This is a genomic window from Streptomyces sp. NPDC002476, from assembly GCF_042889785.1.
In the GTDB taxonomy this organism is placed as follows: Bacteria; Actinomycetota; Actinomycetes; order Streptomycetales; family Streptomycetaceae; genus Streptomyces.
Genome location: NZ_JBIARH010000012.1, coordinates 109160 through 166830, shown reverse-complemented (window position 1 = coordinate 166830; position 57671 = coordinate 109160). Strand labels below are relative to the sequence as shown.

40 protein-coding genes (1 of these 40 cut by a window edge) are annotated in these 57671 nt (G+C 70.6%); 30 read left to right on the top strand and 10 right to left on the bottom strand.

The features are described from left to right. From ACFYXM_RS16960 to ACFYXM_RS16940, 5 genes are all read right to left on the bottom strand, one after another. Positions 1-6729: the 5' portion of an amino acid adenylation domain-containing protein gene (locus tag ACFYXM_RS16960; RefSeq protein WP_389289999.1), read on the bottom strand. It extends 5550 nt beyond the left edge of the window; 6729 of the gene's 12279 nt are visible here — the first part of the coding sequence; it begins with the start codon at positions 6727-6729; its stop codon lies off the left edge, out of view. Next, positions 6726-11420, bottom strand: coding sequence for an amino acid adenylation domain-containing protein (locus ACFYXM_RS16955; protein WP_389289997.1), 4695 nt, complete (start codon positions 11418-11420; stop codon positions 6726-6728). The genes ACFYXM_RS16960 and ACFYXM_RS16955 overlap by 4 nt, the downstream gene beginning before the upstream one ends. Continuing rightward, a complete protein-coding gene (locus tag ACFYXM_RS16950; protein ID WP_389289995.1) occupies positions 11417-15382 on the bottom strand; it encodes an amino acid adenylation domain-containing protein in 3966 nt (1321 codons plus the stop codon). The genes ACFYXM_RS16955 and ACFYXM_RS16950 overlap by 4 nt, the downstream gene beginning before the upstream one ends. A 224-nt stretch (positions 15383-15606) precedes the next feature. Beyond that, a complete protein-coding gene (locus tag ACFYXM_RS16945; protein ID WP_389289994.1) occupies positions 15607-18279 on the bottom strand; it encodes an AAA family ATPase in 2673 nt (890 codons plus the stop codon). 216 nt (positions 18280-18495) lie between these two features. Then, positions 18496-25920, bottom strand: coding sequence for an amino acid adenylation domain-containing protein (locus tag ACFYXM_RS16940; RefSeq protein ID WP_389289993.1), 7425 nt, complete (start codon positions 25918-25920; stop codon positions 18496-18498). A gap of 1006 nt (positions 25921-26926) precedes the next feature. On the opposite strand from ACFYXM_RS16940, the gene rpsL reads away from it, so the two are divergent. From rpsL to tuf, 4 genes are all read left to right on the top strand, one after another. Further along, positions 26927-27298, top strand: coding sequence for a 30S ribosomal protein S12 (rpsL, locus tag ACFYXM_RS16935; RefSeq protein ID WP_003948652.1), 372 nt, complete (start codon positions 26927-26929; stop codon positions 27296-27298). Positions 27299-27300: 2 nt separating this feature from the next. Further along, positions 27301-27771, top strand: coding sequence for a 30S ribosomal protein S7 (rpsG, locus tag ACFYXM_RS16930; RefSeq protein WP_072485550.1), 471 nt, complete (start codon positions 27301-27303; stop codon positions 27769-27771). 38 nt (positions 27772-27809) lie between these two features. Further along, entirely contained in the window at positions 27810-29936 is a 2127-nt protein-coding gene (gene fusA, locus ACFYXM_RS16925) for an elongation factor G (protein WP_389289991.1), read from the top strand. 161 nt (positions 29937-30097) lie between these two features. Further along, entirely contained in the window at positions 30098-31291 is a 1194-nt protein-coding gene (tuf, locus tag ACFYXM_RS16920) for an elongation factor Tu (protein WP_389289989.1), read from the top strand. A gap of 201 nt (positions 31292-31492) precedes the next feature. Here tuf and ACFYXM_RS16915 read toward each other — a convergent pair whose 3' ends face one another. Both ACFYXM_RS16915 and ACFYXM_RS16910 read right to left on the bottom strand, forming a co-directional pair. Then, positions 31493-33523 carry a PIG-L family deacetylase gene (locus tag ACFYXM_RS16915; protein ID WP_389290027.1) on the bottom strand — a complete coding sequence of 677 codons (2031 nt, stop codon included), beginning with the start codon at positions 33521-33523 and terminating at the stop codon, positions 31493-31495. A gap of 657 nt (positions 33524-34180) precedes the next feature. Then, positions 34181-35176, bottom strand: coding sequence for a helix-turn-helix domain-containing protein (locus tag ACFYXM_RS16910; RefSeq protein WP_389289988.1), 996 nt, complete (start codon positions 35174-35176; stop codon positions 34181-34183). A 581-nt stretch (positions 35177-35757) separates the two neighbouring features. Here ACFYXM_RS16910 and ACFYXM_RS16905 point away from each other — a divergent pair. Together ACFYXM_RS16905 and ACFYXM_RS16900 are read left to right on the top strand one after the other, a co-directional pair. After that, complete coding sequence (locus ACFYXM_RS16905) at positions 35758-36636, top strand: helix-turn-helix domain-containing protein (protein ID WP_389289986.1); 879 nt, start codon at positions 35758-35760, stop codon at positions 36634-36636. Further along, on the top strand, positions 36633-36842 hold the full coding sequence (locus ACFYXM_RS16900; RefSeq protein WP_389289984.1) for a DUF397 domain-containing protein: 210 nt from the start codon (positions 36633-36635) through the stop codon (positions 36840-36842). Before ACFYXM_RS16905 ends, ACFYXM_RS16900 begins: the two co-directional genes overlap by 4 nt. A gap of 173 nt (positions 36843-37015) precedes the next feature. Here ACFYXM_RS16900 and ACFYXM_RS16895 read toward each other — a convergent pair whose 3' ends face one another. Beyond that, a complete protein-coding gene (locus ACFYXM_RS16895) occupies positions 37016-38227 on the bottom strand; it encodes a hypothetical protein (protein ID WP_389289982.1) in 1212 nt (403 codons plus the stop codon). 505 nt (positions 38228-38732) lie between these two features. Between ACFYXM_RS16895 and ACFYXM_RS16890 the strand changes: the two genes are divergently transcribed. Beyond that, positions 38733-40634, top strand: a complete 1902-nt coding sequence (locus tag ACFYXM_RS16890; protein WP_389289980.1) for a LamG-like jellyroll fold domain-containing protein — start codon at positions 38733-38735, stop codon at positions 40632-40634. Here the strand turns inward: ACFYXM_RS16890 and ACFYXM_RS16885 are convergent. Both ACFYXM_RS16885 and ACFYXM_RS16880 read right to left on the bottom strand, forming a co-directional pair. Beyond that, a complete protein-coding gene (locus ACFYXM_RS16885; protein ID WP_389289979.1) occupies positions 40621-43002 on the bottom strand; it encodes a poly(A) polymerase in 2382 nt (793 codons plus the stop codon). The genes ACFYXM_RS16890 and ACFYXM_RS16885 overlap by 14 nt on opposite strands. 82 nt (positions 43003-43084) lie before the next feature. Continuing rightward, positions 43085-44827 (bottom strand): RNA ligase family protein, encoded by a 1743-nt coding sequence (locus tag ACFYXM_RS16880; protein ID WP_389289977.1) that lies wholly within the window; start codon positions 44825-44827, stop codon positions 43085-43087. An 821-nt stretch (positions 44828-45648) separates the two neighbouring features. Between ACFYXM_RS16880 and rpsJ the strand changes: the two genes are divergently transcribed. The 23 genes from rpsJ to ACFYXM_RS16765 all read left to right on the top strand — a co-directional run bounded on the left by rpsJ (position 45649) and on the right by ACFYXM_RS16765 (position 57526). Beyond that, positions 45649-45957 carry a 30S ribosomal protein S10 gene (rpsJ, locus tag ACFYXM_RS16875; RefSeq protein WP_003948644.1) on the top strand — a complete coding sequence of 103 codons (309 nt, stop codon included), beginning with the start codon at positions 45649-45651 and terminating at the stop codon, positions 45955-45957. A 13-nt stretch (positions 45958-45970) separates the two neighbouring features. Further along, entirely contained in the window at positions 45971-46615 is a 645-nt protein-coding gene (gene rplC / locus ACFYXM_RS16870; RefSeq protein WP_389289976.1) for a 50S ribosomal protein L3, read from the top strand. Between the two features lie 7 nt (positions 46616-46622). Then, positions 46623-47273: a 50S ribosomal protein L4 gene (gene rplD / locus ACFYXM_RS16865; RefSeq protein WP_389289974.1), complete on the top strand. Its 651-nt coding sequence runs from the start codon at positions 46623-46625 to the stop codon at positions 47271-47273. Further along, positions 47273-47596: a 50S ribosomal protein L23 gene (gene rplW / locus ACFYXM_RS16860; protein WP_073786776.1), complete on the top strand. Its 324-nt coding sequence runs from the start codon at positions 47273-47275 to the stop codon at positions 47594-47596. The genes rplD and rplW overlap by 1 nt, the downstream gene beginning before the upstream one ends. A gap of 41 nt (positions 47597-47637) precedes the next feature. Continuing rightward, positions 47638-48474 carry a 50S ribosomal protein L2 gene (gene rplB / locus ACFYXM_RS16855; protein WP_073786778.1) on the top strand — a complete coding sequence of 279 codons (837 nt, stop codon included), beginning with the start codon at positions 47638-47640 and terminating at the stop codon, positions 48472-48474. A 12-nt stretch (positions 48475-48486) separates the two neighbouring features. After that, complete coding sequence (gene rpsS / locus ACFYXM_RS16850) at positions 48487-48768, top strand: 30S ribosomal protein S19 (RefSeq protein WP_283853425.1); 282 nt, start codon at positions 48487-48489, stop codon at positions 48766-48768. Positions 48769-48809: 41 nt separating this feature from the next. Further along, positions 48810-49157, top strand: a complete 348-nt coding sequence (gene rplV, locus ACFYXM_RS16845) for a 50S ribosomal protein L22 (protein ID WP_009997296.1) — start codon at positions 48810-48812, stop codon at positions 49155-49157. Beyond that, positions 49157-49993 (top strand): 30S ribosomal protein S3, encoded by an 837-nt coding sequence (gene rpsC, locus ACFYXM_RS16840; RefSeq protein WP_073786782.1) that lies wholly within the window; start codon positions 49157-49159, stop codon positions 49991-49993. The genes rplV and rpsC overlap by 1 nt, the downstream gene beginning before the upstream one ends. Positions 49994-49998: 5 nt before the next feature. Next, the gene (gene rplP / locus ACFYXM_RS16835) at positions 49999-50418 is read left to right on the top strand and encodes a 50S ribosomal protein L16 (RefSeq protein WP_072485538.1); all 420 of its coding nucleotides are present in this window, start codon (positions 49999-50001) and stop codon (positions 50416-50418) included. After that, positions 50418-50642, top strand: coding sequence for a 50S ribosomal protein L29 (rpmC, locus tag ACFYXM_RS16830; RefSeq protein WP_015035581.1), 225 nt, complete (start codon positions 50418-50420; stop codon positions 50640-50642). The genes rplP and rpmC overlap by 1 nt, the downstream gene beginning before the upstream one ends. Beyond that, positions 50642-50926, top strand: coding sequence for a 30S ribosomal protein S17 (gene rpsQ, locus ACFYXM_RS16825; RefSeq protein WP_030977953.1), 285 nt, complete (start codon positions 50642-50644; stop codon positions 50924-50926). Before rpmC ends, rpsQ begins: the two co-directional genes overlap by 1 nt. Before the next feature lie 106 nt (positions 50927-51032). Next, positions 51033-51401, top strand: coding sequence for a 50S ribosomal protein L14 (gene rplN / locus ACFYXM_RS16820; RefSeq protein WP_003966950.1), 369 nt, complete (start codon positions 51033-51035; stop codon positions 51399-51401). Positions 51402-51403: 2 nt separating this feature from the next. Continuing rightward, positions 51404-51727, top strand: coding sequence for a 50S ribosomal protein L24 (rplX, locus tag ACFYXM_RS16815; protein ID WP_073786786.1), 324 nt, complete (start codon positions 51404-51406; stop codon positions 51725-51727). After that, positions 51727-52284, top strand: coding sequence for a 50S ribosomal protein L5 (rplE, locus tag ACFYXM_RS16810; protein ID WP_006126888.1), 558 nt, complete (start codon positions 51727-51729; stop codon positions 52282-52284). Before rplX ends, rplE begins: the two co-directional genes overlap by 1 nt. Positions 52285-52286: 2 nt before the next feature. Beyond that, on the top strand, positions 52287-52472 hold the full coding sequence (locus tag ACFYXM_RS16805) for a type Z 30S ribosomal protein S14 (RefSeq protein WP_003956452.1): 186 nt from the start codon (positions 52287-52289) through the stop codon (positions 52470-52472). Positions 52473-52697: 225 nt separating this feature from the next. Next, positions 52698-53096, top strand: a complete 399-nt coding sequence (gene rpsH, locus ACFYXM_RS16800) for a 30S ribosomal protein S8 (RefSeq protein ID WP_019888762.1) — start codon at positions 52698-52700, stop codon at positions 53094-53096. Positions 53097-53117: 21 nt separating this feature from the next. Continuing rightward, positions 53118-53657 (top strand): 50S ribosomal protein L6, encoded by a 540-nt coding sequence (rplF, locus tag ACFYXM_RS16795; RefSeq protein WP_389289971.1) that lies wholly within the window; start codon positions 53118-53120, stop codon positions 53655-53657. Positions 53658-53659: 2 nt separating this feature from the next. After that, on the top strand, positions 53660-54043 hold the full coding sequence (gene rplR, locus ACFYXM_RS16790; RefSeq protein WP_360118649.1) for a 50S ribosomal protein L18: 384 nt from the start codon (positions 53660-53662) through the stop codon (positions 54041-54043). A gap of 47 nt (positions 54044-54090) precedes the next feature. Then, positions 54091-54696: a 30S ribosomal protein S5 gene (gene rpsE, locus ACFYXM_RS16785; RefSeq protein WP_389289969.1), complete on the top strand. Its 606-nt coding sequence runs from the start codon at positions 54091-54093 to the stop codon at positions 54694-54696. After that, positions 54696-54878 (top strand): 50S ribosomal protein L30, encoded by a 183-nt coding sequence (rpmD, locus tag ACFYXM_RS16780; RefSeq protein WP_005313525.1) that lies wholly within the window; start codon positions 54696-54698, stop codon positions 54876-54878. The genes rpsE and rpmD overlap by 1 nt, the downstream gene beginning before the upstream one ends. Before the next feature lies 1 nt (position 54879). After that, complete coding sequence (gene rplO / locus ACFYXM_RS16775; protein WP_073786794.1) at positions 54880-55335, top strand: 50S ribosomal protein L15; 456 nt, start codon at positions 54880-54882, stop codon at positions 55333-55335. A gap of 215 nt (positions 55336-55550) precedes the next feature. Beyond that, positions 55551-56870: a preprotein translocase subunit SecY gene (gene secY, locus ACFYXM_RS16770; protein ID WP_389289967.1), complete on the top strand. Its 1320-nt coding sequence runs from the start codon at positions 55551-55553 to the stop codon at positions 56868-56870. Further along, positions 56870-57526, top strand: a complete 657-nt coding sequence (locus ACFYXM_RS16765; RefSeq protein ID WP_389289966.1) for an adenylate kinase — start codon at positions 56870-56872, stop codon at positions 57524-57526. Before secY ends, ACFYXM_RS16765 begins: the two co-directional genes overlap by 1 nt. The last annotated feature ends 145 nt before the right edge of the window (positions 57527-57671 follow it).

The following is a 57671-nucleotide window of genomic DNA, read 5'->3' as shown; positions in this document are numbered from 1 at the left end:
GCCGGCGATGTCGACGCCCCAGGTGGCGGATGCGATCGCGGCGGACGGCGGGGAGGTCTCCGCCGGGCCGGCCGACGTCTTGCGCAGGACGACGTCGTAGCGGTGCCGGGACAGTTCGTTGTGGTGACGGGCGCGTTTGACCCGGACATCGGCCCAGGCCAGTCCGTCGAGGCGGGCGGGCAGGGAGGCGAAGAAGTCCGGGTCGACGAGGAGCTCCTCCTCGGCCAGGACACCCTCCTCGACCGCGCCGCGGACCTCGGTGGTGTCGGTCCTCCCGTCATGGCGGTGCAGTTCGACCGCCGCGCGGAGACCGCGCAGCAGGCGCAGGTTGCGGATGTCGCCGAGGAAGACCGAGCCGCCGGGGGCGAGCAGGCCGACGGCTTGGGCCAGCACCTTCTCGAGGTAGGCGGCGTCGGGGAAGTACTGGACCACCGAGTTCAGGATGATCGTGTCGAAGAATCCGGTCGGCAGCCCGCTCATGTCGTCCGCGGGCCGGGCGCTCAGGGTGACCCGCCCGGCCAGTTCCGGGCGGGCGGCGATCCGGGCCTCCAGCGCGGTGACGGCCGCGGACGACAGGTCGGTGCCCCAGTACGCGTCACAGTCCGGGGCCACCTGGGAAAGGATCAGGCCGCTGCCGGCACCTATCTCCAGCACGTTGCGCGGCTCCAGCTCCCGGACGCGCTCCACCGCGGCGGCACGCCATTCCCGCATCTCCTCCAGCGGGATGGGCCGTCCGTCGTAGCTGCTGTTCCAGCCGGCGAAGTCCTCTCCGTACGCGTCGGATCCGGGCTCCGCGTACTGCGACTCGAAGGCCAGCCGCCAGTCGCCGACCTGCTTCCGGCTCTTCTCGCCGTCCTGGTCGCCGGTGCCGGCGGCACTGTCGGGGACGACGTAGGCGACCAGCCGGTTGTCACCGCGGTGGTCGGGACGGGGGATCACGGCCACCTGTCCCACCCGGGGATGCGCGGCCAGCACGGCTTCGATCTCACCCGGTTCGATCCGGAAACCGTTGATCTTGACCTGGTCGTCGGCCCGGCCGAGGAATTCGAGGTCGCCGTCGGCACGCAGGCGGGCGATGTCACCCGTTCGGTACATGCGCGTACCGGCGGGGCCGAAGGGGTCGGCCACGAACCGTTCTCCGGTCAGGCCGGGGCGGTCGAGATAGCCGCGCGCCAGACCGGCACCCGTCAGGTACAACTCGCCCGTCACGCCCGGCGGTACGGGCCGGAGGCGGTCGTCGAGCACGTAGGCGCCGGCGTTGACGACGGAGGTGCCGATGGAGGGCGTGACAGCCCCTCGCAACGGTGCGCTCATGGTCGCGCAGACGGTCGCCTCGGTCGGGCCGTAGGCGTTCACCATGCGCCGGCCGGCCGACCAGCGGGCGACGAGGTCGGGAGGGCACGCCTCGCCCGCGACGACCAGAGTGGTGTCCGCCGGGAGGGCGTCGTCGGGCAGCACGGCCAGGGCCGAGGGCGGCAGGGTGATGTGCGTCAGGGCGTGGCTGTGCGCCAGTTCGGCGAGGGCCGGTCCGGGCAGCAGCCGGTCGGCCGGGGCCAGCACGAGCGTGGCACCGGAGAGCAGAGCCATGCAGATCTCCCAGAACGCCGCGTCGAAGCTCGGGGAGGCGAACTGGAGCACGCGGCTTCCGGCCCCGACCCCCAGGCGTTCCCGCTGGGCGGTGACGAGGCTGTGCACACCGGTGTGGGTGGCCAGGACGCCCTTGGGACGGCCGGTGGAGCCCGAGGTGTAGATCGCGTAGGCGACGTTGCCGGGCTCGGCCCGGCGGTGCGGCGCGCTGTCGGGGAAGCGGTCGAGACCGTCCGGCAGCGCTTCCAGGACACACGCCGGGCGGGCGTCGTCCAGTATGTAGTCGATCCGGTCCGACGGGTACGAGGGATCGACCGGCACATAGCCGGCCCCGGCCCGCCAGGTGCCCAGCACTCCGACGACCAGATCGATCGAGCGCGGCATCCGCAGGGCCACCAGTGACTCGGGCCCGACGCCCCGCCGGTTCAGCCAGTGCGCGAGCCGGTTGGCCCGCGCGTTCAACTGCCGGTACGTCAGCGCGCTCTCCCCGAAGACCAGGGCCGTCGCGTCGGGCGTCCGGGTGACCTGCCGCTCGAACAGGTCCACGAGGGTGGACCCGATGAGCTCCGGCCGTGCGTCAGCGCCTCCCGAGGTCAGCCTGCGGTGCTCGTCGGGGGCCAGCAGCTCGATCTCCGAGAGGGGGCGGTCCGGGGCGGTGACGGCTCCCTGCAGCAGGCGTTCGAGACGCTCCATGAGCGTCTCGACAGTGCCGGAGTCGAAGATGTCGGTGTTGTATTCGACCACTCCGCTGAGGCCCGCGGGCTCGCCGGACGCGTCCCGGTTCTCCACCAGGGCGACGGAGAAGTCGAATTTGGCGACACCCGCGCCGACAGAGATCACTTCGGTCTCCAGCCCGGCCGGCTCCCGTTCGGCCGGCGGCACGTTCTGCAGCGCCAGCAGTACCTGGAACAGCGGCTGCCTGGCCAGGGACCGCTCCGGGTTGAGGACTTCCACCAGCCGCTCGAAGGGGATGTCCTGGTTCGCGTAGGCCGCCAGGTCCGTCTCCCTGACCCGGTGGAGCAGTTCGCGGAAGGTCGGGTCGCCCGATACGTCCGTACGCAGGACCAGGGTGTTGACGAAGAAGCCGATGAGGTCGTCCAGACCTTCGTCGGTCCGGCCCGCGATCGGGCTGCCGATGGGGATGTCGGTGCCCGAGCCCAGCCGGCTCAGCACCGCGGCCAGCCCCGCCTGCAGCACCATGAACAGGCTGGCCTCGGCGTTCCTGGCCAGTTCGGTCAGCCGGCGGTGCAGAGCCGGCGGGATCCGCACGCCCACCTCGTCGCCGGCGTAGCTCGCCTCGCTCGGCCGGGCGCGGTCCGCGGGCAGCGAGATCTGCTCGGGCAGGTCCGCCAGAGCGGTGCGCCAGAAGTCCAGTTGCCGGGAGACGACGCTGTCCGGATCTGTCTCCGAGCCCAGCATCCCGCGCTGCCACAGCGTGTAGTCCGTGTACTGCACGCGCAGGGGCGACCAGGACGGTTCGCGGTCCGCGAGCCGTGCCGTGTACGCCTCGGCGAGATCGTCACCGAGCGGACGCATCGACCAGCCGTCACCCGCGATGTGGTGCAGCAGCAGCAGGAGTACGTGTTCCTCCGGGCCCAGGACGAACAGCGTCGCGCGCAGGGGCGTTTCGGTACTCAGGTCGAAGGCGTAGCGGGCGGCGGCGGCGAAGGACGTGTCGAACTCCTCCGCCGAGGCCGTGACGACCCGCAGCGACGGCCGGGCGACGGCCGCGTCGAGCACCCGCTGGCTCGCGACACCGCCCGTCTCGGAGAACACCGTGCGCAGCACCTCGTGCCGCTCCACCACATCGGCGAGCGCGGCGCCGAGAGCCGCCTGGTCGAGCGGACCGCTGAGACGCAGCCCCCGGACGATGTTGTATGTGGGGCTCGGCCCCTCCAAGCGGTGCAGGAACCACAGCCTGCTCTGCGCGAAGGACAGCGGAATCCGCTCCGGCCTGGGCACGGGCACCAGGGGCGGACGGCCGTCCCGCCCGGACGCCTCCTGGAGCGCGGGGGAGAGCCGGGCGACGGTCCTGGCCCGGAACAGTGTGCGGATCGTCAGTTCGACGCCGAGGAGGGACCGGATGCGGCTGACCAGGCGGGTCGCCAGCAACGAGTGCCCGCCCAGGTCGAAGAAGTCGTCGTCGATGCTCACGGCCGGCAGGCCGAGCACCTCGGCGAACGCCGCGCACAGCGCTTCCTCCCCGGAGTCGCGCGGCGCGCGTCCGCCGGTGCTCGCGGTGGTGGGGGAGGGCAGCGCCCTGCGGTCGACCTTGCCGTTGGGCGTGAGCGGGATTTCACCGAGGACCACGAAGGCCGACGGCACCATGTAGCCGGGCAGCACCCGGGTCAGCCCGTCGCGCAGCGCCGCGGTGTCGAGCCGGGCGTCCGGGGCGGCCACGACGTACGCCACGAGCCGCCTGTCCCCGGGCCGGTCTTCCCGGACGATCACCGAGGCCCGGCTCACCTGTGAGAACCGGGCGAGCGCGGCCTCGATCTCCCCGGGCTCGATGCGGAAGCCGCGGATCTTGACCTGATCGTCGGCACGGCCGAGGAACTCCAGTTCCCCGTCGGGCCGCCATCGGGCGAGGTCGCCGGTGCGGTACATCCGTGACCCCGCCGGACCGAACGGGTCGGCGGTGAAGCGCTCGGCGGTGGCACCCGGTCGGCCGAGGTAGCCCCGTGCCATGCCGGCACCCGCGAGATACAGCTCGCCGACGGCACCGACCGGAACCGGCTGGAGACCGGAACTCAGCACGTAGGCACGCATATGGTCCAGAGGCCGGCCGATCGGCAGGGGCGGCTGGACGGGACGGCCCCCGTCCACGGCGTGATGGGTGGCGCCGAGCGTCGTCTCGGTCGGACCGTACAGATGCCTGAGGGCGGTGCCCGGGCAGTGATGCCGCACCCGCTCCAGCGCGACGGTGGACACCAGATCGCCGCCGGTCCACACCTCGCGGACGCCTGCGAAGCACTCCGGGCGCTCCTCCGCGAGCAGGCCGAAGAGCCCGGCCGTCACCATGAAGCAGGTGATCCGTTCGTCGGCGAGGAGCCGGACATAGGTGTGGACGTCCAGGTCGCCGGGGGGCGCGACCACGATCCGGCCCCCGGAGAGCAGTGGGACCCACAGTTCGTACGTCGAGATGTCGAAGGCGTACTGCGAGTGGAGCAGGACCCGCTCGTCGGGACCCGCGCGCCAGCAGCGGTCGAATGCCAGGCTCAGCACGTCCTGGTGGGTGATCCCGATGGCCTTCGGCGCACCCGTCGAGCCCGAGGTGTACATGATGTACGCCAGCTGTCCGGGGGCGGAGGCCCGCAGCGGCTTCCGAGGACCGCCGTTCGCCCCCGGTCCGTCCCCGGCGCCTTCCTCCTCGGCCGTTCCGGACTCCGGGACGTCGTCCACGACGACGGTGTGCGCGGTGTGGGTGAGGACGTGCCGCTCCCGCATCGCCCGGTCCGTCAGCAGGACCCGTGCCCCGGTCTCCCGCAGGACCGACTCCATGCGGTCGGCGGGCAGGGCGCTGTGCAGCGGTACGTAGGTCCCGCCGGCCTTCAGGACCGCCAGGGTCGAGACGACCTGGGCGACCGAGCGTTCCTGGAGCACGGCCACGGGGGTCTCGGCACCGACGCCGAGAGCGGCCAGACGGCGCGCCAAGCGGTCCGCGCGGCGGTCCAGTGCGGCGAACGTGAGCCGTTCGCCCTCGGCGCCGACCGCGATCGCGTCCGGGGTGCGCGCGACCTGTGCCGCGAAGGCGTCCTGCACCGAATCCGCCTGCCACGGTGCCGGACGGGCCGTGTCGTTCAGGCCTTCGAGCAGCCGGACGCGTTCCTGCGGGTCGAGGATGTCGAGGGTGCCGACCGGTCGCGACGGGTCCGCGGCCGACGCGTCCAGAAGCCTGACGAGCCGCGCCGCCAGCACTTCGGCCTCCTCGCGGCCGAACAACTCGGGGCGGTGGTTGAGCCGGAAGCTCATCCGGGGTCCGGGGATGACGGCGAGCGTCACCGCGTAGTGGGTGGCGTCACGGCTGTCGATGCCCGTGATGCGCAACCCCGGCGCGGAGGGGAGGTCGGCCCGGTCCAGGGGATAGTTCTCGAAGACCAGGACCGTGTCGAACAGGGAACCGCCCGCGGCCGACTGCAGTTCGGCGAGGCTGACGTGCTGGAACTCCATCAGGCCGGACTGCTGGTCCTGGATCCGGGCGCACAGCTCCACCAGGCTGTCCGCGGCGCGCGGCGCGACCCGCAGGGGAACCGTGTTGATGAAGAGCCCGATGATCGACTCGACGCCGGGCAGCTCCGCGGGGCGGCCCGAGACGGTGGCGCCGAAGACCACGTCGTCGCGGCCGGTGAGACGGCTCAGCAGCACTCCCCAGGCCGCCTGCACCAGCGTGTTGACTGTCAGGCCGTGCCGCCGGGCCTGCTCACCCAGACGTGCGGTGGTCTCCTCGGACAGTTCGAAGCGCACCTGCCCGGGGGCCTCCGGGCGCTGGTCGTCGGCCCGGGGGGCCAGCAGGGTGGGCTCCTCGACGCCGTCGAGCACGGCCCCCCACCGTTCGAGTGCCGTGGTCCTGTCCTGCCCTGCCAGCCAGGACAGGTAGTTCCGGTACGGCGTGACCGGGGGCAGCTCGCGGTCGTCGCCGCGGTGCTCGTAGAGCGCGAGCAACTCCTGGATCAGCAGGGGCAGTGACCAGCCGTCCAGCAGCGCGTGGTGATGGGTGAGGACGAATCGGTGGCGTTCCGGTGCCGTCCGGACCAGGGCCGCCCGGATCAGTGGCGGGTCGGCCAGGTCGAAGCGGCGTGCGTGGTCGGCGTCCAGCAACTCGTCCAGCGCGGCCCGTCGCTCGTCCTCGCCCAGGTCCGTCAGGTCGAGGGCCCGCCAGGGCACTTCGGCCTCGTCCGGGATCACCTGCACCGGCTGGCGCACGTTCTCGTGCCAGAACGCCGCTCGGAGGTTGGTGTGCCGGCGCAGCAGCCCGTTCAGGGCCGTACGCAGGGCGTTCGCGTCCAGGGCCCCTTCCAGGTCGAAGATCAGCTGAACGTTGTAGAGGTCCGGAGCGTGCTCGTCGTCGTAGAGGGCGTGGAAGAGCATGCCCTCCTGCAGCGGAGTGAGCGGCAGGACGTCCGCCAGCCTCGACTGCGTCATCGTCGTGTCCTCCAAGCGGCTTCGAGGCTGTCGATCTCGCCCTGGCTGAGTGATACGAGCGTGAGATCCGACGGGGTGTGGCCACCCGCGCCCTTGCGTTCGACATGTGTCGTCAGAGCGGTCAGGGCGTCCGACCACAGTCCGGCCAGCTCCTGGACCGATCTCTCCGTCAGCAGCCCCTCGGGCCAGGACCAGTGCGCGGTCAGCCGGGCGCCGTCGGGACCGTCCAAGGTGACCGCGTTCAGCTCCAGCACGTGGGCCATCGGACGCGCGTCGTCCTCGCCACCGCTGAACGCGTCCGGCTGCGGAACCAGCGCCCAGTCCGCGCCCTCGCCCGCATCGAACCGCCCCAGGTAGTTGAAGGCGATCTGCGGGCGGCGGGCCTTCGCCAGGACGGCGCCGGTCGACGGGTTGAGGTAGCGGAGCTGCCCGAAGCCGATCCCGTTGTCGGGGAGTTCGCGCAGTTGCTCCTTGACCCGTTTGATGGCCGTTCCCGTGCTCGGTCCGCCGGCGGCGAAGTCGTCCCACCGCACATCGCCGGGGTCGAGCCGGACGGGGAACATGCTGGTGAACCAGCCGACCGTGCGGGACAGGTCGACGGCCTCGCCGATCTGCTCCCGGCCGTGCCCCTCCATGTCGAACAGCACCGGACTCCCCGTGCCGCGGCCCTCGCGGCGCCGCCATTCGGCGACGGCCAGGACGAACGCGGTCAGCAGCACGTCGTTGACCCGGCCGTAGTAGGCCGCCGGCACGGTGGTCAGCAGCGGGGCGGTCCTTCCGGGCTCCAGCCGCGTCGTCAGCCGCCGGGTGGTGCCGTACGTGTCGAGCTCGCAGGAGAGCGGGCGGTCGGCGAGAGGCTGGTCCGCAGGCGCGAGTACGCCCTCCCAGTAGGGCAGCTCCGCCAGCCGCCGGGCGTCTGTCGCGTTTTCGGCGAGCGTCGTGGCCCAGCGCCGGAACGACATCGTGGGGGGAGCGAGCCGCGGTGCCGCGCCGGTGGCCGCGGCACGCCAGGCGGCGGCCAGGTCGGGCAGCAGAATGCGCCAGGAGACACCGTCCACCACCAAGTGGTGGATCAGCAGCAGGAGCCTCCCCGGCAGCGTCCGCCCCCGGTCGAACCAGACGGCCTGGAGCAGGGGTCCGTGCCACGGGTCCAGCCGGGTCCGGGCGCGCTCCCGCTCGGACGCGATCAGCTCGGCGAGCCGCGCGTCGTCCAGGCCCAGGGCATCGGCACGCCGCAGCGGCGGCGGGGACGACGGCGCGGGGCCGGAATCGGCGGGCACCGTCCAGCTCCAGCCCCGCTCCGTGCGTGCCAACCGGGAACGCAGGACGGCGTGGTGGTCCAGGACGGTCCGCAGCGCGGCGCCGAGCGACTCCGTTCCGGCATCGGCGGGCACCTGGACCAGCATCGACTGGTGGAAGGTGTCGACCGGACCGCCGACCTCGCGCAGCCAGTGCACGATAGGAGTCAGCGGGACGGCTCCCGTGGCGTCGTCGGCGGGGATGTCGGGTGCGGCCTCCCGGTTCGCCTGGCGTGCGACAGCGGCCAGGGCGGCGACCGTGGGGTGCTGGAACACTTCTCGTGGTGTGATCACCACCCCCGCTCGGCGGGCGCGACTGACGAGCTGGATCGACATGATGCTGTCGCCACCGAGGTCGAAGAAGCTGGAGTCCGCCCAGGCCCGCGGCAGCCCGAGCACCTCGGCGAACAGCGTGCAGAGAGTCTCTTCCATCCGGGTTCGCGGCGCCCGGCCGTCCTCGGGAGAGTCGAACTCCGGTGCTGGCAGGGCCCGGTGGTCGACCTTCCCGTTGGGGGTGAGCGGCAGCCTGTCGAGGGTGACGAAGGCGGCCGGCACCATGTAGTCGGGCAGCTCCGCGGCCAGCCGCCCGCGCACGGCGACCGGATCGATGTCCGTGCCCGTGGTGGGCACGACGTAGCAGACGAGTTGCTTGGTTCCGGGCCGGTCCTGGCGTACGACGACCTTCGTCTGGGCCACACCGGGGTGGCGGGCGGCGGCGGCCTCGATCTCGCCCAGCTCGATACGGAAACCGCGGATCTTGACCTGGTGGTCGGTGCGTCCGACGAACTCGATGTTCCCGTCGGCGTCCCAGCGCACCAGGTCGCCGGTACGGTACATGCGCTCGCCCGGCGGGCCGAACGGGTCGGCGACGAACCGTTCCGCGGTCATGCCCGGCAGCGCCAGATACCCGCGGGCCTGGCCCGTTCCCGCCAGGTACAGCTCTCCCGCGACCTGCGGCGGCACCGGGCGCAGTGCGCCGTCCAGCACGTACGCGCGGGTGCCGTCCAGCGGGCGGCCGATCGGCACCGTGTCCGGGCGCACCCGGTGGGGAGCGCGCATGGAGTGGCCGGTCGCGAAGGTGGTCGTCTCCGTGGGGCCGTACATATGCGCGACCACGGTGTCCGGGCAGCCGTCGAGGACCTTCTGCATCGCGGCGGGGGAGACGAACTCGCCGCCGGTCAGTACGGTGCGCACCCCGCCGAAGCACGCCGGGCACTCGTCCACCATCAGGTTGAACAGGGCAGTGGTCAGGAAGACCGAGGTCACACGCTCCTCGGTGATCACCCTTTCGAGTTCGGCCACGTCCAGCTCGCCCGCGGGAGCCACCACGACCTGGCCGCCGCCGAGCAGCGGCACCCACAGCTCGTAGGTGGCCGCGTCGAAGGCGTGCGGCGAGCGCAGCAGGACCCGTTCCTGGGTGCCGTCCTGCCACCGGTGGTCGAGCGCCAGCTCCAGGACCGCGCGGTGGGTCACCGCGACGCCCTTGGGCGCTCCCGTGGAGCCGGAGGTGTACATGACGAAGGCGAGCTGGTCCGGCAGGACGTCTCCGCGCGGGCCGGGCGGGACGTCCTCCAGGGCGTCCGGATCCGCTGCGGGCGAAGACGCTGCACCGCCGACCGTGATGCAGCGCAGGCCGAGCCCGGCCGCCTCCCGGTGGGACGCCTCGTCGGTGAGGACGAGGACCGCGCCGCAGTCACGGAGGACCGACCGTTTCCGCTCGATCGGATACGTCGCGTGCAGCGGTACGTACACGCCGCCGGCCTTGACGACCGCCAGCGTCGCCACGACCAGGTCGGCGGACCGCTCCATGGCCATGGCCACGGGGACCTCCGCCGACACCCCGTGCTCCGCCAGTTCGCGGGCCAGGGCGTCGCTGCGGCGGTCCAGTTCCCGGTAGGTCAGACGCACTCCGGCCGCGGACACCGCGATCGCGTCGGGGGTACGGGCCGCCTGCGCGGAGAACCGCCGGCCGAGTGTGTCCGAGGCGTGCGGCGCCGGCGCTCCGGCGCCGCTCCAGGCGGTGAGGATCCGGTCGTGCTCCTCCGGCCCGAGCAGAGCCGCCTCGTCCACCGGCCGGTCGGGATGTGCCACCGCCTCGCCGAGGAGCCGGACCCAACGCTCCATGAGCGTACGCACCGTGTCCGGTTCGAAGAGGTCCGTGCTGAACTCGACGAGGCCGTCCAAACCGTCCGGCGCGCCCCGTTCGTCGTGCCGCTCGTACAGCATGAGGGACAGGTCGAACTTGGCCGCGCCGACCGTCACCGGTTCCTCCGCCACGGTCACCCCGGGCAGGTCCAGTACGGATTCCGGCACGTTCTGCACGGTGAACAGAACCTGCGCCAACGGCTGCCGGGACAGTGATCGCTCCGGACCGAGCGTCTCCACCAGCCGTTCGAACGGCACGTCCTGGTTCTCGTAGGCGGCCAGGTCGGTCGACCTGACCTGGCGCAGCAGTTCCGTGAACGTGGGATTGCCCGAGGTGTCCGCCCGCAGGACCAGGGTGTTGACGAACAGGCCCACCAGGTCGTCCAGCGCCTCGTCGGTCCGGCCGGCCACGGCGGTACCGACGGGGATGTCGGTACCCCCGCCGAGCCGCGACAGCAGGGCGGCCAGCCCGGCGTGGAACACCATGAACAGCGTCGCGCCGTGCTGCTGCGCCAACCGGGAGGCGGCGCGGTGCAGTTCCGGGCCGACCGTGAACCTCAGCATGTCGCCGCGGTGGCTGGAGACCGCGGGCCGCGGCCGGTCGGTGGGCAGCTCGAGCTGGTCCGGCAGCCCGTCGAGAGCCTTGGTCCAGTGGCCGAGCTGCAGGGCTGCCAGGCTCTCCGGATCGTCGTCGGCGCCCAGCAGCTCCTGCTGCCACAGCGTGTAGTCGGCGTACTGCACCGGCAACTCCGGCCATGACGGCGGCGCCCCCGCGCACCGGGCCGCGTACGCCGACGACAGGTCCTGGAGCAGCGGCGCCAGCGACCAGCCGTCCGCCGCGATGTGGTGGACGAGGACGAGCAGCACCCGTTCGCAGGGGCCCAGTTCGAACAGAGTGGCCCGGATCGGCAGGTCCACGCCGAGATCGAAGGTCCGGCCGGCCGCGGCGACCGCTTCCCGCGCCCATGCGGAACCGGAGGCCCGGACCTCGAAGCCGACGTCGGCCGAGGCGGCGGGCGGCAGCACGTGCTGACGCGGCGTGCCGTCGTCCTCCGGGAACACGGTCCGGAGGCTCTCGTGGCGTTCGACCACATCGGCCAGGGCCGTCCGCAACGCGCCCGCGTCGAGTTCGCCGCTCAGCCGGAAGGCCAGCGGGATGTGGTAGGTCGGGCTCGGGCCTTCCAGCTTCTCCATGAACCAGATCCGCCGCTGGGCGGGCGACAGCGGGATCTCCTCGGGCGCGCTCATGCCGCACCGCTCGTCCGCAGGGCATCCAGCGCCCGGTCCACCGCCACGCCGACCTCGCCCAGGGGGCCGGGCATCGACATGTGCTCGTGCTGGGCGTTGACGTGGTGGACGGTCAGCTCGCCGGTCAGGTGCTGCGGCCAGATGTCGTCGCGGTGGTCCTCGGGCATGGGCTCGCCGTGGCTCGCCAGCGCGGGCCGGAAGTACTGGACGCTGCCCCGGTAGGGCCGCGGCCGGTGCTCGCGCAGGAGCACGATGTTGTTCTTGTAGATGTCGATCAGGGCCAGCAGGTTGTACTCGCCGAAGAGCGCGTACGGGCTGTTCCCCTCACGCAGCACCTTGGCGACCCAGGCGGCGTCCAGGGTCCTGCCCTCCAGCTCGGCCATGTCGTAGCCGGCTGTCTGCACGGCGGCCGCGAAGAACTCCTGGGCGGTGGGGATCTTGTGGTCCTCCGTGTCCGCGGGGTACTCGCCCATCAGACTCAGCAGCGAGACCTCCTCACCGCGCTCCTGGAGCTGTACGGCCATCTCGTGGGCCGCGACGGCGCCGAAGGACCAGCCCAGCAGGCGGTAGGGGCCGCGGGGCTGGACGGCGCGTATCTGCTCCAGGTAGTCGGCGGCCATCTCCGCCATGCTCGACGGCAGTTTCTCCGGCCGGGCCAGGCCGCGCGGCTGCAGACCGTAGATCGGATGGTCACTGTCGATGTGCTTCATCAGGCCGGAATAGATCCAGCTCGGCCCGCCGATCGGGTGCACGCAGAACAGCGGTGACTGGTTGCCCCGGGTGCGCAGTTGGAGCATCACCTCGAACGCCTCGTCGCTGGTGTCGATGCCGAGGCTCTGTGTCAGCTCCGCGACGGTGGGGTATTTGACCACGCTCTGGAAGCTCAGGTCGCTGCCGAGGGTTTCCTTGGTCCGTCGGATCAGCCGGGTGACCAGCAGCGAGTGGCCGCCGAGTTCGAAGAAGTCGTCATCGATTCCGACCGCGGGAAGGTCGAGGAGTTCCGCGAACAGGCCGCACAGGATCTCCTCCTGCGGGGTCCGCGCCCCCCGGCCGCTGATCACGGCGGCCGCCTGGGGAGCGGGCAGTGCCCGGCGGTCGACCTTGCCGTTGGCCGCCAGCGGCAGCGCGTCCAGCGGCACGATGGTGGTCGGCACCATGTAGTCCGGCACCAGCTTGGCCGTGTGCCGCCGCAGCTCGACCGCGTCGACGGCGGCGCCGTCCTCGGTCCCGGCCGCGACCACGTACGCCACCAGCCGCCCGGCCCCGTCCGCCTCCCGCACGACCGTGGCCGCGGCGGAGGCCACGGAAGGGTGCCTGAGCAGGGCGGATTCGACCTCGCCCAGTTCGATACGGAATCCGCGGACCTTCACCTGACCGTCGGCCCGGCCGCAGAACTCCAGTCGTCCGTCTTCGCGTCGGCGCACCAGGTCGCCGGTGCGGTACATGCGCTCGCCCGCCCCGTGGAACGGGTCGGCGACGAACCGTTCCGCGGTACGTCCCGGTCGGCCGAGATAGTGGGAGGCGATGCCCCGCCCGGCGATGTACAACTCACCGATCGTGCCGACGGGGGTCGGTCGCAGCCCACCGTCCAGGACGTACAGCCGGGTGTTGCCGATCGGCCCGCCGATCGTCACGGGCGCGTCCGTTCCGGCCGGTATCTCCGCCGCCGCCGACCAGATCGTGGTTTCCGTGGGGCCGTAGAGATTGAGCACGCTCTTCGCGGATCCGGCCAGCGTGGCCGCCAGCTCCGCCTCCAGGGCCTCGCCGCCGACCAGCACCCGCAGCCCGTCGACGCTGCGAGGGGCCTGCGTCACCAGTTCCCGCCAGAGTGTGGGCGTGGCCTGCATCACCGTGGCGGCGGACCGCGCCAGCGCGGCCGCCAGTTCGGTCGGCTGCCTGACCTCGTCGGCCGACGCGAGGACCAGCCGTGCTCCGGCCAGCAACGGGAGGAAGATCTCCAGCGCGCAGATGTCGAAGCCGACGGTGGTGACGGCCAGCATCCGGTCCTGCGGGGTGAGGGGAATCCGCTCGGCCATGGCCGCCAGGAAGTTGGCCAGGTTGGCACGGGAGACCACCACCCCCTTGGGACGGCCGGTCGAACCCGAGGTGTAGAGCACGTAGGCGGGCAGGGCCGGCGGGAGCGGGCCGGGCCGGGGCGCCGTGTCCGGCGCGGCGGCGAGCTCGGCACGGACGTCGGCGTCGTCCAGAAGCAGAGGGTCGGCCCGCTCGGGCAGCGCGGCGGCTGTCGCTCCCGTGGTCACCAGGAGCGCGGGGTCGGCGTCCGTCAGCATCTGTTCGATGCGCCGGGTGGGGAACTCCGGGTCGAGCGGCAGATATGCCGCACCGGTCTTGAGGACGGCGAGCAGTGTGGTCACCATCTCCGCGGTGCGCGGCAGCGCGAGCGCGACGAGCCGGCCGGGCCCGGCGCCCCGGGCGACGAGGACGTGCGCCAGCCGGTTGGCGGCGCTGTCCAGCTCCTGGTAGGTGAGGGTGGTGCCGCCGGCGACCAGCGCGATGGCCTCCGGGCCGGCGGCGGCACGGTCCGCGACCCGCTCCGGGACCGACCCTTCCGGCACATCGAGCGCGGTGTCGTTCCAGTCGCGCAGGACCTGGTCGCGCTCCCGCGCCGTCACCAGGTCGATCCGGCCGATCGGTTCGTCCGGGGCCAGAGCCAGGAGCGCTTCGAGATGGGTGATGAAGCGGCGGGAGTGGCCGGCCAGTTCGGCCCTGCTGTACGAGGCCGGGTTCGCGTCGATGTCCAGGCGCAACTCGCCGGGGTACCGGAAGACATTGACGCTGAGGTCCTCGACCGGGCCGTTGGACAGATTGCGGACGACGGCGGGGAGGTCTCCGACCCGTGGTTCGTCGGCGAACTCCTGGATGTTGAGCAGGGGACCGAAGAACCGCATGCCGGTACTGGACAGTCCGAGGTCGCGGCGCAGTTCCTCACTCCGGTAGCGCTGGTGACGCAGCACCTCCTGGACGTCCTGAGCGGTACGGCCGACCAGTTCCGGGAAGGTCGTACCGGGCCGTGCCGTCACCCGGACCGGCACCATGTTGGTGAGCATGCCCGGTGTGGCGCGGCTGACCTCGTCGCGCCTTCCGTGGACGGGAAGGGTGAGCAGCGCGTCCCCGCGCCCGGTCAGACGCGCCAGATGGGCGCCGAACGCCGCGATGAGCAGCCGGGTCCAGGAGGTGCCGAGCTCCTCGGCGACGGCGGTCAGCCGGTCGGCGAGGCGGGCGGGCAGCACCGTGCTGTGGCGCAGGAAGGCGGGCGACACCGGCGCGGCCCGGCGGGCGAGGACCGTGGGCGCGTAGCCGTCCGCGAAGTACCCCGTCCAGAACTCCCGGTCCCGCGCGTGCTCCGCGGAGTCCCGGTACGCGGCGTCCGCGTCGACCAGCGGGCGCAGGGGCAGGGGGACCGGTGCCCCCTCGGGTGCCGCGCCGCCCGAAGCCGCGTAGTTCTCCGAGACCAGGCGGAGCATGAGAGCGAAGCTGAATCCGTCCAGCGCGATGTGATGGTAGAGGTGACACCAGAGGTGTACGTCGTCCGCCAGCCGCAGCAAGGTGAACCGGAACAGCCGGGGGCCCGCCAGGTCGAAGGGCCGGGCGGTCTCGTCCCGCAGCCACGCCTCGGCCGCGGCGGACGGGTCCTGCTCGCCGCTGAGGTCGATCAGCGGCATGCTCCAGCCGGTGGGTTCCCCGACGGCCTGCAGCGGGCCGCTCTCCTCGGGAACCAGACGGACCGCCAGCGCTTCCACCGACGAAACGGTGTGCCGCACCGCCGCCTCGAAGCGTGTGAGGTCCAGCTTTCCCCGGATCTCCACCCGATCGCCCACGTTGTAGAGGGGATTGTCCGGGCCGTCGACTTGCTGGGCGAACCACACGCCTTCCTGCGCCGCGGTGAGGGACAGCGAGTCGGGCTGCCGACGGTCGTCGAAATTGGCAGCGTTCAAAGACACGCGCGACACCCCCGAGAGGAAGACCAGTGACCAGGAATTACTGCGTCACTCTAAAACGCGTGTTCTGTCGACGGAATCCCCTACTGGCCCCCCTGGGGCATCCCCCTATTTCGTCGGTTCCATCGGACCAGGGGGGTGGGGAGGGATAGGGGGTGTGAATGCGTGGGGCTGCCCACCCATTCCCTGATGTGACTGGAATCACGCAGGCGGGTGTTTGTGGGTGTTCAGGCCGCGAATGGGGCGGCCAGTTGGTTGCGGTCTGTGAGGTTGAGTTTCCTGAATACCCTCGTCAGGTGCTGCTCCACGGTGCTGGGGGTCACCTGGAGCCGACGCGCTATCTCGCGATTGGTGCGGCCCTGGGCGGCGAGTTCGGCGACCCGGGTTTCGGCCTTGGTGAGTGTTTCGATCCCGCCGCCGCGTACCGGTGCCTGGGGCGAGGACGGGCGCTTTTGCCGCGTCTGCTGGAGATCGGCCAGCGCCCGGGCCAGCTCGTAGCGGTCGCCGCACGCGCGCAGCATGTCCACGGCCCGGGTGAGCAGCGACACGCGCCGTTCGGGCCCGTCGGCCTCGGCCAGGAGGCGCAGCGCCATGCCGTGGACTCGGGAGGGCGCCTGACCGAGCCGGTCAAGCTGTTCGGCGAGAAGGGCGCCGGCTTCCTCCGGCCGGCCCAGCGCGAGATGTGCCTCGGCGGCGTCGACCCGCCACGGGGCCAGGGTCGGCAGGTCCATGCCCCACGCCTGGACGCGCTCGCCGGATACCAGGAAGTCGTCGAGTGCCAGGGTGGGGCGCTTCATGGCGAGGTGGAGGTGGCCGCGGGCCCGCAGATAATGCAGGCCGAACCGTGATTCGAGCAGGCTGTCCGGCAAAGGCCTGGCGGAAAGCCGCTCGGCTTCGGCGTAGTTTCCCATCGCGGTGGCCGCGAAGATTCCGACCGCCAATGGAAGGCCGACGGCCATGCCCCAGTGATGTGGCGGAATGAGTGCCAGTGAAACCTGCGCGCTCTGGTAGGCGGCGGAAACGTCTCCCTGGCGGAGTGCGATCCAGGAACGGATGGCGGTGAAGTATGCCTGACCGCCCCTGAGGTTGTGCTGCGCTAATTCGGAAAGAATTCGATCGCAGTGCTCCGCCGCGGTCTCGGTCCTGTCGGAATAGATCAGCGTGATAAGTGCGTTCGCGACGGCGTCGAGCAGGGAATTGTCCTGCCAAGGATTCCGCAGGATTTCCTCGGCCTGTTCGATCGAGGACTCCAGGGGGCCCTCCCGCAGGACCGAGTCCAGGATCTTCGTCGACCGGAACACGATGGACACGGGCGACGACTGAGGCAGAGCGGAGGGGCCGAGGTCCTCCACGGCGAGAGCGCGGGTCCCCAGCGACGGCCAGGAGACGTCGAGCAGGAGCTGCGTGGTGTGTACGTCGAGCGAGGCGCTTTCGTCGTGCGCCAGGGCGGACACGTCCAGCGAGTCGAGCACCTTCACCGCCTCCCTCGGCCGCCCGAGCCAGAACAGGTGGCGCGCGATCAACGACGCCTGACGCGTGCCCATGTGTGCGGCGAGAGGAGATTCCAGGAGTTGGAGCATGCGCCGGACCGAGGCCGGAGGGCTCGCCCAGAACTCGGTGTCCACGAGCTTCACCAGTAACTCGGCCTTGTGCCGCTCGTCACGGCACTCCTCGTACGCCAGTTTCAGGTACTGGCCCCTCACCTGTGTCTGCCCCCGGTACCCAGCCTCCTTCGCCGCCTCGGCCAGAGCCTTGAGGGCCCAGGGTTCGCCGGCACTGCCGGCGGCCAGGAGATGTGCGGCGACCTTGGTGGCCGGTTCCCCCGCGTAATAGAGCAGACGTGCCGCATCCAGTCGCAGAGCGGCGCGATCCTTCTCGTGCAGTCCCGCGAGCACCGCCGCGCGGGCTTCCGGATGGCGGAAGCGCAGACCGTCCAGCAGACCGGTCCGGTTCAGCGTCTGGACGTGCCGCGCGACCGGTTCGGTGTCGGAACCGGCCAGACGCGCCAGCAGTTCCACGGTGGCCGCGTCGTCCAGGACCGCGACGGCGTGCGCGACGGCGCGCGTCTGCGGCTCGGTGCGCTCCAGGCACCACAACAGGGCCTGAAGGAACGATTCATCCGCCGGGCCGGCGTCGACGGCACGTGGTCCGAGGGTGTTCCGCGTGGCCTCGTGATCATCCACCAGCGCCCGTACGAGCAGAGGATTTCCACCGCTGACGTCATGGAGCACCGGGGACAGCCGGTGCGCGCTCGCTTCGTCCAGCAGATGCGAGACCATCTGCCGTACGCCGCCCGGGGACAGAAGATCGATGGCGACCCGCCGGTAATGCGGCTGGCGGAGCAGTTCCGCGCGGAACAGCGGGTGCGCCGCGTGCGGGCCCTCGCGCTCGCCGAGTGCCAGCATGACGGGGGCCGAACGCAAGCGGTCGACGAGGGGCGGCAGGAAACGCAGCGAGGCGGAGTCGGCGTTCTGGAGATCGTCCACCGTGATCAGCACCGGGGCGGTCACCGTCAACGCGCGCAGCGCCGCGTGCAGGTCGTTCACGACATGCACGGGGACGTCGTCCGCGTCCCGGGATCCGTCGGCCGTGTTCTGCGCGGCGGAGCGGCCCGTCGCAAGCGCTGCCTCGACCCGCTCCGCCCATTCGGGCGGCAGCGGAGCCGTACGGAACAGCCGGCACAGCGCGCCGAGCGGCGTCCCCTGTCCGCCCTGCGGGCACTGGATGTCGACGACGAGCAGTCCCGAGTCCGCGGCGAACGCGGAGAGTTCGCGCAGCAGGCTCGTCTTGCCGCTCGCCACGGGGCCGCTGATCAGCACCACCGATGCGGTCCCGTGCGCGGCGTCCACGGCGCTCTTCTTCAGGAACGCGAGTTCAGAGTCTCGTTCGACCAACGTCATGACTGTTTCTCCCCCCAGACGAATACCGTCGGCCGTCGTGCGTCCCGCCCGGGGACCCGCGCTCCGCCGACGGGATCTCCGTCGAGAGGCGTGCCGGGGCGGACGGTGATGACCGGGACGGCAGCAAGAGCCCTGTCCGACGCCACAACATGGGGCGGCGCGCGGACCGTGGGCACCGGGCCCGCGCGTACCGCCCCATCGGCGTGGTGCGAACCGCTACACGGTGCCTCCCGGCCTCACGCGCGGCCGGAGCGCCGGCCTGGCCCCGGCCGCCTTCGACAGCCGCTCCGCGAGGGAGGCGACCGTGGGTGCCTCGAAGACGGTCCTGATCGAGACGTTCACCCGGAGTGCGGACCGGATACGGCTGACGAGCCGCGTCGCGAGCAGCGAGTGACCACCCAGCGCGAAGAAGCTGTCCTCCACGCCGACGCGTTCCACCCCCAGCAACTCGGCGAAGAGCCGGCACAGCGTCTCCTCCTGGGGCGTCCTCGGCCCGCGACCGCCGACCGGCGCGTACACCGGCGCCGGCAGCGCCCGGCGGTCCGTCTTCCCGTTCGGGGTCAACGGCACCGCGTCGATCGGCACCACGGCCGCCGGCACCATGTAACCGGGCATCCGCGAGAGCAGCCGCTCGCGCACCTCCGACGGATCGATCGCGTGGCCGTTCTTCGGCACCACGTACGCCACCAGCCGCTGATCGCCGGGTACGTCCTCGCGCGCCATCACCACGGCGTGCGCGACATCGGGGTACTGCGCGAGAACGGCCTCGATCTCGCCGGGCTCGATGCGGTATCCGCGGATCTTGACCTGCTGATCGGACCGGCCCACGTACGCGAGCTGCTGACGCCGGTTCCACCGCACCACGTCGCCGGTGCGGTACATCCGGGTACCGGGCGGCCCGAACGGGTCGGCCACGAACCGCTGCGCCGTCAGGCCCGGCCTGCCGAGATAGCACCGCGCCAGCCCGGCCCCGGCCACGTACAGCTCGCCGGGCACCCCCGGAGGGACGGGGTTCAGCCGGCTGTCCAGGACGTAGGCGCTCAGATCGGGGATGGGCACCCCGATCGGGCTCGTGGTTCCGGCCGCGGCCGCGGAAGGACGATCCAGCCGCAGATGGCTGACGTGCACGGTCGTCTCGGTGATGCCGTACATGTTCACCAGCGCGGGCGCGTCGTCCGGATGCCGGCTGTACCAGTCCTCCAGCCGGGAGGGATCCAGCGCCTCGCCGCCGAAGACGATGGTGCGCAACGCCAATTTCCGTCCCGCTTCCGGGTCCTCGCGCTCGGCCTCCATGAGCTGGTAGAAGGCCGACGGGGTCTGGTTGAGCACCGTCACACCGTGCTCCGCCAGCAGCTCCAGCACCTGCGCCGGGTTCCGGCTGACGTCGTGCGGCAGCACCACCAGCCGGCCTCCCCAGCCGAGCGCGCCCCAGATCTCCCACACCGAGAAGTCGAACGCCGCCGAGTGGAACATCGTCCAGACGTCATCGGCTCCGAAGCCGAACCACTGCTGGGTGCTCCGCAGCAGCCGCACGGCATTGCGATGCGGGATCACCACACCCTTGGGAGCTCCGGTGGACCCCGAGGTGTAGATCACATAGGCGGGGTGGTCCGCCGTCAACGGCGCCGCTTTGGAGGCGGTCCCGGCGTCCACCGGTCCGGTGACCGGCCCACCCGGCGCGGCGAGGATCTCCCGTACGTCGAAGACCGCCGTTCCGGCCCCGATGTCCGCCGCACCGGCCAGTGCGCCTTCGTCCGCGGAACTCAGCACGAGCGCGGGCGTCGCGTCCGCGACGGTGTACGCGATGCGCTCCCGCGGATAGGCCGGATCGATCGGCACGTACGCCGCTCCGGCCTTGAGCACACCGAGCAGGGCCGCGATCAGTTCCGCCGACCGGGGCAGCAGGAGCCCGACCCGCTGCTCCGGCCCGATGCCACGGGACGAGAGCCAGCGGGCCAGCCGGTCCGCGCGCTCGTTCAACTCCCCGTAGGTCAGCCGCGAGGTACCGGACACCACGGCGACCGCGTCCGGCCGGTTTCGCGCATGCCCCTCGAACAGGTCGACCAGCGTGGTCCCGTCGCGGGCGAGGTCCTCCGGCCCGGAGGCGGCCAGCAGGCGCTCGCGCTCTCCCCGTGCCAGCAGGTCGATGCCCCCGATCGGCTCCCCGGGATCCGCGACCACCGCGCGCAGCAGCCGGATCCATCGCGCGAGCAACTCCTCGACGGAGGACCGGTCGAACAACTGCGACGCGTACTCCGCCATGGCGGAGACCCCCTCGGGCCGTCCCTCCCTCCCTTGTCTCTCGGTCAGGGAGAACCACAGGTCGTACCGGGACGTGCCGGTGCCGGCCAGCTCGAAGCGGGCCCGCAGCCCCGGCACGTCGAAGACCGCCTCGGGGGAGTTCTGCAGCACGAGCGCCACTTGGAACAGGGGATGGTGCGCGGTGGACCGCTGCGGATTGAGCCGCTCCACCAGGAGGTCGAACGGCGCGTCCTGATGGGTGTACGCCTCCAGACTCGCCTCCCGCACCCGGGTCACCAGAGCGGCGAACGACGGATCGCCGGAGGTGTCGGTGCGCAGCACCAGTGTGTTGACGAAGAAACCGACCAGGCCGTCCAACGCCTCGTCCCGGCGCCCCGCGACGGGCGACCCCAGCGGGATGTCGGTGCCCGCCCCCAAGCGGGTGAGCAGCGCCGCCATCGCGGCCTGCAGCACCATGTAGAGCGTCGCGTCCAGCGAACGTGCCAGCTCGGTGAGCCGCCGGTGCAGGTCGGCATCCAGCTCGAACCGCACGATGTCCCCCTCGTGCGAGGCGACCGCCGGGCGGGGCCGGTCCAGCGGCAGGTCGAGGCACTCCGGCAGCCCCGACAGGCGCTTCTGCCAGTACTCGATGTCCCGGGCGAGGACGCCCCCGGGCCGGCCCGTGTCCCCGAGCAACCGCCGCTGCCACAGGGTGTAGTCCGCGTACTGGACGGGAAGGCCGGGCCAGGCCGGCTCCGTTCCCGCCACCCGCGCCGTGTACGCCGTGGCCAGGTCGCGCGCGAACGGATGGAAGGACCAGCCGTCACCGGCCGAATGATGGATGAGGACGAGCAGCGCCCATGCGTCGTCACTCACCTCGAACAACGAGGCACGCAGCGGGAGTTCGCCGGCGAGGTCGAAGGCGTACCGCGCCGCCGCGTCGATCGAGCCGGTCAGGGTGTCCCGGGTCGCCGGACGGACCTCCCACGGCACCCGCACCGACCCCGCGTCCAGGATCCGCTGGTGGGGACGGCCGTCGACGTCGCGGAACACCGTCCGCAGCGATTCGTGCCGCCCCACCACGTCGTTCAGCGCCTCTTCGAGCACCGCCGGATCGAGCCGGCCGTCGAGGGTCAGCACCAGCGGCATGTTGTAGGTCGCGGACGGCCCGTTCAACTGGTGCAGGAACCACAGCCCCTCCTGGCTGAACGAGAGGGGGACCGTCTCCGGCCGCTCCATCACCGTCAGCCCCGGGCGGGCCCGGACACCGTTCTCCAGAAGCCGGGCGATCTTCGCCACCGTGGGTGCCTCGAACATGGCCCGTTCCGGCAGTTCGATACCGAACACGGAACGGACCCTGCTGGTCAGCCGGGTGGCCAGCAGCGAATGCCCGCCCAGATCGAGGAACGGGTCGTCCCGGCCCACCTCGGGCAGGCCCAGCACCTCGGCGAACAGCCCGCCGAGAACCTCCTCGCGAGCAGTACGCGAAGCGGCGTCGATGGTCTCCACCGCCGACGGCACCAGAGGGGCGGGGAGCTCTCGCCGCAGGATCTCGTGGAGATCACCGGGCAGATCCGCCTCCCCTGCCGGAGCCACATAGGCGATCAGCTGCTTCTCCCAGTCGCCGGCCTCCCGTACCGCCACCACGACATGGGCCACCCCGGGGTGACCGGCCAGGACGTCCCGCACCCGGTCGATCAGCTCCCGGCCGTCCTTCCCGCCGCCGAGGTCCGCCAGACGGCGGGCCAGCGACGCGGTGTCGGTGGCCGCTGCCGCCACCCGGCGCGAGCGGGCGGCCACCGGCACGCTGTCCGCGGTCGCCCCGCCGGACCGGGAGGACGATTCCGAGGGCCGGGAGTCGTCCTGCCCGACGGGTGCCGCCGGGCGTCTGGTCACGGAGTCGACGGTCAGAACCGGCTCGCCCAGCACGTCGGTGACCAGCACCGAGACACCGCCGTCCGCCGCGGCCCCGGGGCCGGCGGGGGACAGCCGCACCCGTGCGGTGGCGGCACCGGTGGCGTGCAGGCTCATACCGGAGAAGGAGAAGGGCAGCGCGCACCGCCGGCTCCCGCCGTCAAGCAGGGCTAGGGCGTGCAGGGCGCCGTCGAGCAGCGCGGGGTGCGCACCGAATCCCGCCGTGTCCAGCCCCCGGCCCAGCCGGACCTCGGCGAAGAGGTCCTGCCCGGAACGCCATGCGGCGACCAGGCTCCGGGACGCCGGGCCGACGGCGTGACCGCGGTCGGAGAGTTCCGGATACACACCGCTCACGTCGAGCGCGACCGCGTTCCGCGGCGGCCAGACGTCCAACGGGGCCGGCACGGACTCCTGCCCGGTCTCCGCGGTGAGGAGCGCTTCGGCGTGCCGGGTCCATTCGGCGCCGCGCGGCCCCGCCGGCGCGCGCGTGTGGACGGTCGCCGACCAGTCCCCCCGCCCGGCGTCCTCCACGGTGATCTGGAGGTCGAGTACGGAGTGAGGGCGGACCACCAGCGGGGTGTGGACCGTAAGCCGTGCCACACGGCTGCTGCCCACCCGGTCGCCGACAGCGATCAGCATGTCCGCCAGGGCGGTGGGGGAGAGCAGGGCGATCCCGTCGACGGCGTGCTCTGCCAGCCACGGCTGCGCGCGCAGGCTCACCGTTCCGCGCGCCACCCACCCCTGGCCTTCGGGACGCCGGCTCATCTCGTTCAGCAGCGCATGGCCGATCGCGTCCGGCCCTGCGACCGCGCCGTCACTGCGCACCGTCCCGGACGCCGTGCGCTGGAAGGGGTAGGTGGGCAGCCCGACCCGGGCGGCGCCCGGAAGAAGTACGGCCCAGTCGACCGGCGCACCGAGGGTGTGGAGTCGGGCCGCGACGGTCAGGATCTGCCGCCGGTCGGCGGCGTCGTCCGGCACCGGGGCCGGGGCCGCTTCTGTGGGTTCCCTGCGCAGCGAACCGACCGCCACCGCCTCGACGGACGCCAGCTCGGCGGTCTCGCCCACCGCTGCGGTGAGGACCGGGTGAGGGCTCAGTTCGAGGAAGACACGGTGGCCATCGGCCAGGGCGGCGGCGGTGGCGTCCTGGAACCGGACGGTGCCGCGGAGGCTCCGGCACCAGTAGTCGGCGTCGAGGAGGGCATCCGGCTCCAGGCGGGCCCCTGTCGTCGACGCGTAGAAAGGTGTGTCCGTCGCCCGCGGCCGGATGGGCGCCAGCTTCTCGCGCATCCGCCCGGTGATGGCATCGATGTGCGCGGAGTGGGCGGCGAGGCCGACGGCGATCCTGCGTGCCTTGATGCCCTCGGCGGTCAGTTCCTCGACCAGCGCCTCCGCGTCCCCGGGAGCGCCGGAGACGATCACGGACGTGGGACCGTTGATCGCAGCGACGGCCAGATCGCGGCCACCGCGCCGCAGTCGCTGCCGTACGACATCGACGGGAGCCAGTACGGAGACCATCTCCCCCGTGCCGTACAGGGTCTGCTGCTCCTGGCTCCACAGGGCCGCGACGCGCGCCGCGTCCGGAAGGTCGAGGGCCCCGGTGACGGCGGCGGCGGCGACTTCACCCAGGCTGTGGCCCACGACGGCGGACGGTTCCACGCCGCAGGAACGCCAGAGGCCGGCCAGCGACACCATGATCGCGAAGAGCGCGGGCTGGACGACATCGGCGCGTTCCAGCGGCGGTGCGTCCGGCGCCCCGTTGATCACGTCCAGGAGCGACCAGTCCACGAACGGGGCCAGCGCCCGTTCGCACGCCAGCATCTGCTCCCGGAAGACCGGCGAGGACGCCAGCAGGCCGCGCGCCATGCCCGGCCACTGGGCGCCCTGCCCCGGAAAGACGAACACGACCCTTCCCCCGTCCGCCGGGAAGCCGGCCGGGGTGCGGAAGACCTGGGCGCTCTGCCTGCCGTGCTCCAGCGCCTCCAGTCCGCGCAGCATCTCGGTACGTCCGCGACCCACCACCGTGCCCCGCTGGGCGAAGGCGGTCCGTGTCGTGGCCAGGGAGCGAGCCACCTCCGACGCGTGGAGCCGGGGGGTGCTCGCCACGAAGGTCCGCAGCCGGCCCGCCTGGGCCCGCAGCGCCGCCGGATTCCTGGCGGACACCGGCCATACGAGAGTTTCGGCCGCGTCGTCCGCACCGGCGGCCTCCCCGACGACCGGAGTCCGCGTGAGGGGGCTTTCGTCCGGGCGCCCGGCGGCGGCTCCCGGCGCTTCTTCCAGGATCAGATGGGCACGCGTGCCTCCGACACCGGACGAGGAGACGCCCACCCGGCGTGGCCGGCCGCCGCCGGGCCGGGGCGCTTCATCCGGATGCGCACCCCCGAGCGGCGCACGGTGTCGAAGGGCCATGACCGCCCGGATCACCCCCGCGCCACCGGCCGGCTCCGGACCGAGCGGCGAGGGCCGGCCCTCGGGCCGGTCGTTCCCGTGCACCGCCACCAAGAGTTCCCGGGCCGCCGTTTCGCCGACCGGTTCGGTGCCGCCGGCCCATGTCACCCGGTCCACATCGGCGGGGGTGAGGCCCGCGGATTCGAGGGCCTCATGGGCCACGCGTCGCGCCGCGGGATCGCCGGCGGCAGAAAGTCCCCTGGCATGGCTCCGGGCTGCGCCTTCATGGCCGACCGCCGAGCCGCGCACCACGGCGAGCACCACGTGGCCGGCGTCCCGAGCCCGCGACAGCCGCTCCACCAGCACCAGTTCGACATCGGCGACCGGATCGGGACCACCGACGGAGGCGTCCGCGGCCGTGGTGGCGGACGTGATGTCCCCTCCGTCGGCGAGGGTGACGCCGCCGGCCAGTGCCAGTGCGCACTCACCGTCGCGCACGGCCCGTACCGCGAGGTGAAGGGCGGCCGACGACGCCGCTCCGGCCGTGTCCACCGTCAGGGCCGGCCCCTCCAGTCCGAAGGCGCGCGCGATCCGTTCGGAGAGGGAGGCACTGGGGCCGTCGGGTGCTGTGCCCGGCCCCGGCCGGGGGCCGGATTCGGGTGGCGGGCCGTCGAGCAGGGCCGTCGCGCCCAGGTAGACGCCGGTCCGGCTGCCGCGCAACGTCTCCGGGAGGATGCCGGCGTGCTCGAAGGTCTCCCACGAGGTCTCGAGCAGGTGCCCCAGCCGCGGATCCGCCCTCGCCGCCCCGTCCCCGTCGATACCGAAGAACTCCGCGTCGAACCCCGCGACGTCGTGCGGAGGAGTGTCTTCCCGCTGGTAATATCGGGCGCGTTCGCCGGGCTCCGGGGCGCGGTCACCCACAGTGATCCGTCTGCGCTCGACCGGTGGGACCGATGTCGCATCCCCGCCCTCGGCCACAAGCCGCCACAGCTCATCCGGGCGCGGACCGTCCCCCACGACACGGCATCCCAGCCCCACGATCACGATCGGGTCTTCGAGGTCCGGTCTCCTGCCGGAGGCGCGTATCTCGTGGCTCGCCATGACGACCGGCGGTTTCGGCCGATCGCCCTCGGGCGACGCCGCGGGCGAGCGATCGGTGGATGGACCGTGAGGCGGTAAAGCGACATCGGATCGACGTGTCGTCATCTCTCAGTTCCCTCTTGTCCCTCTTGCGTGGGCAGTCGCGGTCAGTGGGGATGTCAGCACCTGGTGTAGTGGTGTGTGAGGAGAGTTCCGCGCTGTTGACAGGGGCCCTTCGCGGCCGAGCGGGCACGCGGGGGCGGGCCGCGAGGAGTGTCGCGGCTGTGTTCCGGAAGGGACGGGCGTCAGCGCGCCGGAAGCGCCGGCTCGTCGAATCTCGGCGAGAGCGGTGTCTCCCGGCCCGGCAGCCCCGTGAATCCCGCGTCGGTGAATGTGTGGGAAGCGTCGGCCGGTCGCACTCGACCGGCACCGTCCGAACGGGAGGGCGCCTGGTGGGGTGGGGGCACCTGTGACCTCTCTGGGCGTTGCGGATCGCTACGGAAACGGCTCGCACACTAACACGCCGTTGATCTGCTCGAATTTGTTTTCGGGGCTGAAGATGTACGGTCCCGAGGGCTGATCTTCGGCCGATATGGCCCCGGGGCGCGCCGTCCCCGCCGCTTCGGCGGGGCACCGGTGCTCCCGCGAAAATGGCGGGATCTACGTCACCGCGCCGCCGTGTCCCGCGGTCTCCGGTCGTCGGGGAATCGGCTCCGGCCGGCCATCGGCTCCCGTCGGTGCACCGCTCGGCCCCGTCGGCCGGGAACCGTACAAGTCCGGCGTGTCGGTGTGAGACGCATTTGTTTTGACCGGAGTCGACGAGGTAGGTACGCTCAGACCTTGTGCCTGGGGTGTGCCTGGACTCGTGTGCGTGTCTTCAGCCGCATGGCGTGTTCCTCTACGGCCGCCGCAATCTGCGCCCGTCCTGCCTTGTGGCAGTGGCCTGCATGATTCGACACACCCGACCGCGTGGGTCGGTGACGTTCCAGGTTAGTTTCACGAACGGCACACAGAAACCGGAGAAGTAGTGCCTACGATCCAGCAGCTGGTCCGTAAGGGCCGGCAGGACAAGGTCGAAAAGAACAAGACGCCCGCACTCGAGGGTTCGCCCCAGCGCCGCGGCGTCTGCACGCGTGTGTTCACGACCACCCCGAAGAAGCCGAACTCGGCGCTCCGTAAGGTCGCGCGTGTGCGTCTGACCTCCGGTATCGAGGTCACGGCCTACATCCCGGGTGAGGGACACAACCTGCAGGAGCACTCCATCGTGCTCGTGCGTGGTGGCCGTGTGAAGGACCTGCCGGGTGTTCGCTACAAGATCATCCGCGGCTCGCTCGACACCCAGGGTGTCAAGAACCGCAAGCAGGCCCGCAGCCGCTACGGCGCCAAGAAGGAGAAGTAAGAATGCCTCGTAAGGGCCCCGCCCCGAAGCGCCCGGTCATCATCGACCCGGTCTACAACTCTCCTCTTGTCACCTCGCTGATCAACAAGATCCTGCTCGACGGCAAGCGTTCCACCGCTGAGCGGATCGTGTACGGCGCCATGGAGGGCCTCCGCGAGAAGACCGGCAACGACCCGGTCATCACGCTGAAGCGCGCGCTCGAGAACGTCAAGCCGTCGCTGGAGGTCAAGTCCCGCCGCGTCGGTGGTGCCACCTACCAGGTGCCGATCGAGGTCAAGCCCGGCCGTGCCTCCACGCTCGCGCTGCGCTGGCTCGTGGGTTACTCCCGCGCCCGCCGCGAGAAGACCATGACCGAGCGCCTCATGAACGAGCTGCTCGACGCGTCCAACGGTCTTGGCGCTGCCGTCAAGAAGCGTGAGGACACCCACAAGATGGCCGAGTCCAACAAGGCCTTCGCGCACTACCGCTGGTAGTCGCTACCCACATCGAGACCGAGAGAAGACTGAGCCTTATGGCCACCACTTCGCTTGACCTGGCCAAGGTCCGCAACATCGGGATCATGGCCCACATCGACGCGGGCAAGACGACCACCACCGAGCGGATCCTGTTCTACACCGGCGTTTCGTACAAGATCGGCGAGACCCACGAGGGTTCCGCCACGATGGACTGGATGGAGCAGGAGCAGGAGCGCGGCATCACCATCACGTCCGCCGCGACGACCTGCCACTGGCCGCTCGGTGATGTTGACCACACCATCAACATCATCGACACCCCGGGCCACGTCGACTTCACCGTCGAGGTGGAGCGTTCGCTCCGCGTCCTCGACGGCGCCGTCACCGTGTTCGACGGTGTGGCCGGCGTCGAGCCGCAGTCCGAGACCGTATGGCGTCAGGCGGACCGCTACGGCGTTCCGCGCATCTGCTTCGTCAACAAGCTCGACCGCACCGGCGCCGACTTCCTGCGCTGCGTCGGCATGATCACGGACCGCCTCGGCGCGACCCCGATCGTGATGCAGCTGCCGATCGGTGCCGAGGCCGACTTCACGGGTGTCGTCGACCTCGTGACGATGAAGGCGTTCGTCTACCCCGCGGAAGCGACCAAGGGCGAGGCGTACAACGTCGTCGACATCCCGGCCGAGCTGGCCGAGGCCGCCGACGAGTGGCGCGGCAAGCTCCTCGAGTCGGTCGCGGAGAACGACGAAGAGGCCATGGAGCTGTACCTGGAGGGCCAGGAGCCCACCGCGGAGCAGCTCTACGCCGCGATCCGTCGCATCACGATCAACTCCGGCAAGGACGGCGAGACGACCGTCACCCCGGTGTTCTGCGGCACCGCGTTCAAGAACAAGGGCGTCCAGCCCCTGCTCGACGCCGTCGTGCGCTTCCTGCCCTCCCCCCTGGACGTCGAGGCCATCGAGGGCCACGACGTCAAGGACCCCGAGGTCGTCGTCAAGCGCAAGCCGTCCGACGACGAGCCGCTCGCGGCGCTGGCGTTCAAGATCATGAGCGACCCGCACCTCGGCAAGCTCACCTTCGTCCGGGTCTACTCGGGCCGCCTGGAATCCGGCACCTCGGTGCTGAACTCCGTCAAGGGCAAGAAGGAGCGCATCGGGAAGATCTACCGCATGCACGCCAACAAGCGTGAGGAGATCGACTCGGTGGGCGCCGGCGACATCATCGCCGTCATGGGCCTGAAGCAGACCACCACCGGTGAGACGCTCTGCGACGACAAGTCGCCGGTGATCCTGGAGTCCATGGACTTCCCGGCACCGGTCATCCAGGTCGCCATCGAGCCCAAGTCCAAGGGCGACCAGGAGAAGCTGGGTGTCGCCATCCAGCGCCTCTCCGAAGAGGACCCGTCCTTCCAGGTGCACTCCGACGAGGAGACCGGCCAGACCATCATCGGTGGTATGGGCGAGCTGCACCTCGAAGTGCTCGTCGACCGCATGAAGCGCGAGTTCCGCGTCGAGGCGAACGTCGGCAAGCCGCAGGTCGCGTACCGCGAGACGATCCGCAAGGCCGTCGAGCGCGTCGACTACACCCACAAGAAGCAGACCGGTGGTACCGGTCAGTTCGCCAAGGTGCAGATCGCGATCGAGCCCATCGAGGGCGGCGAGGCCTCGTACGAGTTCGTCAACAAGGTCACCGGTGGCCGCATCCCCAAGGAGTACATCCCCTCGGTGGACGCGGGTGCGCAGGAAGCCATGCAGTTCGGCATCCTGGCCGGTTACGAGATGACGGGCGTCCGCGTCATTCTTCTCGACGGTGGCTACCACGAGGTCGACTCCTCCGAGCTGGCCTTCAAGATCGCCGGTTCGCAGGCCTTCAAGGAGGCCGCGCGCAAGGCGTCCCCCGTGCTCCTGGAGCCGATGATGGCCGTCGAGGTCACCACGCCCGAGGACTACATGGGCGATGTCATCGGCGACATCAACTCCCGCCGTGGTCAGATCCAGGCCATGGAGGAGCGCAGCGGCGCTCGCGTCGTGAAGGGCCTCGTGCCCCTTTCGGAGATGTTCGGCTACGTCGGAGACCTCCGCAGCAAGACCTCGGGTCGCGCAAGCTACTCGATGCAGTTCGACTCCTACGCCGAGGTTCCGCGGAACGTCGCCGAGGAGATCATCGCGAAGGCCAAGGGCGAGTAACTCTCCCGAGCTCACGCTTTAGGCTTGTCACCGGAGCCTGGTGGGGCATCCGGCGCGGAGCAGCAGCGACGTGCCGGATGCCCCCGGCCCCGGCATCCCAGCAAAGATCACCCTGGCGCCGATGAAGCAAGGCGTACAGAACCACTCCACAGGAGGACCCAGTGGCGAAGGCGAAGTTCGAGCGGACTAAGCCGCACGTCAACATCGGCACCATCGGTCACATCGACCACGGTAAGACGACCCTCACGGCCGCCATTACCAAGGTGCTGCACGACGCGTACCCGGAGCTGAACCAGGCCTCGGCGTTCGACCAGATCGACAAGGCTCCTGAGGAGCGCCAGCGCGGTATCACCATCTCGATCTCGCACGTCGAGTACCAGACGGAGCAGCGTCACTACGCGCACGTCGACTGCCCGGGTCACGCCGACTACATCAAGAACATGATCACCGGTGCGGCGCAGATGGACGGCGCCATCCTCGTGGTCGCCGCCACCGACGGCCCGATGCCGCAGACCAAGGAGCACGTGCTCCTGGCCCGCCAGGTCGGCGTTCCGTACATCGTCGTCGCCCTGAACAAGGCCGACATGGTGGACGACGAGGAGATCCTGGAGCTCGTCGAGCTCGAGGTCCGTGAGCTCCTCTCCGAGTACGAGTTCCCGGGCGACGACGTTCCGGTCGTCAAGGTCTCCGCTCTCAAGGCCCTTGAGGGCGACAAGGAGTGGGGCCAGTCCGTCCTCGACCTGATGAAGGCCGTCGACGAGGCGATCCCGCAGCCCGAGCGCGACGTCGACAAGCCGTTCCTGATGCCGATCGAGGACGTCTTCACGATCACCGGTCGTGGCACCGTCGTCACCGGCCGTATCGAGCGTGGTGTCCTCAAGGTCAACGAGACCGTCGACATCGTCGGTATCCGTCCGGAGAAGACCACCACCACGGTCACCGGCATCGAGATGTTCCGCAAGCTGCTCGACGAGGGCCAGGCCGGTGAGAACGTCGGTCTGCTCCTCCGTGGCATCAAGCGCGAGGACGTCGAGCGCGGCCAGGTCATCATCAAGCCCGGTTCGGTCACGCCGCACACCGAGTTCGAGGCCCAGGCCTACATCCTGTCGAAGGACGAGGGTGGCCGCCACACCCCGTTCTTCAACAACTACCGCCCGCAGTTCTACTTCCGTACCACGGACGTGACCGGCGTCGTGACCCTCCCCGAGGGCACCGAGATGGTCATGCCGGGCGACAACACCGTCATGTCGGTCCAGCTGATCCAGCCGGTCGCCATGGAGGAGGGCCTGAAGTTCGCCATCCGTGAGGGTGGCCGGACCGTGGGCGCCGGCCAGGTCACCAAGATCGTCAAGTAAGTACCTGCGTACTTGACCGTCTGACCTGGTTGCTCCGCACAGAGCACCAAGAAGGGCCCCGGCCCGCCGCGTATGCGGTGGACCGGGGCCCTTCGGTGCGTACGGGGGGTTTCTTCGGTGCGACGGGGTTCCTCGGCGCGCATGGGCCCTTCGTGGGGTTCGGCCGGGTGCGATGTGTGCGCGCGTTCGCCGTGCCGCCGGTCAGGGGCGCCAGAGCCAGGGGTGGGCGTCGACGCCCAGGGCCGCGACCGCCGGGCGACCGTCCGGGGCGAGGTGCAGGGCCGGGGCGTCGAGGGGGACGGGGCCGTGCGTCCGTACGGACAGGCCGCGGGGCGTACGGAGCTGGACCAGACCCTTGCCGGTGCGGCCGAGCAGGACGGGGGAGTGCGCCGGGCCGGCCGCGGTCACGGGGCCGTGGCCGGTGAAGCCCTTACGGTCGGCCACCGGCCGCCCCTGTCCGTGGACGTCGGACCCCTCCGCCGCCTCGCCGGTCCGTACGGTGGTCAGCGCGGCCTTCGCCGCCGCGCGGTAGTAGAGGTCGATCGTCCCGTCCGGGGCCGCCAGCGCGGCCGGGCCGTCGCCCGGGACCGGCACCTCGCCGATCTGGGTGTGCGCGGTCACCGGGTGCTCGGGGGTGTCCTGCGTCCAGTGGTGCACCGCGAACCGGCCCGCCGCGAAGACGTGGACCCGGCCGGCGGCGTCCACCACGGTGCTCAGGCCGTCCTGGACCTCGCCGCCGCCCATGTTCCGCCACTCGCTCCACCGGCCGTCCGTGCCCCGTACCAGGGTGCTGAGACCCTTCTCCGCGTTCCGTACGAAGAGATGGATCCGCCCGTCGGGGGCGGTGACCGCGACCGGGACGCCGATCCGGCGCCCGCCGTCGTGGTCCGGCACCGGGTTCCCCAGCCCCTGCCAGGCACGGAAGTCACCGCCGGGGGACTGCTGTTCCAGCACGACGATCTCGCGTTCGTTGTCCCCGCCGTGTCCGCTGAGCGCCGCGAACCGCAGCCCGAAGAGCAGCTGTCGCCCGTCCGGCAGGCGTGCGCCGCCCAGGATCGGTGCGAGCGGGCCGCCGCCGAGGTCGTCCGGTGCGTTCCACACCCCGCTGCCCGGCGCGCTCTCGCGCCAGCGCACCGCCCGCAGCCCCAGCACCCCGTACGCGACGAGCCGGCCTTCCTGGTCGGTGGCGACGACGGGCCGCGGGCCCGGGTAGCGGTAGTGGGTGGCCCGTACCCAGCCCTTCCGGTTGGTCAACGGTCGGTTGCCGCCCACGCTGTAGTCCCCGCAGCCCGCCGGGTTGCCGCACTGCCAGTCGGCCGAGCCCCCGTACGGCACCAGGTGCGACGCCTTCTCGGCCAGCACGTCGGGCGGCAGATTCTTGGGCCAGTGCCGGTTGTAGTAGCCGCGGAACGCCGTGGTGGCGAAACTCGGCACGCCGCCGCCCATGGCGGTGGTCCGGGCCACCCACCGGATCAGCGCCGTCCAGGTGAAGAGTGCGGCGGCGGTGTGGTCGGGGTGGTCGGAGTAGCCCTTCTGCTCGCTGTCCCGGCGCCGCTCGGCCTCGCTGCTGTGCTGGATGTCGGGGTCCGGGTCCAGGGTGTGCACGATGCTCGGCCGATAGCGGTCGAACAGCCCGTCCAGGACGTCGACGAGCCCGTCGTAGGTGTACGAACCGGCCTTCTGGAGCGGAGAGTCGTCGGCTACGACGGTGGGCAGGACGAGCCGCCGGTCCTGCCAGAGGCTGGGCAGCCCGAGGCGCCCGTACGAGGTGTGCATGGTGGTGTTGATGAAGATCAGCTCGACCCTGTGGCTGCCGTTTCCGAGGCGGTTGATCTCGGCGCGATGGTTGCCATGGAGATCGATGACGGACTTCTGCCACTGGGTGAACCTGCCGAGGCCGAGCAGTGTCGCGTACGCCTGGCGGAGCCCCTGGTGACGTGAGGAGGAGTACGCCCCCCTGTCGGGGGCGGGCAGCGGCCGGCCGGGGACGCGGTTGACGCCGGTGGCCTCGCCCGCGGTCAGATAGACGCAGACCAGTGGTGTCCCGGCGTCGAGAGCCTGCTGGGCGTCCGGGTTCATGAAGTACAGGTCGTCGTCCGGGTGGGCGAGGACCTGCATCATCAGGGGCGGGTGCGGGGTGCTGATCGGCAGGCCGGGCAGCGGGTCGGCGGTGGGGCTGCGGCGACGGGGCGATGCGGGCGCGATGCAGGCGGCGAGGGTGGTCAGGCTCATCGCACCGGCGGCCGTCAGCAGGTGGCGCCGCGACAGTCCCGTACGAGATGTGCGCAACGCAGGTCGATCCGTCACACCGTGCTCCGTCCACTCACCCCGCAGCGGGCAGTGGGGCGCCCAGCGCTGCGTACCGATCCGTGCGGGTGTCAGCGGGGGAATGGCCGCTGCCGCGGGAGGATAGACGGAGATCGACGGGGGAGGGTTGCCTGGTCCGCGCCACCGGACGGGGCACGGGCGGGGCCCGGGGGCACCGAGCGGCCAGGTTCGGGCTCTGCGGAGATGTCCCTCAGGGCCGGTCAGCCACCCCCGCACGGCGGGGGAACCTCAGGGACAAGGGAGTGTGGCATTTGACCATTTTCACTGGTCAGCCCGTAGAACCCGGTAAGTCACCGGCTGAGACCAGCGAGCGCTCCGCCTCCGGAAGCGACGAACCCAGGTGAGGAACGCGCAACGGCCCGCACTGTGCGCGTACCGGGGGAGGGCGGCGTCGTCGATGACAGCCCGGGGCGCTTCGCTCGGCACGGAGGCCGCGTGGGCCGATCCGGTGCGGGAGCGGTGGCGGTCGATCCTGGACACGCAGGGCCGACCGCTCGGCTGAGAGCGGTGCCGCAGCGCGGCGTCAGCGTTTGTCGCTGAGGTCAGAGCGGCCGGTGGTCGTCAGGCCGCTCTGTGTGGGGCTGCCTGTTCGGTGCGGCAGGCGCGGCAGTGTCCGGGGGTGGGGGCGCGGAAGGCGCGGTCGCAGGTGTCGCAGTTCTGGAGCGGGATGACGACGACCTTGCGGCGAGGCGGGGTGAGGTCTGCGGTGCCGGGGAGTGGGGGTGGCAGGAGTGTGGTGATCCGGTGGCGGAGGAGCCTGGCCGGGGGCTTCAGGGGGTTGGGGAGGTCGGTGGTGAGGGCGTGGCGGATCGCGTCGGGGTGGGCGTCGCGTTCGAGCCAGGTGGCGACGCCGGAGGCGAGGGCGGCGATATCGCTTTCGGAGAGGGTGAGCCCGGGGGCGTGGCGGCGGAGGTCGGCGAGGAGCGCGGTGGCCGCGCGCTGAAGCTCCGGCGTGAACTCCTGCGGCTGAGGGAGCGGCGGAGGCGGTGTGGTGCGCGCGGCGGGGGTGGGTTGCGGCTGAGATGCGGGCGCCGGGGGTGCTGCGAGGGCCGGGACGGGGTGCGGTGCGGGTGCGGGTGTGGGCGATGCGGGCGCGGGCGCGGGTGCCGGTGGGGGTGTGGGCGCGGGCCGTGGGGCCGGCTTGCCGGGAGCGGTCCGGGGCCGAGGGGTCGTGATGGGGTGGGCGGTGGCGCCGGGCTGGTTGTACGAGACGGTGCGGGTGACGATGCGGCCGTCGGTGAGGCGTACGCGGCTGCGGTGGAGGTAGCCGTGGGCTTCGAGCTCGCGCAGGGCGGCGGCGATGCGGGTCTCGCTCTCGGGGAAGCGTTCGGCGAGGCGCTTGATGCCGATCCTGGTTCCGGCGGGGAGCGACTGGATGTGGGCGGCGAGCCCGATCGCGGTGAGGGAGAGGCCGCGGTGCTGGGCGAGGTGGTTGCCGATGACGGTGAAGCCCGCGGCATGCCGGAAGTTGATGTGGATGACGCCGGGCGACGATGTGTCACTTCCGGGTACGGGGGACGGGGCGCACGGGGGCACGGTAACCTGCGGGGTATCCATCAGGAAGCTCTCTTCTTCCTCGGTGGTCAGGCCCCCGGTTGAGACTGCGAATCTCGTCGGGGGCCGTCGCATGTCTGGGGTTGTCGCGGCGAGCATAAGCCGACCAACCCACGTGAAATCCAGCCCAGTTGCCCTGTGTCACTCGCGTGAGTGACGAGCGTGGGGCGGGGTCGGGTTTGGGTGGGGAGGGTGTTTTCCCCAGGTTCTTTAAAGCCTTATGCGTCGTGGAGCGCGGAGACGTGGCTCACCGGGTCGTGGGTTTCCGCGACCCGGTGGAGCGGTCGCGTTAAGAGGCCGATGTCGGCCCAGAACGTCTTGCGAGGGACGGGCGAGCCTGGTGCCTCGACGGGTGGAGGGAGAAGAACGCTGAACTCCCGAGTGGGAGCGGAATATTCGGTTCGGTGATTTCTTGGGTCACGTCTCTCGGCGGGGCCGGGCGTGCGTACCGTCAAGAACGATGAGCCCCATACGTATGGAGGTGTCCAAGGCGTGTCCAGTGTTGTCCCGGCCGTCCGGAGTGACGTGCCGGGGGCACCAGGGGTTGGGTCAAGAACGGTAAGCGCGTCGGAAGTGGGGCACGGATGAGCGTGGATGAGGCCGGTACGGAACGCGGGGACACCGGGGCGGACGAGCCGGGCTGGGACATCGATCCCGACGACGATTCGAGCGCGGCCGTGGTCGCGGCGGTGGGCCGCCAGGTCAAGGCATGGCGGGAGGCGGCGGGGCTGCGGGCCGGCGAGTTCGGGACCGCCATCGGGTACGGGGAGGACCTCGTCTACAAGGTGGAGGGCGGCCGCCGCATCCCCCGGCCGGAGTTCCTGGACCGAGCGGATGAGGTGCTGGGGGCGGGCGGAAAACTCGTCGCGATGAAGCAGGACGTGGCGGAGGCCAGGTATCCGAAGAAGATCCGAGGCTTGGCGAAGCTGGAGGCGAAGGCGGTTGAGCTGGAGGCCTATCACCACCACAACATCAACGGACTCTTGCAGACCGAGGAGCACATGCGGGCTCTGTTCGCCTCATGGCTTCCCGCTTACACCGTTGACGAGTTGGAGCGTGTGGTGGCCGCTCGTATGGCCCGGCGCTCGATCTTTGACCGTGTTTCCCTCCCCGTGCTCAGTTTCGTACAGGAAGAAGCGACGCTCCGCCGCCCGGTCGGCGGCAGAACGGTGTGGCGTCGGCAGCTTGAACACCTCCTGGACATGGGGCGGTTGCGGAATGTGGCGATCCAGGTGTTGCCGACCCTGTGTGAGGAACACCCTGGAACGGGCGGACTGATCGAGGTGTTGAAGTTCCCCGACGGCACTGCGGTGGGGCGTTCCGAGGGGGCGTTCAGTGGTCGTCCGGTCTCTGACCCCAAGCAGATCAGGATCCTTGAGATGCGCTATGGGATGATCCGGGCCCAGGCTCTGGCGCCACGGGAATCGCTGGCCTTCATCGAAAAACTGCTGGGGGAGACATGATCCGGAAGACCCTTGTCGGGAACGGCTCCGAGTCGGCGTGGTTCAAGAGCAGCTACAGCAGCAGTGGGGACGGGAACGACTGCGTCGAGGTGGCGACTGCGTCCTGTGCGGTGCGCGTCCGCGACTCGAAGAACGTGCCGGGGCCGCAGCTTGTCTTCGGTGAGGATGCGTGGGCGGGCTTCGTGTCGTATGCCGCCGGGCGCTGACCCTGCACGTACCCTCGCCCCCGCCCCGGGTTGATGCCGGAGCAGGGGCGCGCCCGCGCCCGGGTCCGCCACGCGGTTGTCGAGGCGCAGGGGGCCGAACTCGCCGCACAGTGCCCGGATTCTACGGATGAGGTACCCGGATCCGGAGGCTTGGGCCAAAACGCGGCCCCCGGTCAGGTGCGGGTGACCGTGCCGCATTCCTTCTTGTCGGTGTCGGCGGACAGGGGGGTGCCGCGGTCGTACGGGTCCGATGTCGGGCCGGTGGCGTCCGGGGCGGGGGTGCCGTCGGGGAACTGCGGGTGCACGTAGCCGTCGTGCACGTCGCAGGCGGAGTTGTAGAGCTGGTAGTCGAGTTTTGTCAGGACCGGCTTGCCCGCCGTCGCCCGGTAGCGCGTGGGGTCGTACAGCACCATCGTCAACTCCCTGCGCATCAGCGAGCGTTCGAGCTGCGGCGAGTCCGACGACACCTTGCGTACGGGGTAGACGAAGGTGTAGTCGGCGTGCACCTCGACCGAGCCGGGTTCGCCCGCCTCGAAGGTCATCCGGCCCCGGGTCTTGACCACGTCGCCCACGAGCCGGACCTCCCGGGGGTCGAAGCGTGTGAACAGCGCCAGCGGGTCGTCGTCCTCGGTGGGGTGCTTCAGCGCCTTACGGTACTTGTCCTGGACGTCCTTCTGGCGGGGGTCGAGCAGGTCGAGCGCCACCTCGGGCGATTCCCCGCGCAGGGTGGCCGGGGCGAGGCTCCCCTTCACCAGGAGCTTCTTCATCGTGGCCAGGGCGTGTGCCACCTGCTGCTCGCTCATCCCGCCGACCGCCTTCGCCGGGGGCACCACGATGCCGTCCGCGCCATCGGCCCAGCGGAGTGCGGGCGAGCCCCGGAACGGTTCGGCGAGCGTGGGGCGGTCGGGCGCCGGATCGTCGGCGGGCGGCGACGTCGGCCGGGCGGTCTCCGGCGGCAGCGGGGTCAGAGGGGGCGCGGCGGCTTCGGGATCCCGCCACGGCAGATGGTCCGTCAGCAGGCTCGGTCGTATCGCGACCAGGGCCAGGGCCACCACGAGAGCGAGGATCAGGAACGACACGAAGCCGTTCGACTTCCGCGCGGCGCCCCGCTTCTGCCACTCGGGTCCGGTACGCCAGCCCTCCGGCTGCCAGGAGCCCGTCACCGGGGGCTTCTTCCGCCACGGCAGTCTCCGCCCGCGGGACCGGGAGGCGGCCTCCTCGTCCAGCTCCCGCAGGCGGGCGGCCACCATGCGGGCCCGCGCGGAGGGTTCCTTGGGCGCCTTCTCCCGCCCGGTTCCGCTCTCCGCCTGCCGCAGGAACTCCGCCCACTCCTCGTCGGAGGGCGAGGCGCTGTCCTCGGGCGGCGGTGTCGCTGTACTGCTCATAAGTCCCGTTCCCTGGTGGTGAAAGCCCCGGTGGGCCGAGGCCCTCGACGTCGGTCGGTCGACGGGCCGGTGGGGGAGCGGTGGGGCGGGTGAGGCGAGGGTGCGTGGGGGCAGTGCCGTGACCACTGCTGTGCCCGAGGCGACGAACAGGAGTTCTATCTGTTGTCCGTCGTCGATGTCCAGTGCGCCCGGGCCGGGACGGGGCGTCTCACGGGTGCTCGGTGTGTCGGACCGGGCGGCGGTTCGCCGCCGATCTCCGCCGATCTCCGTCCGTCGGCCGCGTCGGGCGGGGTGCGGGTCGGGCCGGTCGCGTACCGCGCACAGGACCGTCGGTGGGGCACGGGCACGGGCACGGGCGCGGGCGTTCGGGGCGGCTGCTGCGGGGCCCGCGGGACGCAGTTCATGGAGTCTTCGTCCGAGTGACGCCTGTGAGGACCGGTTCGTCCCTCGCGCGCACTTAGCTTGCGGGGCATCAGCCCGACGCTCGTCCTCCGCGGAGACATCCATGTGCAGCCCGCTCCATCAGCCCGACGGTCCGCTCCTGCCCGGTTCCAGCCGTCGTACGTTCCTGCGGGCCACCGCACTGACCGGGGCCGCCGCCGCGGCCACCGGGCTCGTGTCCGCCGACCCCGCTGTCGCCCGGTCCTCGCAGGGCTCCCCCGCTGCCGCGACGGCCGCCTGGCGGCCCGACTTCGAGAGCCCCAGGTTCACGTTCGTCGTCATGCCGGACACCCAGTACCTCTTCGACGGGGCGAGCATCGACAAGGCGCCGGTCGAGGCGTCGTTGCGTTACGTCCTCGACCACGGACGCGACGAGAACATCGTCTTCCTCTCCCACCTGGGCGACCTCACCGAGAGCGGTCAGGCGGCCGAGTGCGGCGCGATCGGCAAGGCGTTCGAGCTGCTCGACCGGCGACGGGTCGGTTACAGCGTCGTCGCGGGCAACCACGACATCAAGTCGTCGACCGACGACCAGCGCGGCCGTACTCCGTACCTGGACACCTTCGGTCCGCAGCGGATGCGGCGCCTGCCGACGTTCGGGGGCGCGACCGCGGACGGGTACAACACGTACCACCTGTTCCGCGCCGCCGGGCGCGAGTGGCTGGTGCTGGCGCTGGACTGGAGGCCGTCGGCGGCCGGCCTCGCCTGGGCGAAGAAGGTCATCGCCCAGCATCCGCACACCCCGGTCATCCTCACCACCCACGAGCTGGTGTACGCGAACGCCGACGGCGACGAGGCCGAGTTCTCCGGCCACGGAAAGCACCTGTGGGACGAGCTGATCGCCGGGAACGACCAGATCTTCCTCACCCTCAACGGGCACTACTGGCCCGCCGGGCGCACCACCCGCAAGAACGCGGCGGGCAACGATGTCCATCTGCACATCACCAACTACCAGAACCGGTACTACGGCGGCAGCGCGATGATCCGCCTCTACCGCTTCGACCTGGCCAGGAACACCATCGATGTGGAGACGATCTCCCCGTGGATCCTCGGCCGCGCGGGCGGGACCCTCAACGAACTGGAGCGCGGTGAGGTCGAGCTGACCGGACCGCAGGACCGGTTCGCCGTTCCCATCGACTTCGAGAAGCGGTTCTCGGGTTTTGCGCCCGTGGCTGTGCGCGGCCCCCGTCCGGCCGAGCGGATGCTGATACCAGGCACCATCGCCTACTGGCGCTTCGACTCCCCCTCGCACCCGGACGGCTCCGCCGCCGCAGCCGCGCTGCGCGTCCCCGACCTGTCGGGGCACCGCAACGACCTGGTGCGCGAAGCCGTCCCCGGCAGTGCGCCCGACGCGCTGCGCTGGTCCAGCGGCCACCACCCCGACCAGCCCGGCCACGGCAGCCTCTACTTCGACGGCTCGAAGTCACCGCTCCGGGGCGCGTACCTGCGTACGGAGAACGACGCACCGCTCAACACCATGACCTTCAGGTCCGGTTACACCATCGAGGCGTTCCTCCGCCTGCCCGCCGACTGGGACGCCGGACGCAATGCCTGGGGCGGCGTGCTCGGCCGCCGGGGCACGCTCGCGGCGGCGGGCAAGACCTCCGGCGACCTGGAGGAGCCCGTCGCCACCCTCTCCGTATCCGACGGCCCTGGACTCCAGTGGGCGGCGGCGCCGCTGAACCAGCCGGGAGGCGTCACCAACTGGAGCCATGAACTGCTGCGGGAGCGGTGGTGGCACGTGGCCGTCGTCAACGACACGAAGCACACGACGATGTACATCGACGGGTGCGTCGTCGCCCGGAACCCGGCCACCCGCGCCACCGGTCTCGCCACCGCGGGACTGCCCTGGCTGCTCGGCGCCTACGAGTACGGGGGCAGGCTCGACCAGTTGATGCGCGGCTGGGTCGGCGATGTCCGGGTCGTCGAACGCGCACTCCCCGTGAGGAGCTTCATGATCGCCTGAGTGGCATGGTTACGGCCACGGTTGCGTCCGCCGGCCGCCCCGCCCGGGTGAGTCGGGCCCCGGGCAGGCCGCGCAGCAGTTCCCCGCCGATCTCCGCCAGCCGGGCCGCGTCGGGCGGGGTGCGGCCCAGGCCGATGGCGTACCGGACGTGGGTCGCGTCGGCGGCGTACGGGCGGGGCCAGGCGTGGGCGTCCGGTGTGCCCGCCTCGGCGAGGGCGGCGAGCAGGGCGAGGACGCGGCCCCGGAAGCGGCCCTCGTCCTCGCCCCGTCGCACGGAGACGACCGCCCAGGCGGTGTGCCGTTCATGGAGCGGTGGCCGGGCGCGGAGCAGCGTACGCGGCACAGGGTGGGTGCAAGGGGTGGACTCCAGGATCTCCCAGGCGCGCAGCAGCTCCTCGACGACGAGGTCGCGGCCCGCCGCCGAGACCTGCGTGGTGCAGGAGCGCACGGGGGCGGTCGGGGTCAGCACGGTGAGGGGGTGCTGAGCGGCGTCCGGGCTCCCCTCGGCCTCCTCGACGCCGGCTGGTGCGTCCCAGTCCCACGTCGCCCAGGTCGCGAAGAAGTGCCGGAGCAGGCGGAGCGGTGGCAGATCGCCCGACTCGCGCGCGGTACGGGCCGCGAGGACCGACCAGGCAAGGCCCGGCAGCCCGCCGCACGGTGCGGAGTCCAGGCCGCGCGCCCGCGCCCACGCCTTGACCTCGCGGGCGAGTCCGGCGAACGCGGCCCGGTGCGGGTCCGCCGCCGCGAGCACCGCGTCCGCGTCGCTCACCGCGCTGAGCGCCCTGGCCGCCGTCCCGCCCAGCTCGGTGCGGCGGTCCACCGCCTCGGCCGGAGGAAGGGACCCGGTCGGGACGGTCACCAGATCCACCCGCAGACCGCCGAGGCCGAAGCGCAGGCCGGGCACCCGGGCGCCGGTCACCTCGCGCAGGTCGACGGCGTCCGGCAGGCTGGCCGCCAGGCGCTCCCGAACGCCGACACGCGCCGGATCCCCGTCGCCCGGCAGCGCCGCGACCAGGTCCACGTCCGCGCCGGGCAGCGCGCAGCCCATCCGCCGCGAGCCCACCAGGTGGACCCGGGCTTCCGGCAGGGCCGCCGCCACCCGGCGGACGATCTCGGCCGCCCATGCCTCGTCGGTGCCGTCGGTCTCGTCGGCCGTGTCCGCCGCGAAAGTCTCCTCGTCCTGCGCCGCGCCCGTCCTCAGCTCCACCCGCACCCCGAAGTGGTCCGAGACGTACAGCCCGTCCGGCGTCGGCACGTCGCCCAGCAGCGCCGCCGCCACCGGCCGCCACCCCTCCGCGCGGACCAGCACCCGGTCCAGCCGGGACGCCCGGCCCGACAGGGAGGAGACGGCGGCCAGCGGATTGACCGACGGGTCGAACGTCGGCGTCCGGTCGGCCGCACCGCGCGCCCTGCTCCAGGCGTCCGCCATCCCCAGCCGCTCCTGTGGGGCGTCCCCGCCGTCGTTGAAGTCGCCGAGCAGCAGCACATCGCCCTCGACGGCCGTCAACCCCGTTGCCAGGTCGGTCAGTTGGTCATCGCGCAGTGCGGCACCGTCCGCCGAGTGGTCGCTGCTGAGATGGGTGACCGCTACTGTGACCGGCCCCTCCTCGCCCTCCACCACGACGGCGGCGACCGCCTTGTGCGGACCGAGCGCGTGCAGGCCCGCCTCCCGCACCGGGAGTCTGCTGAGCAGCAGCAGACCGCAGTCGGCGACGTCCCGGCCGCCCGGATCGGTCCCGAGCGTGTAGTGCTCGCGGACCCAGGGCGCCTCCAACAGCAGGGCAAGCAGGGCGGGTTCGGCCTCCTGGAGCGCGATGACGTCCGCGTCCGCCGCACGCAGGGCCTCCAGCAGCAGTGGCCTGCGTCGGGCGGTGTCGATGCGGTCGCTGTCGTAACGGTCCCAGAGCGTGTTCCAGGTCAGCACCGTCAGGCGACCGGAAGACGCCTCCATCAGAGGGCCGGAAGACGCCCCCGCCGGCACGTCGGCGGACTGCACGGTCAGCGGGCCGACGGCCACGGGACGCACCGGAGTGTCCCCCTCCACCGGCGCCCAGGCGCCCCGGGACGCGCAGAACGCGTGCGGGGTCCGCGAGGTGAAGTACGGGGACGGCAGCCGCCGCGGGGCGCGTACCCGCCCGGCCTCCGTCGCGTCGATCCGGTCCACGCCCGCCGCCCGGTCCCACACCACCTCGCCGTCCGCCTCGATGAACAGCACCCGGTGCCAGGGGATCTCGCCGCCCGGCGTGAACCGGGGGAGCGGCACCCGCTTCGGCGCCCTCCCGCGCTGCGCCACGCCCAGCACGAAGCGCGCCGGCTCGAACCGGGCGTCCCAGCGGACCCGGTGGTAGATCTCCTCGCTGGTACGCATCCGTGCTCCGTGCCCTTCCTCTTCCTCGCTGTCCGCTTCCTCGCTGTACGTGCGCCCGCCGACCCACCTGTGCGCGCGACCTCTAAGCCCGGTCCTCCACCGTCCCGCTCGCGCCGACGTACCAGGTGCGGTGCGCCTGACCCGGGTACGGGGGCGCGTACCGGCGCAGCTGCGAGGCCAGCACCTCCGGCGGCACCGGGTGGGCGCGCCGCCCGTTGCGGCGGACCAGCTCCGCCTCCTCGACCACCGTCACGGCGTGGGTGACCAGCGCGTCCCGCCGCCGGGCCACCGTGTGCACCAGAGAACGCTGGTGCGCGTTGAGCGAGGTGGCGTCCCAGACGACCGTGCCGCCCGCCGCGAGCGCGGCGTCCAGCCGGTCCAGGCCCTCGCGCAGCACCTCTCCGTTGGCCCGCTGGTCGGCGCGCGAGCCCCGGGCCCCGCGCAGGTCGTCCAGGGACACGTACGCGTCCACGTCCGGCAGGCCCAGGGCGAAGGTGCTCTTGCCGCCGCCCGACGGGCCGACCAGCTGGATCAGGCACGGGAAGTCCCCGTCGCGCCACCGCCAGGTCGCGGCGACCGCCTCGTCGACGGTGCTGATCCGGCCCAGCGCGTACGCCTCGCGGGCCTGCGCGCGGCAGCGGTCCGCGGCCATCGGCTCCAGGTCCGCGAACGCCTCGTCCAGCCCGGCCGGCTCCCGCACGTCCTGTGCGTGCAGCGCCGACCACTCCACCTGCTCGCGCTCCTCGTCGTTCCCCGCGACGGCCGCGGCCAGCGCGTGCAGCGCCTCCAGGTCGGCGGCGAGCGACATCCGGGCCAGGCCGGTGCGCCGTTCCTCGTCCGGGTACGGGCGGTGCAGCGAGGGGTGCAGCCCGACGAGGTCGGCGACGCGGCGGGCCACCGGCATGCCCACGGTCCGTGCCAGCGCGGGCGCCAGCTCCGTGCGCCGCCCCCGGTGCAGCAGCGCGGCCAGGACGCCGGTCAGCCGGTCGTCGCCGGTGCGGCCCAGCGCGTCGAGCGCGTCGGACATCGCGACGGCGGCCTCGGCGTCCGGCCCGGAACCAGCGCCCGCGACGGCCCCGTCCGACCCGCGAACCGCGTCCCGCACGGCGGCCCCGGCGTCCCACACGGACGCCCCCGACGCCTCGGCCAGCGCCGCCGCGTCCACGGGCGCGCCGGACCGTACGGCCCAGAGGGCCGCCGCCGGACCGAGCCCGTTCTCCACCACGGCGGCGTGCATCCAGTGCGTGTCGGTCCGTACGTGGCCGGGCCGCACCCACTTCGCCACCAGGCGCCCGAAGTCCGCCGCGTCGAAGCCGTCGACGGGGCGGACGACGTACCCCTCCTGCCGGCCGGTGTCCGGCCGCAGCGCCCGCAAAGCCTTCTCGGCACGGGCGTCGAGCACCCCGCGCCACAGCACCGGCGGCACCGGTATCCCCAGGCCGCGCAGGAAGTCCACCGTCCGGTCCCAGTCCAGGCAGTGCTCCCCGTCCCAGACGGAGAAGCCGTAGAAGAAGCTCTCCAGACCGTCGTACGAGAGGGAGTGGCGGGCGAACATGTTCTCGCCGCACACCCGCCGTCCCGGGGGGATTCGGGAGCCGATCCGGCCCTGGAGCGCCTTCACCCAGCCCCGCGAGGGGTGGTGGGCGGAGTCGAGGGAGCGGGCGTGCAGACCGTCGGCGTAGAGCGTGGTGTTCTCGCCGTCCAGCTTCTCGGTCACGACCACCTCGCGGCCCGCCGGCCCGGAGAGGTCCGCGATCCGCACGTCGTCCGAGGTGGCCCCGGGGGACCAGGGCAGGTGCGGAGTGCGCGGATAGTGCGTACGCATGACAAGGGCCCCTGGTGACGGAGAGACGGTACGGCGCTGGTGGGAACAGACGTCCGGCCGGTCACTGTAGGGGTGGGGAGTGGCCGGGTTCGACCGGTTTACGGTCTGGGGAGCAAGAGGGAGTGGGCTCCCGACGCCCTGCGACTCCGCCTCCCGCGTTGTCGTCGGTCACCGACGCTCGTTCCCCGAGCTCTCAGCTGCTTTCGAGCAGGGGAGGCCCCATCCGGCTCCCTCCTCCGCCTTGGATTCGAAGCCGCATGACGCCGCTCGCTGATCCACTCCCTCTTGTTCCCCAGGCCGTTGCGCGGTGACGGCCCGGTGCGGCGTGCCCGCCACGCACGCGTGGTCGGCGCCTGCCGTACGGCCCCCGACGTGCCCCGTACGGCCCACGGAACCACTCCGACGCCCGCCCGCGTTTGACCCGTCGGGTGCGGGGGGTACTATCTCCGGCCCGATTGGCCAGGCCCGTGGCCCGTATGGCACACTGCTCAGGTTGCTCGGTTGAGTGTCAATGCTGCGCGCCTCCCGCCGGGAGGACCGGAAGCGAGTCCCACAGTACTCGTCGACCCCCTGCGGGTCGGACGTACGGGAATCTTCCGGGAAGCGTCAGCGGGGCCCCGGCCAGGCACCCGGCGGGTATTCACCCCCGATGCTCCTCGCGGAGCACGACGCGGCCCTCGGGTCCGCACCCCCTCGGTACGGGAGATTCCTCAGGGAATTCCACGTGGAGGGGTTGCGACACGCCCGACCGCGTGGGTCGGAGGTGGAGGCAGGACCGCCGGGTTCCAGAGCGTTAGCGAGAGACAGGACTACTAGTAGCCATGGCGGGACAGAAGATCCGCATCCGGCTCAAGGCCTACGACCACGAGGTCATCGACTCCTCGGCGAAGAAGATCGTCGAGACGGTGACTCGCACGGGTGCGTCGGTCGCGGGCCCGGTGCCGCTGCCCACTGAGAAGAACGTGTACTGCGTCATCAAGTCGCCGCACAAGTACAAGGACTCGCGCGAGCACTTCGAGATGCGCACGCACAAGCGCCTCATCGACATCCTCGACCCCACGCCGAAGACGGTTGACTCGCTGATGCGTCTCGACCTGCCGGCGGGCGTCGACATCGAGATCAAGCTCTGAGGTGACGCGCGAGATGGCTAAGAACATCAAGGGCATCCTGGGCGAGAAGCTCGGCATGACGCAGGTCTGGGACGAGAACAACCGGGTCGTCCCGGTGACCGTCGTCAAGGCCGGCCCGAACGTCGTGACCCAGGTCCGTACGAACGACAGCGACGGCTACGAGTCGGTCCAGATCGCCTTCGGCGAGATCGACCCGCGCAAGGTGAACAAGCCCCTCAAGGGCCACTTCGCCAAGGCCGACGTGACCCCGCGCCGCCACCTGGTGGAGCTCCGCACCGCTGACGCCGCCGAGTACACGCTCGGTCAGGAGATCACCGCCGAGGTCTTCGAGGCCGGCGTCAAGGTCGACGTCACCGGCAAGAGCAAGGGCAAGGGCTTCGCCGGCGCCATGAAGCGCCACAACTTCCATGGTGGCAAGGCCTCCCACGGTGCCCACCGCGTGCACCGCAAGCCCGGTTCGATCGGTGGCTGCGCCACCCCGGGCCGTGTCTTCAAGGGCATGCGCATGGCCGGCCGCATGGGCAACGAGCGCGTCACCACCCAGAACCTGACCGTTCACGCCGTTGACGCGGAGAAGGGTCTGCTCCTCATCAAGGGAGCCGTCCCGGGTCCGAACGGCGGCCTCGTCCTGGTCCGTACTGCGGCCAAGGGGGCCTGAGGAACCGATGAGCACCATTGACATCCTTTCGCCGGCAGGCGACAAGGCCGGGACCGTCGAGCTCCCCGCGGAGATCTTCGACGCGAAGACCAGCGTTCCGCTGATCCACCAGGTCGTCGTCGCACAGCTGGCAGCTGCCCGTCAGGGCACGCACAAGACCAAGACTCGCGGCGAGGTCCGCGGCGGTGGCAAGAAGCCGTACCGCCAGAAGGGCACCGGCCGCGCCCGTCAGGGTTCGACCCGCGCTCCGCAGTTCGCCGGCGGTGGCGTCGTCCACGGCCCGCAGCCGCGTGACTACTCGCAGCGGACCCCGAAGAAGATGAAGGCCGCCGCCCTGCGCGGTGCCCTCTCGGACCGGGCCCGTCACTCCCGCATCCACGTCGTCACCGGCGTGGTCGAGGGTGCCGTCTCCACCAAGGCCGCCAAGACGCTGTTCGGCAAGATCACGGAGCGCAAGAACCTGCTCCTGGTCGTCGACCGCGCCGACGAGGCCGCGTGGCTGTCCGCCCGCAACCTGCCCCAGGTGCACATCCTGGAGCCGGGCCAGCTGAACACGTACGACGTGATCGTCTCCGACGACGTGGTCTTCACCCAGGCCGCCCTCGAGTCCTTCGTGTCTGGCCCCCAGACCGCTGAGACCGAAGGGAGCGACGCCTGATGAGCGAGGCGACCGTTACCAGCAAGACCTACACGGACCCGCGCGACGTCCTCGTCAAGCCGGTCGTGTCGGAGAAGAGCTACGCGCTGCTCGACGAGAACAAGTACACGTTCATCGTCGCGCCGGGCTCCAACAAGACCCAGATCAAGCAGGCCGTCGAGGCGGTCTTCTCGGTCAAGGTCACCGGGGTCAACACGATCAACCGGCAGGGCAAGCGCAAGCGCACCCGCACCGGTTTCGGCAAGCGCGCCGACACCAAGCGCGCCATCGTGACCCTCGCCGAGGGCGACCGTATCGACATCTTCGGCGGTCCGACCGCCTAAGGGGCGGTCTGGATCGTCCGGAATCGGACGAGGACTGAGAAATGGGTATCCGCAAGTACAAGCCGACGACCCCGGGCCGTCGTGGCTCCAGCGTCGCCGACTTTGTCGAGATCACGCGGTCCACGCCGGAGAAGTCGCTGGTCCGCCCCCTGCACAACAAGGGCGGCCGTAACAACGCCGGTCGTGTGACCGTTCGCCACCAGGGTGGTGGCCACAAGCGCGCCTACCGCGTGATCGACTTCCGTCGTCACGACAAGGACGGCGTGCCGGCCAAGGTCGCGCACATCGAGTACGACCCCAACCGCACCGCGCGCATCGCGCTCCTGCACTACGCGGACGGCGAGAAGCGCTACATCATCGCGCCGCGTGGCCTGTCGCAGGGCGACCGTGTCGAGAACGGCCCCGCCGCCGACATCAAGCCCGGCAACAACCTGGCGCTGCGCAACATCCCGGTCGGTACGACCATCCACGCCATCGAGCTGCGGCCCGGCGGCGGCGCGAAGTTCGCCCGCTCCGCGGGTGCCTCCGTGCAGCTGCTGGCGAAGGAGGGCTCCATGGCCCACCTCCGTATGCCGTCGGGTGAGATCCGCCTGGTCGACGCGCGCTGCCGCGCCACCATCGGCGAGGTCGGCAACGCCGAGCAGTCGAACATCAACTGGGGCAAGGCCGGCCGCATGCGCTGGAAGGGCGTCCGCCCGACCGTCCGCGGTGTCGCGATGAACCCGGTTGACCACCCGCACGGTGGTGGTGAGGGCAAGACCTCCGGTGGTCGCCACCCGGTCTCGCCGTGGGGTCAGAAGGAGGGTCGTACTCGTTCTCCCAAGAAGGCGAGCAACAAGTACATCGTCCGCCGCCGCAAGACGAACAAGAAGCGCTAGGAGCGGGTTTAGATGCCGCGCAGTCTCAAGAAGGGGCCCTTCGTCGACGGCCACCTCATCAAGAAGGTGGACGCGCAGAACGAGGCAGGCACCAAGAACGTCATCAAGACCTGGTCCCGTCGCTCGATGATCGTCCCGGCGATGCTGGGTCACACCATCGCGGTGCACAACGGCAAGATCCACGTCCCGGTGTTCGTCACCGAGTCGATGGTCGGCCACAAGCTCGGCGAGTTCTCGCCGACTCGCACCTTCCGCGGCCACGTCAAGGACGACCGGAAGTCGAAGCGCCGCTAAGCGGGGTGGAACGACTCATGACTTACACCGAAGGGACAACCATGGAAGCCAGGGCCCAGGCGCGGTACATCCGCGTCACGCCCATGAAGGCCCGCCGCGTGGTGGACCTCATCCGTGGCATGGACGCCACGGAGGCTCAGGCGGTCCTGCGTTTCGCCCCGCAGGCCGCGAGCGTGCCGGTTGGCAAGGTGCTGGACAGCGCCATCGCCAACGCCGCACACAACTACGACCACACCGACGCCTCCACGCTGGTCATCAGCGAGGCGTACGTGGACGAGGGCCCGACCCTGAAGCGGTTCCGGCCGCGCGCCCAGGGCCGTGCCTACCGGATCCGTAAGCGGACCAGCCACATCACCGTGGTCGTCAGCAGCAAGGAAGGAACCCGGTAATGGGCCAGAAGGTAAACCCGCACGGGTTCCGACTCGGCATTACCACGGACTTCAAGTCCCGCTGGTACGCCGACAAGCTGTACAAGGACTACGTCAAGGAAGACGTCGCCATTCGTCGCATGATGACGAAGGGCATGGAGCGGGCCGGCATCTCCAAGGTGGAGATCGAGCGCACCCGCGACCGCGTCCGCGTTGACATCCACACCGCTCGCCCGGGCATCGTCATCGGCCGCCGCGGCGCCGAGGCCGACCGCATCCGCGGCGAGCTGGAGAAGCTCACCGGCAAGCAGGTCCAGCTGAACATCCTCGAGGTCAAGAACCCCGAGGTGGACGCTCAGCTGGTGGCCCAGGCCGTCGCCGAGCAGCTGTCCTCCCGCGTCTCCTTCCGTCGTGCCATGCGCAAGAGCATGCAGAGCTCGATGAAGGCCGGCGCCAAGGGCATCAAGATCCAGTGCGGTGGCCGCCTCGGCGGCGCCGAGATGTCCCGCTCGGAGTTCTACCGCGAGGGCCGTGTGCCCCTGCACACGCTCCGCGCGAACGTCGACTACGGCTTCTTCGAGGCCAAGACAACCTTCGGCCGCATCGGTGTGAAGGTCTGGATCTACAAGGGCGACGTCAAGAACATCGCCGAGGTCCGCGCCGAGAACGCCGCCGCCCGCGCCGGCAACCGCCCGGCCCGTGGTGGCGCCGACCGCCCGGCCGGCCGCGGTCGCGGTGGCGAGCGTGGCGGCCGCGGCCGCAAGCCGCAGCAGCAGTCGGCTCCGGCCGAGGCCCCCAAGGCCGAGGCTCCCGCCGCTGCCGCTCCGGCTGCTGAGAGCACCGGAACGGAGGCCTGACCGAAATGCTGATCCCCCGTAGGGTCAAGCACCGCAAGCAGCACCACCCGAAGCGCAGCGGTATGTCCAAGGGTGGCACGCAGGTTGCGTTCGGCGAGTACGGCATCCAGGCGCTGACCCCGGCGTACGTGACGAACCGCCAGATCGAGGCGGCTCGTATCGCGATGACCCGCCACATCAAGCGTGGCGGCAAGGTCTGGATCAACATCTACCCGGACCGTCCCCTGACGAAGAAGCCGGCCGAGACCCGCATGGGTTCCGGTAAGGGTTCTCCCGAGTGGTGGATCGCGAACGTCAAGCCGGGTCGGGTGATGTTCGAGCTGTCCTACCCGAACGAGAAGATTGCTCGTGAGGCGCTCACCCGCGCTGCTCACAAGCTTCCGATGAAGTGCCGCATCGTTCGGCGCGAGGCAGGTGAGGCGTGATGTCGGCCGGAACCAAGGCGTCCGAGCTGCGCGAGCTGGGCAACGAGGAGCTGCTCAACAAGCTCCGCGAGGCCAAGGAAGAGCTGTTCAACCTCCGCTTCCAGGCGGCGACCGGACAGCTCGAGAACCACGGCCGGCTCAAGTCCGTCCGTAAGGACATCGCCCGGATCTACACCCTGATGCGCGAGCGTGAGCTGGGCATCGAGACGGTGGAGAGCGCCTGATGAGCGAGAAGACTGTGACTGAGACGAACACCGACCGCGGTTTCCGCAAGACCCGTGAGGGTCTGGTCGTCAGCGACAAGATGGACAAGACCGTCGTCGTCGCCGTCGAGGACCGTGTGAAGCACGCGCTGTACGGCAAGGTCATCCGCCGTACGAACAAGCTGAAGGCTCACGACGAGCAGAACGCCGCGGGCGTCGGCGACCGCGTCCTCCTCATGGAGACCCGGCCGCTGTCCGCGACGAAGCGCTGGCGCGTCGTCGAGATCCTCGAGAAGGCCAAGTAATTCCTGAGGGGCATCCCCCTCAGGCAAGTTCCGCCAGGCTCGGTGGGGTCCGCTCCGGACACGGGGCGGCCCCCACCGGGAACCGGCAGACGATCAGGAGATAGACGTGATCCAGCAGGAGTCGCGACTCCGCGTCGCCGACAACACGGGTGCGAAGGAAATCCTCACCATCCGTGTTCTCGGTGGTTCGGGTCGCCGCTACGCGGGCATCGGTGACGTCATCGTCGCCACCGTCAAGGACGCGATCCCCGGTGGCAACGTGAAGAAGGGTGACGTCGTCAAGGCCGTCATCGTTCGCACCGTCAAGGAGCGTCGTCGTCAGGATGGCTCGTACATCCGCTTCGACGAGAACGCCGCCGTCATTCTGAAGAACGACGGCGACCCCCGCGGCACCCGCATCTTCGGCCCGGTGGGCCGGGAGCTGCGCGAGAAGAAGTTCATGAAGATCATCTCGCTCGCGCCGGAGGTGCTGTAAGCATGAAGATCAAGAAGGGCGACCTGGTACAGGTCATCACCGGTAAGGACAAGGGCAAGCAGGGCAAGGTCATCGTGGCCTACCCGGCTCAGGACCGTGTCCTCGTCGAGGGTGTCAACCGGGTCAAGAAGCACACCAAGGCCGGTCAGACGGCTCGCGGTTCGCAGACCGGCGGCATCGTCACCACCGAGGCCCCGATTCACGTCAGCAACGTGCAGCTGGTCGTGGAGAAGGACGGCAAGAAGGTCGTCACCCGCGTCGGCTACCGCTTCGACGACGAGGGCAACAAGATCCGCGTTGCCAAGCGGACCGGTGAGGACATCTGATGACTGCCACCACTGCGCCGCGTCTCAAGACGCGCTACCGCGAGGAAATCGCCGGCAAGCTGCGTGAGGAGTTCTCCTACGAGAACGTCATGCAGGTCCCCGGCCTGGTCAAGATCGTGGTCAACATGGGTGTGGGCGACGCCGCCCGCGACTCCAAGCTGATCGACGGCGCCGTGCGCGACCTCACCACGATCACCGGCCAGAAGCCGGCCGTCACCAAGGCCCGCAAGTCCATCGCGCAGTTCAAGCTGCGCGAGGGCCAGCCGATCGGCTGCCACGTCACCCTCCGCGGTGACCGGATGTGGGAGTTCCTGGACCGTACGCTGTCGCTCGCGCTGCCGCGTATCCGTGACTTCCGCGGCCTGTCGCCGAAGCAGTTCGACGGCCGTGGCAACTACACCTTCGGTCTCACGGAGCAGGTCATGTTCCACGAGATCGACCAGGACAAGATCGACCGGGTCCGGGGCATGGACATCACCGTGGTGACCACGGCGACCAACGACGACGAGGGTCGTGCCCTCCTTCGTCACCTCGGCTTCCCGTTCAAGGAGAACTGACCGTGGCGAAGAAGGCTCTGATCGCTAAGGCCGCCCGCAAGCCGAAGTTCGGCGTCCGCGCGTACACGCGGTGCCAGCGCTGCGGCCGGCCCCACTCCGTCTACCGCAAGTTCGGCCTGTGCCGCGTGTGCCTTCGTGAGATGGCTCACCGCGGCGAGCTGCCGGGCGTGACCAAGAGCTCCTGGTAATTCCCCTCCGCCCCCTGGGCGTTGGGAATCACCCGGAAGCTCTCGGTAAGCATCTGGTCGGCGGGAGCCCCGCCTCGCATGCCGTAGGCTTGCGGGGTTGGGCGCCTGCCGCCCATGACCGACTTACTACGCCGTAGGTCCCCGCACCGCACCCGTCCCGCCTCTGAGCGGGGAGAGGGATGGCGCATACAGGAAACCCCGGCGAGAGAGGCCGAAGGCCAATTCATGACCATGACTGATCCGATCGCAGACATGCTCACGCGTCTGCGTAACGCGAACTCGGCTTACCACGACTCGGTGTCGATGCCGCACAGCAAGATCAAGTCGCACATCGCGGAGATCCTCCAGCAGGAGGGCTTCATCACCGGCTGGAAGGTCGAGGACGCCGAGGTCGGCAAGAACCTCGTCCTGGAGCTGAAGTTCGGCCCGAACCGCGAGCGTTCGATCGCCGGCATCAAGCGCATCTCCAAGCCGGGTCTGCGTGTCTACGCAAAGTCCACCAACCTGCCGAAGGTCCTCGGCGGCCTGGGCGTGGCGATCATCTCCACGTCCCACGGTCTCCTGACCGGCCAGCAGGCGCAGAAGAAGGGCGTAGGTGGGGAAGTCCTCGCCTACGTCTGGTAGTCGGGAACGGAGGAAAAGCTCATGTCGCGAATCGGCAAGCTCCCCATCCAGGTTCCCGCCGGTGTGGACGTCACCATCGACGGCCGCACGGTCGCCGTGAAGGGCCCCAAGGGCACTCTCACGCACACCGTCGCGTCGCCGATCGAGGTCACCAAGGGTGAGGACGGCGTCGTGAACGTCACCCGCCCGAACGACGAGCGTCAGAACAAGGCCCTGCACGGCCTGTCCCGCACGCTGGTGGCGAACATGATCACCGGTGTGACCCAGGGATACACCAAGGCGCTCGAGATCAGCGGTGTCGGTTACCGCGTCCAGGCGAAGGGCTCCAACCTGGAGTTCGCCCTGGGCTACAGCCACCCGATCACGGTCGAGGCGCCGGAAGGCATCACCTTCAAGGTCGAGTCCCCGACCAAGCTGTCGGTCGAGGGCATCGACAAGCAGAAGGTCGGCGAGGTGGCGGCCAACATCCGCAAGCTGCGGAAGCCCGACCCGTACAAGGCGAAGGGCGTCAAGTACGCCGGCGAGGTCATCCGCCGCAAGGTCGGAAAGGCTGGTAAGTAGCCATGGCATACGGCGTGAAGATCGCCAAGGGCGACGCCTACAAGCGCGCCGCCCGCAAGCGTCGCCACATCCGTGTCCGCAAGTACGTCTCGGGTACGCCGGAGCGTCCCCGTCTGGTCGTGACGCGGTCCAACCGCCACATGGTGGCCCAGGTCATCGACGACGTCGCGGGTCACACCCTCGCGTCGGCGTCCACCCTGGACGTCTCCATCCGTGGTGGCGAGGCTGACAAGAGCACCCAGGCCAAGCAGGTCGGCGCACTGGTCGCTGAGCGCGCCAAGGCCGCAGGCGTCGAGGCCGTCGTGTTCGACCGCGGAGGCAACCAGTACGCCGGGCGGATTGCCGCTCTGGCTGACGCCGCCCGTGAAGCCGGGCTGAAGTTCTGAGCCCCGGTTCCTACGCACAGCGGACGTAACAGAGAGAGGTAAATCCAATGGCTGGACCCCAGCGCCGCGGCAGCGGTGCCGGTGGCGGCGAGCGGCGGGACCGGAAGGGCCGTGACGGCGGCGCAGCTGCCGCCGAGAAGACCGCTTACGTCGAGCGCGTCGTCGCGATCAACCGTGTCGCCAAGGTTGTGAAGGGTGGTCGTCGCTTCAGCTTCACCGCGCTGGTCGTGGTGGGCGACGGTGACGGCACCGTCGGTGTCGGCTACGGCAAGGCCAAGGAAGTTCCCGCGGCCATCGCCAAGGGCGTCGAGGAGGCCAAGAAGAACTTCTTCAAGGTCCCCCGCATCCAGGGCACCATTCCGCACCCGATCCAGGGCGAGAAGGCAGCGGGCGTCGTCCTGCTCAAGCCGGCTTCCCCCGGTACCGGTGTGATCGCCGGTGGCCCGGTGCGCGCCGTCCTGGAGTGCGCCGGCGTTCACGACATCCTGTCGAAGTCGCTCGGCTCCGATAACCAGATCAACATCGTGCACGCGACCGTGGCGGCCCTCAAGGGCCTGCAGCGTCCCGAGGAGATCGCGGCCCGCCGCGGTCTGCCGCTCGAGGACGTCGCTCCCGCGGCCCTGCTTCGTGCGCGTGCGGGAGCGGGTGCGTAATGGCCCGCCTCAAGATCACGCAGACGAAGTCGTACATCGGCAGCAAGCAGAACCACCGCGACACGCTGCGTTCGCTCGGGCTCAAGCGCCTGAACGACGTGGTCGTCAAGGAGGACCGCCCCGAGTTCCGCGGCATGGTGCACACCGTCCGCCACCTCGTGACGGTCGAGGAGGTCGACTGACATGGCGGAGAACAAGCCGCTGAAGGCCCATGACCTCCGGCCCGCCCCGGGTGCCAAGACCGCCAAGACCCGTGTGGGTCGTGGTGAGGCGTCCAAGGGTAAGACCGCCGGTCGTGGCACCAAGGGCACCAAGGCCCGCTACCAGGTTCCGGAGCGCTTCGAGGGTGGGCAGATGCCCCTCCACATGCGTCTCCCGAAGCTCAAGGGCTTCAAGAACCCGTTCCGCACCGAGTACCAGGTCGTGAACCTGGACCGTCTCGCGGCCCTCTACCCCGAGGGTGGCGAGGTCACCGTGGCCGACCTGGTCGCCAAGGGTGCCGTGCGCAACAACCACCTCGTCAAGGTCCTCGGACAGGGCGAGATCTCCGTGGCGCTGCAGGTGACGGTCGACGCCGTCTCCGGCTCCGCCAAGGAGAAGATCACCGCCGCCGGCGGTACCGTCACCGAGCTCGTCTGAGACGACTCGATGGCCTGAACATCCGACCGGGGATGCCTCTCATATGGGGCATCCCCGGTTGGTCGTTCCTTGGGGGGCATGGTCGCCGGTAAGGTGGCGTGCGTTGTTGTGTGGTATCCCCTGGCCCCGGCCCGGGGAGCCGCTGATTTGTTTCGTATTTGTCGAACCTCAAGACCGTCACCTCTTCGCATTGCGCGGGGGTCGCAGGAGGCACCGTGCTCACCGCGTTCGCCCGGGCGTTCAAGACGCCCGACCTGCGCAAGAAGCTGCTGTTCACGCTCGGCATCATCGTGATCTACCGGCTCGGGGCGCACATCCCGGCTCCGGGAGTGAGCTACGAGAACGTCCAGATCTGTGTGGATCAGGCCAGTAAGGGCAACAACAGCCTCTTCGGCCTGGTGAACATGTTCAGTGGCGGCGCGCTGCTCCAGATCACGATCTTCGCTCTCGGCATCATGCCGTACATCACGGCCAGCATCATTCTCCAGCTGCTGACCGTGGTGATTCCCCGACTCGAGGCGCTCAAGAAGGAGGGACAGAGCGGCCAGGCCAAGATCACGCAGTACACGCGTTATCTGACCGTCGCGCTCGCCATCCTCCAGGGCACCGGCCTGGTGGCCACCGCCACCAGCGGCGCGCTGTTCAGCGGCTGCCCGGTCGCCGACCAGATCGTGCCGGACCATTCGATCTTCACCACCGTCGTCATGGTGATCACGATGACCGCGGGCACCGCGGCCGTGATGTGGCTCGGTGAGCTCATCACCGACCGCGGTATCGGCAACGGCATGTCGATCCTGATGTTCATCTCGATCGCCGCCAGCTTCCCGGGCTCCCTGTGGGCCATCAAGACCAGCGGCAAGCTGGCCGACGGCTGGATCGAGTTCGGCACCGTCATCCTGATCGGCTTCGTGATGGTCGGGCTCGTCGTCTTCGTCGAGCAGGCCCAGCGCCGGATCCCGGTGCAGTACGCGAAGCGGATGATCGGCCGCAGGTCGTACGGCGGCACCTCGACGTACATCCCGCTGAAGGTGAACCAGGCGGGTGTGATCCCCGTCATCTTCGCTTCTTCGCTGCTCTACATCCCCGCCCTGATCGTGCAGTTCTCCAACTCGAACGCGGGCTGGGCGACCTGGATCCGGGACAACTTCGTCACGGGCGACCACCCTTACTACATCACCGCGTACTTCCTCCTGATCGTGTTCTTCGCCTTCTTCTACGTGGCGATCTCGTTCAACCCCGAGGAAGTCGCCGACAACATGAAGAAGTATGGTGGGTTCATCCCGGGTATCCGGGCTGGTCGACCTACTGCCGAGTACCTGAGCTATGTGCTCAACAGGATCACTTGGCCGGGCTCGCTGTATCTGGGCCTGATCGCTCTGGTGCCGACAATGGCGTTGGCAGGCTTCGGCGGTGCCAATCAGAACTTCCCGTTCGGCGGGACGAGCATCCTGATCATCGTGGGTGTGGGTCTGGAGACCGTGAAGCAGATCGAGAGTCAGCTCCAGCAGCGCAATTACGAAGGGTTCCTCCGCTGATGCGAATCGTCCTCGTCGGGCCGCCCGGTGCCGGCAAGGGAACGCAGGCTGCGTACCTTGCCAAGAACCTGTCGATTCCGCAGATCTCCACGGGCGATCTCTTCCGCGCCAACATCAGCCAGGGCACGGACCTTGGCAAGCAGGCCCGTGCCTACATGGACGCGGGGCAGTTGGTTCCGGACGAGGTCACCATCGGGATGGCCAAGGACCGCATGTCCCAGCCGGACGCCGAGAACGGGTTCCTGCTGGACGGTTTCCCGCGCAACGTGGGTCAGGCCGAGGCTCTCGACGCCATGCTCAAGGACGAGGGCACGAAGCTGGACGCGGTCCTGGACCTGGAGGTCCCCGAGGACGAGGTGGTCAAGCGCATCGCCGGCCGCCGGATCTGCCGCAACGACGGCTCGCACGTCTTCCACGTCGCGTACAACCCGCCGAAGACCGAGGGCGTCTGCGACGTCTGCGGCGGCGAGCTGTACCAGCGCGACGACGACAGCGAGGAGACGGTGCGCACCCGGCTGGAGGTCTACCACACGCAGACCGAGCCGATCATCGACTACTACCGGGCGCAGAACCTGGTGGTCACCATCTCCGCGCTCGGCAAGGTCACGGACGTGACCGAGCGGGCGATGGAGGCCCTGAAGTCCGCCAAGGACTGAGCGGGACCTTCGCAGTACTCGTACAGTCGGGGGGGGGGGGCGCGGGGGGGGGGGGCGCCGGGGGGGGGGGGGGGGGTTGTTGCTGAAGCAGCCCCCCCCCACGAAGACTACAGTGGGCGCGCAAGAGTGGGGTTACTAAAAGAAC

Bases quoted from the DNA above. Each gene is read 5' to 3' on its own strand.
- ACFYXM_RS16955 (WP_389289997.1), bottom strand. From the start codon at position 11,420: ATGAGCGCGCCCGAGGAGATCCCGCTGTCGCCCGCCCAGCGGCGGATC.
- ACFYXM_RS16945 (WP_389289994.1), bottom strand. From the start codon at position 18,279: ATGACGTTGGTCGAACGAGACTCTGAACTCGCGTTCCTGAAGAAGAGC.
- ACFYXM_RS16940 (WP_389289993.1), bottom strand. From the start codon at position 25,920: ATGGCGAGCCACGAGATACGCGCCTCCGGCAGGAGACCGGACCTCGAA.
- rpsG (WP_072485550.1), top strand. From the start codon at position 27,301: ATGCCTCGTAAGGGCCCCGCCCCGAAGCGCCCGGTCATCATCGACCCG.
- fusA (WP_389289991.1), top strand. From the start codon at position 27,810: ATGGCCACCACTTCGCTTGACCTGGCCAAGGTCCGCAACATCGGGATC.
- ACFYXM_RS16915 (WP_389290027.1), bottom strand. From the start codon at position 33,523: ATGAGCCTGACCACCCTCGCCGCCTGCATCGCGCCCGCATCGCCCCGT.
- ACFYXM_RS16910 (WP_389289988.1), bottom strand. From the start codon at position 35,176: ATGGATACCCCGCAGGTTACCGTGCCCCCGTGCGCCCCGTCCCCCGTA.
- ACFYXM_RS16905 (WP_389289986.1), top strand. From the start codon at position 35,758: ATGAGCGTGGATGAGGCCGGTACGGAACGCGGGGACACCGGGGCGGAC.
- ACFYXM_RS16900 (WP_389289984.1), top strand. From the start codon at position 36,633: ATGATCCGGAAGACCCTTGTCGGGAACGGCTCCGAGTCGGCGTGGTTC.
- ACFYXM_RS16895 (WP_389289982.1), bottom strand. From the start codon at position 38,227: ATGAGCAGTACAGCGACACCGCCGCCCGAGGACAGCGCCTCGCCCTCC.
- ACFYXM_RS16890 (WP_389289980.1), top strand. From the start codon at position 38,733: ATGTGCAGCCCGCTCCATCAGCCCGACGGTCCGCTCCTGCCCGGTTCC.
- ACFYXM_RS16885 (WP_389289979.1), bottom strand. From the start codon at position 43,002: ATGCGTACCAGCGAGGAGATCTACCACCGGGTCCGCTGGGACGCCCGG.
- ACFYXM_RS16880 (WP_389289977.1), bottom strand. From the start codon at position 44,827: ATGCGTACGCACTATCCGCGCACTCCGCACCTGCCCTGGTCCCCCGGG.
- rpsJ (WP_003948644.1), top strand. From the start codon at position 45,649: ATGGCGGGACAGAAGATCCGCATCCGGCTCAAGGCCTACGACCACGAG.
- rplC (WP_389289976.1), top strand. From the start codon at position 45,971: ATGGCTAAGAACATCAAGGGCATCCTGGGCGAGAAGCTCGGCATGACG.
- rplD (WP_389289974.1), top strand. From the start codon at position 46,623: ATGAGCACCATTGACATCCTTTCGCCGGCAGGCGACAAGGCCGGGACC.
- rplW (WP_073786776.1), top strand. From the start codon at position 47,273: ATGAGCGAGGCGACCGTTACCAGCAAGACCTACACGGACCCGCGCGAC.
- rplB (WP_073786778.1), top strand. From the start codon at position 47,638: ATGGGTATCCGCAAGTACAAGCCGACGACCCCGGGCCGTCGTGGCTCC.
- rpsS (WP_283853425.1), top strand. From the start codon at position 48,487: ATGCCGCGCAGTCTCAAGAAGGGGCCCTTCGTCGACGGCCACCTCATC.
- rplV (WP_009997296.1), top strand. From the start codon at position 48,810: ATGGAAGCCAGGGCCCAGGCGCGGTACATCCGCGTCACGCCCATGAAG.
- rpsC (WP_073786782.1), top strand. From the start codon at position 49,157: ATGGGCCAGAAGGTAAACCCGCACGGGTTCCGACTCGGCATTACCACG.
- rplP (WP_072485538.1), top strand. From the start codon at position 49,999: ATGCTGATCCCCCGTAGGGTCAAGCACCGCAAGCAGCACCACCCGAAG.
- rpmC (WP_015035581.1), top strand. From the start codon at position 50,418: ATGTCGGCCGGAACCAAGGCGTCCGAGCTGCGCGAGCTGGGCAACGAG.
- rpsQ (WP_030977953.1), top strand. From the start codon at position 50,642: ATGAGCGAGAAGACTGTGACTGAGACGAACACCGACCGCGGTTTCCGC.
- rplX (WP_073786786.1), top strand. From the start codon at position 51,404: ATGAAGATCAAGAAGGGCGACCTGGTACAGGTCATCACCGGTAAGGAC.
- rplE (WP_006126888.1), top strand. From the start codon at position 51,727: ATGACTGCCACCACTGCGCCGCGTCTCAAGACGCGCTACCGCGAGGAA.
- rpsH (WP_019888762.1), top strand. From the start codon at position 52,698: ATGACCATGACTGATCCGATCGCAGACATGCTCACGCGTCTGCGTAAC.
- rplF (WP_389289971.1), top strand. From the start codon at position 53,118: ATGTCGCGAATCGGCAAGCTCCCCATCCAGGTTCCCGCCGGTGTGGAC.
- rplR (WP_360118649.1), top strand. From the start codon at position 53,660: ATGGCATACGGCGTGAAGATCGCCAAGGGCGACGCCTACAAGCGCGCC.
- rpsE (WP_389289969.1), top strand. From the start codon at position 54,091: ATGGCTGGACCCCAGCGCCGCGGCAGCGGTGCCGGTGGCGGCGAGCGG.
- rpmD (WP_005313525.1), top strand. From the start codon at position 54,696: ATGGCCCGCCTCAAGATCACGCAGACGAAGTCGTACATCGGCAGCAAG.
- rplO (WP_073786794.1), top strand. From the start codon at position 54,880: ATGGCGGAGAACAAGCCGCTGAAGGCCCATGACCTCCGGCCCGCCCCG.
- ACFYXM_RS16765 (WP_389289966.1), top strand. From the start codon at position 56,870: ATGCGAATCGTCCTCGTCGGGCCGCCCGGTGCCGGCAAGGGAACGCAG.